This window comes from Streptomyces sp. NPDC127038 (assembly GCF_042725875.1).
Taxonomy (GTDB): Bacteria; Actinomycetota; Actinomycetes; order Streptomycetales; family Streptomycetaceae; genus Streptomyces.
In genome coordinates this window covers 112,620-169,825 of sequence record NZ_JBHXDQ010000009.1, presented here as the reverse complement: position 1 = coordinate 169,825, position 57,206 = coordinate 112,620, and the positions used below count along the sequence as shown (strand labels likewise).

General features: G+C 72.2%; 46 protein-coding genes, 3 tRNA genes and 1 pseudogene (2 of these 50 cut by a window edge). 28 read left to right on the top strand and 22 right to left on the bottom strand.

The features are described 5' to 3' along the window. The 6 genes from ACFWI4_RS10110 to ACFWI4_RS10085 all read left to right on the top strand — a co-directional run. Positions 1–1,094, top strand: partial view of a hypothetical protein gene (locus tag ACFWI4_RS10110; protein WP_387193171.1) — the 3' portion only. 268 nt of this gene lie to the left of the window's left edge; only the last 1,094 of its 1,362 coding nucleotides appear in the window; its start codon lies off the left edge, out of view; its stop codon occupies positions 1,092–1,094. After that, a complete protein-coding gene (locus ACFWI4_RS10105; protein WP_387193116.1) occupies positions 1,085–2,680 on the top strand; it encodes a hypothetical protein in 1,596 nt (531 codons plus the stop codon). The genes ACFWI4_RS10110 and ACFWI4_RS10105 overlap by 10 nt, the downstream gene beginning before the upstream one ends. Beyond that, entirely contained in the window at positions 2,677–4,014 is a 1,338-nt protein-coding gene (locus ACFWI4_RS10100) for an AAA family ATPase (RefSeq protein WP_387193113.1), read from the top strand. Before ACFWI4_RS10105 ends, ACFWI4_RS10100 begins: the two co-directional genes overlap by 4 nt. A gap of 112 nt (positions 4,015–4,126) precedes the next feature. Then, positions 4,127–4,504 (top strand): hypothetical protein, encoded by a 378-nt coding sequence (locus ACFWI4_RS10095; RefSeq protein WP_385408320.1) that lies wholly within the window; start codon positions 4,127–4,129, stop codon positions 4,502–4,504. Positions 4,505–4,740: 236 nt separating this feature from the next. Beyond that, positions 4,741–5,475: a bifunctional DNA primase/polymerase gene (locus ACFWI4_RS10090; RefSeq protein WP_387193110.1), complete on the top strand. Its 735-nt coding sequence runs from the start codon at positions 4,741–4,743 to the stop codon at positions 5,473–5,475. Then, positions 5,466–5,539 (top strand) — tRNA-Lys (locus ACFWI4_RS10085). The genes ACFWI4_RS10090 and ACFWI4_RS10085 overlap by 10 nt, the downstream gene beginning before the upstream one ends. A gap of 775 nt (positions 5,540–6,314) precedes the next feature. Here ACFWI4_RS10085 and ACFWI4_RS10080 read toward each other — a convergent pair. Then, positions 6,315–7,397, bottom strand: a pseudogene (locus ACFWI4_RS10080) (M6 family metalloprotease domain-containing protein); the annotation flags it as partial. Between the two features lie 353 nt (positions 7,398–7,750). On the opposite strand from ACFWI4_RS10080, the gene ACFWI4_RS10075 reads away from it, so the two are divergent. Continuing rightward, the gene (locus ACFWI4_RS10075; RefSeq protein WP_387193107.1) at positions 7,751–9,679 is read left to right on the top strand and encodes a putative bifunctional diguanylate cyclase/phosphodiesterase; all 1,929 of its coding nucleotides are present in this window, start codon (positions 7,751–7,753) and stop codon (positions 9,677–9,679) included. Here ACFWI4_RS10075 and ACFWI4_RS10070 read toward each other — a convergent pair. Next, positions 9,670–10,785: an LLM class flavin-dependent oxidoreductase gene (locus ACFWI4_RS10070; protein ID WP_387193104.1), complete on the bottom strand. Its 1,116-nt coding sequence runs from the start codon at positions 10,783–10,785 to the stop codon at positions 9,670–9,672. The genes ACFWI4_RS10075 and ACFWI4_RS10070 overlap by 10 nt on opposite strands. A gap of 200 nt (positions 10,786–10,985) precedes the next feature. Beyond that, positions 10,986–11,732, bottom strand: a complete 747-nt coding sequence (locus tag ACFWI4_RS10065; RefSeq protein WP_387193101.1) for a decarboxylase — start codon at positions 11,730–11,732, stop codon at positions 10,986–10,988. 383 nt (positions 11,733–12,115) lie between these two features. Here ACFWI4_RS10065 and ACFWI4_RS10060 point away from each other — a divergent pair, with 383 nt between their 5' ends. The 7 genes from ACFWI4_RS10060 (at position 12,116) to ACFWI4_RS10030 (ending at position 17,373) form a co-directional block, all read left to right on the top strand. After that, a complete protein-coding gene (locus ACFWI4_RS10060) occupies positions 12,116–13,099 on the top strand; it encodes a D-2-hydroxyacid dehydrogenase (RefSeq protein WP_387193098.1) in 984 nt (327 codons plus the stop codon). 76 nt (positions 13,100–13,175) lie between these two features. Further along, the gene (ehuB, locus tag ACFWI4_RS10055) at positions 13,176–14,105 is read left to right on the top strand and encodes an ectoine/hydroxyectoine ABC transporter substrate-binding protein EhuB (RefSeq protein ID WP_387193095.1); all 930 of its coding nucleotides are present in this window, start codon (positions 13,176–13,178) and stop codon (positions 14,103–14,105) included. Further along, positions 14,102–14,770, top strand: coding sequence for an ectoine/hydroxyectoine ABC transporter permease subunit EhuC (gene ehuC / locus ACFWI4_RS10050; protein ID WP_387193092.1), 669 nt, complete (start codon positions 14,102–14,104; stop codon positions 14,768–14,770). The genes ehuB and ehuC overlap by 4 nt, the downstream gene beginning before the upstream one ends. Continuing rightward, positions 14,767–15,417: an ectoine/hydroxyectoine ABC transporter permease subunit EhuD gene (gene ehuD / locus ACFWI4_RS10045; protein WP_385408338.1), complete on the top strand. Its 651-nt coding sequence runs from the start codon at positions 14,767–14,769 to the stop codon at positions 15,415–15,417. Before ehuC ends, ehuD begins: the two co-directional genes overlap by 4 nt. Continuing rightward, positions 15,407–16,186, top strand: coding sequence for an amino acid ABC transporter ATP-binding protein (locus ACFWI4_RS10040; RefSeq protein ID WP_387193088.1), 780 nt, complete (start codon positions 15,407–15,409; stop codon positions 16,184–16,186). Before ehuD ends, ACFWI4_RS10040 begins: the two co-directional genes overlap by 11 nt. 252 nt (positions 16,187–16,438) lie before the next feature. Further along, the gene (locus ACFWI4_RS10035) at positions 16,439–17,197 is read left to right on the top strand and encodes an IclR family transcriptional regulator (protein ID WP_387193085.1); all 759 of its coding nucleotides are present in this window, start codon (positions 16,439–16,441) and stop codon (positions 17,195–17,197) included. 102 nt (positions 17,198–17,299) lie between these two features. Further along, positions 17,300–17,373, top strand: a tRNA-Lys gene (locus ACFWI4_RS10030). A gap of 48 nt (positions 17,374–17,421) precedes the next feature. Here ACFWI4_RS10030 and ACFWI4_RS10025 read toward each other — a convergent pair. From ACFWI4_RS10025 to ACFWI4_RS10000, 6 genes are all read right to left on the bottom strand, one after another. After that, positions 17,422–18,732, bottom strand: coding sequence for a M18 family aminopeptidase (locus ACFWI4_RS10025; protein WP_387193082.1), 1,311 nt, complete (start codon positions 18,730–18,732; stop codon positions 17,422–17,424). Between the two features lie 182 nt (positions 18,733–18,914). Next, positions 18,915–20,603, bottom strand: coding sequence for an AMP-binding protein (locus ACFWI4_RS10020; protein WP_387193168.1), 1,689 nt, complete (start codon positions 20,601–20,603; stop codon positions 18,915–18,917). 47 nt (positions 20,604–20,650) lie between these two features. Further along, the gene (locus ACFWI4_RS10015; RefSeq protein ID WP_385408348.1) at positions 20,651–21,118 is read right to left on the bottom strand and encodes a DUF3592 domain-containing protein; all 468 of its coding nucleotides are present in this window, start codon (positions 21,116–21,118) and stop codon (positions 20,651–20,653) included. Between the two features lie 166 nt (positions 21,119–21,284). Beyond that, the gene (locus ACFWI4_RS10010) at positions 21,285–21,938 is read right to left on the bottom strand and encodes a lytic polysaccharide monooxygenase (protein ID WP_387193079.1); all 654 of its coding nucleotides are present in this window, start codon (positions 21,936–21,938) and stop codon (positions 21,285–21,287) included. Between the two features lie 154 nt (positions 21,939–22,092). Continuing rightward, positions 22,093–23,280 (bottom strand): SPFH domain-containing protein, encoded by a 1,188-nt coding sequence (locus ACFWI4_RS10005; protein ID WP_387193076.1) that lies wholly within the window; start codon positions 23,278–23,280, stop codon positions 22,093–22,095. A gap of 165 nt (positions 23,281–23,445) precedes the next feature. Beyond that, positions 23,446–24,786 carry a peptidoglycan-binding protein gene (locus ACFWI4_RS10000; protein WP_387193073.1) on the bottom strand — a complete coding sequence of 447 codons (1,341 nt, stop codon included), beginning with the start codon at positions 24,784–24,786 and terminating at the stop codon, positions 23,446–23,448. 185 nt (positions 24,787–24,971) lie between these two features. On the opposite strand from ACFWI4_RS10000, the gene ACFWI4_RS09995 reads away from it, so the two are divergent. Continuing rightward, a tRNA-Lys gene (locus ACFWI4_RS09995) sits at positions 24,972–25,045 on the top strand. A gap of 564 nt (positions 25,046–25,609) precedes the next feature. Here ACFWI4_RS09995 and ACFWI4_RS09990 read toward each other — a convergent pair. The 5 genes from ACFWI4_RS09990 to ACFWI4_RS09970 form a co-directional block, all read right to left on the bottom strand. Next, positions 25,610–26,275, bottom strand: a complete 666-nt coding sequence (locus ACFWI4_RS09990; protein ID WP_387193070.1) for a class F sortase — start codon at positions 26,273–26,275, stop codon at positions 25,610–25,612. Between the two features lies 1 nt (position 26,276). Continuing rightward, complete coding sequence (locus ACFWI4_RS09985; RefSeq protein WP_387193067.1) at positions 26,277–26,831, bottom strand: hypothetical protein; 555 nt, start codon at positions 26,829–26,831, stop codon at positions 26,277–26,279. Between the two features lie 147 nt (positions 26,832–26,978). After that, positions 26,979–27,758: an HAD-IIA family hydrolase gene (locus ACFWI4_RS09980; RefSeq protein ID WP_385407642.1), complete on the bottom strand. Its 780-nt coding sequence runs from the start codon at positions 27,756–27,758 to the stop codon at positions 26,979–26,981. A 149-nt stretch (positions 27,759–27,907) separates the two neighbouring features. After that, positions 27,908–28,819 carry a hypothetical protein gene (locus tag ACFWI4_RS09975; protein WP_387193063.1) on the bottom strand — a complete coding sequence of 304 codons (912 nt, stop codon included), beginning with the start codon at positions 28,817–28,819 and terminating at the stop codon, positions 27,908–27,910. Positions 28,820–29,059: 240 nt separating this feature from the next. Next, positions 29,060–30,178 (bottom strand): ROK family protein, encoded by a 1,119-nt coding sequence (locus ACFWI4_RS09970; RefSeq protein WP_387193060.1) that lies wholly within the window; start codon positions 30,176–30,178, stop codon positions 29,060–29,062. A gap of 311 nt (positions 30,179–30,489) precedes the next feature. Between ACFWI4_RS09970 and ACFWI4_RS09965 the strand changes: the two genes are divergently transcribed. Together ACFWI4_RS09965 and ACFWI4_RS09960 are read left to right on the top strand one after the other, a co-directional pair. Then, positions 30,490–31,581, top strand: coding sequence for a Gfo/Idh/MocA family oxidoreductase (locus ACFWI4_RS09965; protein WP_387193057.1), 1,092 nt, complete (start codon positions 30,490–30,492; stop codon positions 31,579–31,581). Further along, positions 31,578–32,051, top strand: a complete 474-nt coding sequence (locus tag ACFWI4_RS09960) for a heme-degrading domain-containing protein (RefSeq protein WP_387193054.1) — start codon at positions 31,578–31,580, stop codon at positions 32,049–32,051. Before ACFWI4_RS09965 ends, ACFWI4_RS09960 begins: the two co-directional genes overlap by 4 nt. Before the next feature lie 231 nt (positions 32,052–32,282). Here the strand turns inward: ACFWI4_RS09960 and ACFWI4_RS09955 are convergent, their stop codons facing one another. The 4 genes from ACFWI4_RS09955 to ACFWI4_RS09940 form a co-directional block, all read right to left on the bottom strand. Then, on the bottom strand, positions 32,283–33,140 hold the full coding sequence (locus ACFWI4_RS09955) for a fumarylacetoacetate hydrolase family protein (RefSeq protein ID WP_385407655.1): 858 nt from the start codon (positions 33,138–33,140) through the stop codon (positions 32,283–32,285). A gap of 211 nt (positions 33,141–33,351) precedes the next feature. Then, positions 33,352–34,104 (bottom strand): YidC/Oxa1 family membrane protein insertase, encoded by a 753-nt coding sequence (locus ACFWI4_RS09950; RefSeq protein ID WP_387193165.1) that lies wholly within the window; start codon positions 34,102–34,104, stop codon positions 33,352–33,354. A gap of 194 nt (positions 34,105–34,298) precedes the next feature. Further along, complete coding sequence (locus ACFWI4_RS09945; RefSeq protein WP_385407657.1) at positions 34,299–34,607, bottom strand: DUF6412 domain-containing protein; 309 nt, start codon at positions 34,605–34,607, stop codon at positions 34,299–34,301. Positions 34,608–34,671: 64 nt separating this feature from the next. Beyond that, positions 34,672–35,259 (bottom strand): winged helix-turn-helix transcriptional regulator, encoded by a 588-nt coding sequence (locus tag ACFWI4_RS09940; protein WP_387193051.1) that lies wholly within the window; start codon positions 35,257–35,259, stop codon positions 34,672–34,674. 113 nt (positions 35,260–35,372) lie between these two features. Between ACFWI4_RS09940 and ACFWI4_RS09935 the strand changes: the two genes are divergently transcribed. Then, complete coding sequence (locus ACFWI4_RS09935; protein ID WP_387193048.1) at positions 35,373–36,788, top strand: MFS transporter; 1,416 nt, start codon at positions 35,373–35,375, stop codon at positions 36,786–36,788. Positions 36,789–36,819: 31 nt separating this feature from the next. On the opposite strand, the gene ACFWI4_RS09930 is transcribed toward ACFWI4_RS09935, so the two are convergent. Continuing rightward, positions 36,820–37,626 carry a class E sortase gene (locus tag ACFWI4_RS09930; RefSeq protein ID WP_387193046.1) on the bottom strand — a complete coding sequence of 269 codons (807 nt, stop codon included), beginning with the start codon at positions 37,624–37,626 and terminating at the stop codon, positions 36,820–36,822. Between the two features lie 285 nt (positions 37,627–37,911). Here ACFWI4_RS09930 and ACFWI4_RS09925 point away from each other — a divergent pair, with 285 nt between their 5' ends. From ACFWI4_RS09925 to ACFWI4_RS09900, 6 genes are all read left to right on the top strand, one after another. Further along, positions 37,912–39,387, top strand: coding sequence for a beta-1,6-galactanase (locus ACFWI4_RS09925; RefSeq protein ID WP_387193043.1), 1,476 nt, complete (start codon positions 37,912–37,914; stop codon positions 39,385–39,387). Between the two features lie 144 nt (positions 39,388–39,531). Continuing rightward, positions 39,532–40,551: an SEC-C domain-containing protein gene (locus ACFWI4_RS09920; protein WP_387193040.1), complete on the top strand. Its 1,020-nt coding sequence runs from the start codon at positions 39,532–39,534 to the stop codon at positions 40,549–40,551. Positions 40,552–40,726: 175 nt separating this feature from the next. Continuing rightward, complete coding sequence (locus ACFWI4_RS09915; RefSeq protein ID WP_387193038.1) at positions 40,727–40,900, top strand: hypothetical protein; 174 nt, start codon at positions 40,727–40,729, stop codon at positions 40,898–40,900. Positions 40,901–40,954: 54 nt separating this feature from the next. Next, the gene (locus ACFWI4_RS09910; RefSeq protein ID WP_387193161.1) at positions 40,955–41,365 is read left to right on the top strand and encodes a very short patch repair endonuclease; all 411 of its coding nucleotides are present in this window, start codon (positions 40,955–40,957) and stop codon (positions 41,363–41,365) included. Beyond that, positions 41,353–42,336 (top strand): DNA cytosine methyltransferase, encoded by a 984-nt coding sequence (locus ACFWI4_RS09905; RefSeq protein ID WP_387193036.1) that lies wholly within the window; start codon positions 41,353–41,355, stop codon positions 42,334–42,336. The genes ACFWI4_RS09910 and ACFWI4_RS09905 overlap by 13 nt, the downstream gene beginning before the upstream one ends. A 45-nt stretch (positions 42,337–42,381) precedes the next feature. Beyond that, positions 42,382–43,935, top strand: a complete 1,554-nt coding sequence (locus tag ACFWI4_RS09900; protein WP_387193033.1) for a DNA cytosine methyltransferase — start codon at positions 42,382–42,384, stop codon at positions 43,933–43,935. Positions 43,936–43,945: 10 nt separating this feature from the next. On the opposite strand, the gene ACFWI4_RS09895 is transcribed toward ACFWI4_RS09900, so the two are convergent. Genes ACFWI4_RS09895 through ACFWI4_RS09885 form a run of 3 tightly spaced genes read right to left on the bottom strand, consistent with a single transcriptional unit; the run spans position 43,946 to position 47,967 of the window. Beyond that, positions 43,946–44,824: a DUF6339 family protein gene (locus ACFWI4_RS09895; protein ID WP_387193030.1), complete on the bottom strand. Its 879-nt coding sequence runs from the start codon at positions 44,822–44,824 to the stop codon at positions 43,946–43,948. Then, a complete protein-coding gene (locus ACFWI4_RS09890) occupies positions 44,821–45,816 on the bottom strand; it encodes a hypothetical protein (protein ID WP_387193027.1) in 996 nt (331 codons plus the stop codon). The genes ACFWI4_RS09895 and ACFWI4_RS09890 overlap by 4 nt, the downstream gene beginning before the upstream one ends. A 3-nt stretch (positions 45,817–45,819) precedes the next feature. Continuing rightward, positions 45,820–47,967: a helix-turn-helix domain-containing protein gene (locus ACFWI4_RS09885; protein ID WP_387193024.1), complete on the bottom strand. Its 2,148-nt coding sequence runs from the start codon at positions 47,965–47,967 to the stop codon at positions 45,820–45,822. A 504-nt stretch (positions 47,968–48,471) separates the two neighbouring features. Between ACFWI4_RS09885 and ACFWI4_RS09880 the strand changes: the two genes are divergently transcribed. From ACFWI4_RS09880 to ACFWI4_RS09865, 4 genes are all read left to right on the top strand, one after another. Continuing rightward, a complete protein-coding gene (locus ACFWI4_RS09880; protein WP_387193021.1) occupies positions 48,472–48,606 on the top strand; it encodes a hypothetical protein in 135 nt (44 codons plus the stop codon). Between the two features lie 133 nt (positions 48,607–48,739). Further along, positions 48,740–53,488 (top strand): DEAD/DEAH box helicase, encoded by a 4,749-nt coding sequence (locus ACFWI4_RS09875; protein WP_387193158.1) that lies wholly within the window; start codon positions 48,740–48,742, stop codon positions 53,486–53,488. Continuing rightward, entirely contained in the window at positions 53,485–55,389 is a 1,905-nt protein-coding gene (locus tag ACFWI4_RS09870) for a UvrD-helicase domain-containing protein (RefSeq protein WP_387193018.1), read from the top strand. Before ACFWI4_RS09875 ends, ACFWI4_RS09870 begins: the two co-directional genes overlap by 4 nt. Next, positions 55,386–57,206 carry the 5' portion of a helicase-related protein gene (locus ACFWI4_RS09865; RefSeq protein ID WP_387193015.1) on the top strand. 1,428 nt of this gene lie beyond the right edge of the window, so only the first 1,821 of its 3,249 coding nucleotides appear in the window; its start codon is at positions 55,386–55,388; its stop codon lies off the right edge, out of view. The genes ACFWI4_RS09870 and ACFWI4_RS09865 overlap by 4 nt, the downstream gene beginning before the upstream one ends.

Below are 57,206 nucleotides of genomic sequence, written 5' to 3'. Positions count from 1 at the left end.
GCGCGGAGCTGCTGCGGCTGGTGCACGAGAAGCTGGACCCGGGCGCCGGGGCGCCGGGCGCGGGTGCCGTGCCCGACCTGTCCGCGATCGGCCCCGAGGGGCGCACCGCCCGTACGGAACTGGCGCTGCGGGAGGCCACCGGGGCCGGCGGGTGGACCCTGCTCGACCACCCGATGCTTGCCCTGGACGTCGCGGGCTCCCCCGCCTTCCTGGAGCCCGACGCCGTGGTCGTGCACCCCGACGGGAGCTGGACGGTCGTCGAGATCAAGTCGTTCCCGATGCTCGACGGTTCGGCCGACCCGGCCAAGGTGGGCGCAGCCGCCCGGCAGTCCGCCGTGTACGTCCTGGCCCTGGAGGAGGTCGCGGCCCGCCTCGACCCCGCTCCCCGGGTCCACCAGCGTGTCCTGCTGGTCTGCCCCAAGGACTTCTCCAACCTCCCGGCCGCCTCCGCCGTCGACGTGCGCAAGCAGCGCGCGGTCACCCGCCGCCAGCTCGCCCGGCTCACCCGCGTCGAGGACATCGCCGCCGCGCTCCCCGAGGGCGTCTGCTTCTCCCCCGGCCTGCCCGCCGAGGACCTGATCACGGCCGTCGAGGCGGTCCCCGCGACCTACGCCCCCGAGTGCCTGGCCGCATGCGAACTGGCCTTCCACTGCCGGGCCCGCTCGCGCGCCCAGGGGGCGGTGACCTCGCTCGGCCGCTCGCTGCGCGCGGAGCTGGGCGGTCTGACGACCGTCCCGGACGTCCTGGCCGCGGCCCATGGGAAGGCGGGCGACCCGGAGGATCCCGCCGTCGCCGCCCTCAGAAGGGCGGCGGTGCTGCGTGCGGAGGCCCTGGGCAGCCCGGCCACGCAGGCCCGCGCCCGGACGCCACAGGCCCGGGGACCGGCCGCCGCGGGCGAAGCCCTCCCGTCGGACCGCGGGGGCTCCGCCGCCGCGCCCCTCACCGTGTCCGCACCCGGATCCCCGGCCCCGGAGGCAGGCACACCGCAAGCCGGGGCACCTGCGGTCGGTGTGCCCGGAGCCTCCGACGCGGGCGCGGTCGAGGCGTCCGGGCACGGTGTCGTGGGTGGCCGGGAGGCGGGCGTATGTCTCTGATCAACGCTCTCGCCCGGCTGGAGGCCGTCGACAGCGGCCGGGCGCAGCCCGCCGCGACCGTGCTCCACCGCCATCTCACCGCACGGCCGCTGGTGTTCGTGCCGCTGACCACCGCGGGCGAGGCGGGCGCCCCGCTCGGCGCGCTCGTCGGCACCGACCGGGACGAGCCCCGGCTGCTGGTCGTGCCGCAGCCCCGCGACCGCGACCTGCGCTTCGCGTTCCTCGCCGAACTCGCGGACGTCGTCCTGCCGTACATCGACGGCTTCGCGGACGTGGTCGAGGCGGCCGAGCGCAGCGAGACCGACCCGGAGACCGGCAAGCGCGTCAAGGTCGAGGTCGAGCTCTGCGCGGACGCTCCGCAGCTGATCGTGCCGGGCCGGGCCGGCATCGAGTTCGTCCGCCTACTCGGGCGCTCCACCCGGTTTCGGCGCACCGCCGAGCAGGATCCCGAGACACCGCATCCGGCGCCGCCCCGGGTGCCGCTGTTCGGGCGCTGGCTGACCCACTTCGGGGAGCGCGCCCGGGTGCCGGGATCCGCCCTGCTCCTGGCCCTGACCGATGTGCTGTCCCGGCACTGGGCCACCGGGCAGAGCAGCCTGGAGGACCAGCATCTGGGCGCGCTGCTCGCCTGGCTCGATCCGCCGCCGGGCGAGGCGGGCGCCGAGGCCGCGGTACGGGCCGAGCTCCAGCGGGACGCGCGCGGCCAGCTCGTGTGCCCGCCCGCCGGACCGGCCACGGACCCGGCCTTCGACAACCAGCTGCTGGCCCCGGCGATCGAACGCTACGACCGCGCGCGTGCGGCGCTCGCGGCCGCCGAGGACGGCATCGAGGCGGACGACCGGCTCGGTGAACTCACCGCGGCCGAGCGGGAGATCCGCGCCCTGGTCGCGAGCGTCACCCGGCCCACCTGGGACGCGGTCTGGCGCGGGCTCGACCTGCTGCGGACGCTGCCGGAAGGGGCGCACGCCGCGGACCGGTGGACCCGCGACCGCTGGTCGTTCACCGGGCACCGCGACCGGGTGGTGGCGGGCGAGCCGCCGCAGCCGCGCCGCGACGACGCGGTCACCGCCGCGAACAAGCTGGCCACGCGCGAGCGGGAGCAGGCCAGGCTGGAGGCGCAGGAGGCCCTGGACGACCCGCTGGTCATGGCGGGCCGCCGGCTCGCCGGGGAGGCGTTCGCGGGCGAGGTCACCGAGGTCGTGATGGCGTACAGCGAGGGCAGGCGGCCGAGCCCCCGCCCGCTGGTCACCGTCCGCACGGACGACCGCCCGCACCTGGGGGAACGGGCCAAGGTGTACCGCTCGCTCGGCGGGAAGCCCCAGGCCGCGGAGTTCGTGGGGTACGACGACGAAGGTGCCGCCGTGGTGCTGCGGATCACCGACAAGATGGGGCGGGGCAAGGAGCCCGAGACCGGCTCCGTGCCGGAGAAGGGGGACCTCGTCTGCTTCACCCTCTTCGAGCACGAGCAGCGCGGCGGCGCCAAGCTGCCCGACCCGGAGGAGACGCCGTGGACGCACGGAGGGCCGCCGGGTGAGCCCGACGCCCAGCCGCTGCCGGACCCGGTGACCGAGGAGGACGTCCTGTGACCGCCGCCGTCTTCGACCCGGGCGCCGAGGCGGCCCGCGCCACCGACGCGATCCTGAACGACACCCTGCACGGCACCGACCGCGGTGTCGTGGTCGACTCCCCGCCGGGCGCCGGCAAGTCGACGCTCGTCGTCCGCGCCGCGCTCGAACTGGCTTCCGCGGGACGCCCGTTGATGGTCATCGCGCAGACCAACGCCCAGGTCGACGACCTGGTGCTGCGGCTCGCGGAGAAGGAGCCGGACCTGCCCGTCGGGCGGCTGCACAGCAGCGACTCCGACCCGTACGACAAGGCGCTCGACGGCCTTGAGCAGGTCCGCAAGTCCACGAAGGCGGCCGATCTGGCGGGCCTGGACGTCGTCGTGTCGACCGCGGCGAAGTGGGCCCACGTCAAGGGTGTCGAACCGTGGCGGCACGCCATCGTCGACGAGGCGTACCAGATGCGCTCGGACGCGCTCCTCGCCGTCGCCGGGCTCTTCGAGCGGGCGCTGTTCGTGGGCGACCCGGGGCAGTTGGACCCGTTCGCGATCGTCGGTTCGGAGCAGTGGGCGGGGCTCTCCTACGATCCGTCCGCGTCCGCGGTGAGCACGCTGCTCGCGCACAATCCCCAGCTGCCGCAGCACCGGCTTCCGGTGTCCTGGCGGCTGCCCGCGTCGGCCGCGCCCCTGGTCTCGGGCGCCTTCTACCCGTACACACCGTTCCGCAGCGGCACCGGTCACGGCGACCGGCGGCTGAACTTCGGCGTCCCCTCGGACGGTTCGGGCACGGACCGGGTCATCGACGAGGCGGCCGAGTCCGGTTGGGGTCTGCTGGAGCTGCCGGCCCGGCACACTCCGCGGACGGACCCGGAGGCGGTGCACGCGGTGGCCGGAGTCGTACGGCGGCTGCTGGACCGGGGCGGCGCGGCCACGTCGGAACGGGCCGAGGAGCCGGTGCCGCTGACGGCCGACCGGATCGCGGTGGGCACGGCGCACCGCGACCAGGCCGCGGCGGTACGGGCGGCGCTGGCCGGCCTCGGCGTCACGGACGTCACCGTGGACACGGCGAACCGGCTCCAGGGACGGGAGTTCGACGTCACGGTCGTCCTGCACCCGCTGTCGGGGCGGCCGGACGCCACGGCCTTCCATCTGGAGACCGGACGTCTGTGCGTGCTCGCCTCCCGGCACCGGCACGCGTGCATCGTGGTCTGCCGGGAAGGAATCACGGAGTTGCTCGACGACCACCCGTCGACCGAGCCCGTGCAGCTGGGGGTGACCGTGAAGTTCCCGGACGGCTGGGAGGCCAACCACGCGGTGCTGTCCCATCTGGCGGACCACCGGGTCGCCTGGCGGTCCTGAGCTCCGCACCGGCGGTGTGCCGGACCCTTCGGGCCCACTTGCGCGGGCGCGAGACAATGGACGGTGGCCCTTTTCCGAGAGGGGCCCCGAAACCGTACGAGGAGGAGAAGACATGGCGGAGCCCACGCCGCGTCGGAACGAACCGCGGCTACGCCCCGCGCCCCTGCTCTTCGAGCCCGCCGAGGCCGCCGGGGATCCGGAGCATTTCTTCGACCTGGAGTCGATCGACGATCCGCGCGCGCTGCTCGACCGGTCCACGGAGCTGGCCCACGCGTTCCGTGCCGCCGCCGACCGGGCCGTCGAGTTCCAGGCCATCGCGGCCGCGCAGCTCGCCGATCCGCGCCGGTTCGACCGGCTGACCACCGCGTCGATCGCCGAGCGGGCCGAGTGGACCGAGGACTACGCGAAGCGGATGGTCGAGTTCGGCCAGGACCTGCTGCGGGGCGCGGAGGGCAACGGACACGGCCACGGGGTGACCGACACGCTCTGAGGCGCGCGACGGGGGGCCACGACGGCCGATCCCGCCCCGTCCACGCCCACCGTCCACGCCATCCGCATCCGGCGGGCGCCCGCACACACGTCCGCGTCCGGCCGGCGTCGACACCCGCACCCGGCCCACGCCCTGGCATATGCCAGCCGGGCAAGATACTCCACCTCACCCCCGCCTGTCCCGGTTTCCGGCAACCCTCCGGGGCCGGGTGCTCACCGCCGGTAGATGTATCCGGCATGAGCAGCACACGGAACCCGTCGAGCAGCAGCCCGTACGCCCCCGGAGCGATGCCGCCCGAGCGGCTGGACGTCTCGGGCGTCACGGCCGAGGGCGCCGCCTGGCTCGCCTCCGCGGGAACGTATCCGCGCAGCACGCTCGCCCTCTGGCGCGAACGGCCCGACGCCCCGGTCGTCCTGCTCTGCGGCAGCGCGTTCGACGTGGTCAGCGCCTCGGCGCTGTTCGGGCGGCGGATGCTCGACCGGCTCTGGGACGAGGGGCCCGGCTCGGGACCGGTGGCGGCCCACCGCGGGCGCATCCTGCTGTTCGCCGCGCCCGGCACCGCCCAGCGGCTCCCCTCGCTCATGGAGTGGGAGGAGTGGGGCCCGGGCACCGCACAGGGACACGGGAGCGGCGTGGCTGGCGAGGGGGCCGTGGGGCTCCAGGGTGCCGAGGGGAACGGTGGGCGCGGGGGCCGGTGCCGGGAGGTGCCGCCGCTCCTCTGCCACGGCACGGGGGACGCCGTCACGGTGCCCCCGGTGAACCCCGGGGCGGGGGGGCAGGAGGCCGCGCGGCCGGATTCCCGCTGGCTGGTCGCCCCCGACACGCGGCTGCCCTGGCTTCCCGGCCCCGAGATCCTGCTCTGGGCGGCCGTCCGGGCGGCCCGTGCGGCGGCCTCGGCGGCGGTACGGATATCGATTTTTCCTCGCGCCGATCAGGATGCTAAGGTCTACGACGTCAGCAGGCGCCGCTAGCTCAGTTGGTTAGAGCAGCTGACTCTTAATCAGCGGGTCCGGGGTTCGAGTCCCTGGCGGCGCACGCCAACGAGAGCGGGATGTTTCGCGGAGACGCGAGCGTCCCGCTCTCGTCGTTTTCGACCACCCCGCGCCGCCCGTACCGGCCGTGCCACCCCTGCCATCCGTGCCACCCCTGGCACCCGTGCCGCGGGGCGGACCGCCGCTCACCCTGTCGTGATCCGTACGGTCCAGGATCCCGAGGCCGTCCGGTCCTCCACCCGGACGCTGATGTCCGCGCCCGGCACCTTGAAGGTCTCGCCGAGGCGTACGGGGGCGTCCGCGAGCGGCGGGTACACCGAGTCCTCCCAGCAGGACTCGGTGCGGGGGTGGGCGTCGAGGACCTGGATGGGGCCGTTGCCCGACTCGGTCCCGCTGCGGACCCGGTAGACGAGGACGCCCTGCTCGCACGTCGAGCCGTCGTTGCCCCCCGATCCGCGCGCCTCCAGGGCGATCGCGCTGTCCGGGCCCGTGGGGATCACCGCCAGCTTGGTGCCCCGGCCGGCCCCGAAGGGCTGCGAGCCGGGCGGCGCCGCCACGCCCAGCGCGTCGGCGACCGCGCTCGGCGCGCCCGCGGCACGCGAGGCCGTCCGCAGCGCGCCGGCCGGCACCCGCGGCCCCTGCCAGCCCGGCTCCCTCTCCCGCGCCCCGCCCGACCCGTCCGCCGCGCCGGTCCCATCAGTCCCCCTCACCCCGTTGGACCCGTCCACCTCCCCGGCCCCACGCGCCCCGCTCGCCCCCTTCGCCGAACCCGAACCGGCCGCCGAGCCCGAACCGGCCGAACCCGAACCGGCCGGCAAGCCCGAACCGGCCGACGCCGACGGGGCCGCGCGCCCCGCGGACACCCCGGCCACCGCCGACACCCCGCCACCCACCGCTCCCCCCGAGCCCGCGCCAGAGCCCACACCGGAGCCCGCACCCGCACCCGCCCCCGCCGCGCCGACCGCCTGCCGCGAGGGCCCCGTCTCCAGCGGTTCGAGCGTCAGCCGTGTGACGCCGGTGCCCGCGACGCACGCCACCTGGTGCGGTTCCAGCCACCCCAGCCGCCACTTGTGCCAGCCGAAGAGGTCCGGGGCGAGGCCGAACTGACTCCCCATGAGGTCCCAGTCACCCACATAGGTGTCCCAGTCGCCCTTGCCGTCGGTGGGACGGTGGTAGAGGTCGGGCAGGTCGAAGACATGGCCGGTCTCGTGCGCGAGGACGAGGCGGTCCGGCGGATGCTTCTCGAAGACCGTGACCACACGCCGGATGTCCTTGCCGTCGGCGCGCATCGGCGTGTCCAGGTTGACGACCTTCGTGGCGTCCGAGTCGACGCCCGGCGCGTCCGGGTCAGCGATGAAGTACACGACGTCGTAGCGCGAGAAGTCGATCTTCGGATCGGCCGCGGCGAGGGCGTCGCGCAGATAGGCGGAACGGTCGCCTGCGTCCCAGTCCCGCTGTATGGCGTACGAGGTGGAGGCGTGCGGCATCTTGATCCAGGCCCGCTGGGGATGGGGCCGGACCGTGAACCTGCCGTACGAGGCCTGCTCGAAGAAGCGGCTGGTGGCGGGGAAGTAGTCGCCCGTCAGCTCGGCGGGAGTGGTGCGCGGGGCGGAGTCGGGGAAGGACAGGAAGACCATCACGGCGTCGAGGGGGCGCGTGGGGCGCTCGTAGGCGGCGTTCCAGGTGTCCACGCCCTCCGAGTGGTGCGCGCCGGTCCGCGTCAGGGCGCACGGGGAGACGAGGGGTTCGGCGAGCGCGTGGCCCGGTCCCAGGGAGGTCGCGGCGAGGGCCGCCATCGAGGTGAACATGGCCGCGCCGGTGCGCCAGCGGGGTGCCCCGTCACGGGCGCGACCGCGCAGGGCCCCGCGAGCGAGAACCCTCAGGGGCAGCGGACGCGGCACGTCGACCTCCGGATGCGGTTTCGGGACACCGCACCCAGCCTGATTGAATTTGTACTATTTCGCCCTGTTTGTCTGCACCGGAAGAGTGAGAGGTCAAGCGGGCCGACACCCCCGGACGTGCACGGAACGTCACCTGCGCGCGATACGAGAGGGAACCGTCCGGATAACAGGCAGAAACGATCTGTCAGAACAGCTGGTTGTTCCTGGACACTGGACAGTGGCTGCACCGTTTCGGGGGCAGCCTCTATGATCGGCACACTTTCCTGCACGGACACGGCTTGTGCGGCCGCCCATCACCGGCCGACCGCCCCGAGAGACCCATACGAAGAACGAGTGCACTGCGGGAGCGAGCGGTGAGCGGAACGTCCGAAGGGCCGGCGCCCGCGGGAGACCTCGTCCGGCCGGCCGTCACAGAACGTCACGTCGACACGTCTTCTCGTCCGTCCGCCGGGTCGTCCCCCGGCGCACGCGCCCCCTCCGTACCGTCCGTGGCGCCGGGGCCGCCTCCCGGGCCGCCCGCACCCCCGGCGGTCCCCGACGGAACGTCACTCCGCACCTTCCACGCGGCCTTCGCCACCGCCCCCCTCGCGATGGCGGTCGTCGACCGCGACGGCCTCGTGGTCACCGCCAACGAGGCGCTGGGCACACTGCTCGGCGCCCGGGCGGGCACGTTCGTCGGACGGCCGGCGGCCGATCTGGTGGACCTCGCCTCCGACACCCGCACCTGGCACGCGTACCGCGAGATGCTCGGCGGGAGCCAGGCCCGGCTGCGCTGCACGCGCCGGCTCAAACACCCCGACGGCCACGTGATCTGGGCACAGGTCACGATCGCGCCGCTGCCCCCGCAGGAACGGGCGGTCCTGATCTCGGTCACCGACATCGGCGTACGGCGGGAACTCCAGGCGCGGCTGCGCCACTTGCAGATGCACGACCCGGTGACCCGGCTACCCAACCGGGTGCTGTTCTTCGAGCGCCTGTCCGCGGCCCTGGAGGCCGAGGCGTACGAGGAGTGCGGCACCGGCCGGATCGGGCTCTGCTATCTGGACCTCGACGGGTTCAAGGCGGTCAACGACACGCTCGGCCACCGGGTCGGGGACCGGCTGCTCGCGGCCGTCGCGGAGCGTCTGACGCGCTGCGCCGAGGAGGCCGGCGTCACGCGGGCGGCCGCTCCCCTGGTGGCGCGGCTGGGAGGGGACGAGTTCGCGCTCCTCGTCGAGGACTCCACCGGCACCGACCAGCTCGCCGACCTCGCCGAGTCCGTGCTGAAGGCGCTCCAGGCACCCTTCGACCTGTCGGGGCAGCGGCTGTCCCTGTCGGCGTCGATCGGGGTCGTCGAGCGGCGCGCCGCCGGCACCACGGCGACCGGTCTGATGCAGGCCGCGGACACCACGCTGTACTGGGCGAAGGCCGACGGCAAGGGCCGCTGGACCTTGTTCGACCCCGAGCGCAACGCGCACCGCATGACCCGCCAGGCCCTGTCGTCCACACTGCGCTCGGCCGTCGACCGGGGTGAATTCGCCCTGGAGTACCAGCCGTTGGTGGGGATGGAGGACGGCGGGGTGCACGGGGTCGAGGCGCTCGTGCGCTGGAACCACCCGCGCTTCGGGACCCTCACCCCGAACCGGTTCATCGGACTGGCCGAGGAGGACGGCTCGATCGTCCAGCTCGGCCGCTGGGTGCTGGCCACCGCCTGCCGTCAGGCGCGCCGCTGGCAGCTGGACCGCCCGGACGCCCCGCCGATCTTCGTCAGCGTCAACGTCGCCGTGCGCCAGGTCTGGGACTCCGACCTGGTGGCGGACGTGGCGAAGATCCTGGCGGAGACCGGACTGGCCCCGCATCTGCTCCAGTTGGAGCTGACGGAGTCGGCGGTGATGGGCTCGGCCGGCCGGCCGCTCCAGGCGCTCCAGGCCCTCAGTGACATGGGGGTCCGCATCGCCATCGACGACTTCGGCACCGGCTACTCGAACCTCGCCTATCTGAGCCGGCTCCCGGTGTCGGTGCTCAAACTGGACGGCGCCTTCGTCCGCGGCTTCCAGTACGAGAACGCCGACGGCTCGACGGGCCACCCCAACCCCGCCGACGAGGTCATCGTCGAGGCGCTCATCCAGCTCGCGCACCGGCTCGGCCTGACGGTCACGGCCGAGTGCGTGGAGACCGCCTCGCAGGCGGCGCGGCTGCGCGGGATCGGCTGCGACACCGGCCAGGGCTGGCTCTACTCCCGGCCGGTGGCGCCGGAACGCATCTCGGCGCTCCTGATGTCGGCGACCTGTCCTCAGGCCTGAGCGGCCCGATTCCCCGTCAACCCGTAGGCGTCCGCGATCAGTTCGCACGAGCGCAGCCGCACGTCACCGCTGTGCGCGTTGCCGGTGATCATCAACTCGTCGGCTCCGGTGCGCTTCTGGAGGTCGTCGAGTCCGGCGCGCACCTCGTCGGCGGTGCCGTGGATGACGTTGGCGTTCCAGGATCCGACGAACTCCCGTTCCATCGGGCTGAATTCGTAGGCCTCGGCCTCTTCGGGGGTGGGTACCAGGCCGGGGCGTCCGGTACGCAGGCGGACCATGCTCAGGGCCGCGGCCAGCACCTGCCGGCGGGCCTCCCTCTCCTCGTCGGCGGCGATGGCCGCGACCCCGATGAGGGCGTACGGGGCGTCGAGGACCGCGCTCGGGCGGAAGGACTCACGGTAGAGGTCGAGCGCCGGGATGGTGTTCTGGGCCGAGAAGTGGTGGGCGAAGGCGAACGGGAGCCCGAGCACTCCGGCGAGGCGGGCGCTGAAGCCGGAGGAGCCGAGCAGCCAGACGGGCGGCCGGTGCGGGGACTGGACTCCGCCGGGCGAGGTCGCCTGGACCGGTCCGGGCACGGCGTGGATCCGGGCGTAGGGGTGGCCGTCGGGGAAGTCGTCGTCCAGGAAGCGGACGAGTTCCGCGAGCTGTTCCGGGAAGTCGTCGGCGCCCTCGCCCAGCCGCTGGGTGCGGCGCAGCGCGGCGGCCGTCGCTCCGTCGGTGCCCGGGGCCCGGCCGAGGCCCAGGTCGATGCGGCCGGGGGCCATGGCCTCCAGCGTGCCGAACTGCTCCGCGATGACCAGGGGGGCGTGGTTGGGGAGCATCACTCCGCCGGAGCCCAGCCGGATGCGGTCCGTGTGGGCGGCCAGGTGGGCGAGGATCACCGCGGGCGAGGAGCTGGCCACGCCGGGCATCGAGTGGTGTTCGGCCACCCAGTAGCGGTGGAATCCGCGGGCTTCCGCGAGGCGCGCGATCTCGACGCTGGTGCGCAGGGCCTGGGTCGCGGTGCGGCCCGCCCCCACCGTGACCAGGTCCAGCACGGACAGCGGTACGGGGGCGGTGCCCTGTGCTGTGCCGCGGATCTCGTCCGTCTCTGGCGTCTCGGTCACCGGGGTGCCTCCTGTTGCGTGCGCGATGTCTCCTCCTCCCGCCGAACAGGAGGGTGTCTCCGGTTATTCCCCGCTCGCGGGACGGGGAGTCCGACCGGGTGGGGCGGGGAAGCGTTGTCTCGCCCCCTCCGCCCCTGCCCGTCCCTTCCTCGGGGCTCCGCCCCGGACCCCGCTCCTCAAACGCCGGAGGGGCTGGAGGTTCACGCCGGAGAGGTGGCGTCCGCCTGGACGACCGGTTCCCTGGTGAAGAGGGCGCCCAGCGCCGGAGCGTTGACGCGGCGGTCCGTCAGGCGCAGGGCCTCCCAGACGGTGACCTGGCCGGCGGTGAGGACCGGTTTGGCCAGGTCCTTCTCCAGGTCCGTGAGGTGGGCGGCGGTGTGCAGGGCCGTGTCGGGCAGGAGGACGGCGTCGGCGTCCGGGTGGTCCGCCGCGCGGGCCAGTGCGAGGACGCCGTCGTAGTCCCAGCCGGCCTCCTCGGCGGCGGTGGCGGCCGTGGAGTGCACCGCGACCACCTCGGTGCCGGTCTCCTTCAGGAACTCCGCGAAGAGCGCCGCCACGTCGTCGGGGTAGGCGGCCCCGATCGCGACCCTCCTCGCGCCGATCTCCCGGGCCGCGTGCGCGAAGGCGAAGGACGTCGAGGAGGCGGGCAGGCCCGCCGCCACGGCGAGGGCGCGCACCTGGTCGTGCGCACCCCGCGCTCCGTGCACGAAGCTGCCGCCCGCGGACGCCCAGAGCACGGCCTCCGCCCCGGACAGGCGCAGCTCCTCGACGCCCGTGGCGAGCCGGGGTGCCGAGCCCACGTCGAGGAGCGCGTCCACGCGGTGGGCGTCCTCCGCCGTGTCCGTGTGGACGACGGTGAGGCGGACGTCGCTGCCGAGGAGCTGCTCGATGCGCGGGTAGTCGTCCTCGGCCGCGTGGCCTGGGTAGAGGATTCCGAGTGCGGTCATGCCCAACCTTCCATAGCTTCGAGAAGTACGGGTCCCCTGTGGGCGGCCGGATCAATCAGCCGCATCCGCGGGCCCACGGCCCGGGTACCCGGTCGGCGCAGTGCCTCCCCTCTCGTCACCCGGCCGGCCGGGATCACCGGTGTCCGCGCCTGCGCCCCGGCCGCGGGCCGGGCGTCCCCGGCGGCCCGGCGGGGGAAACCGGCGGGCAACGGACCGTATGCGAGCCCGTGTTGACGACGGTAGGTTCGGGTGCGAGCGTGGCCGGTCCGCGCGTCCCGGACGCGTCGGCCCGCCCCCGGCCCTCGCTTCGGCCCCCTGCGTCCCGGTCGGCTCGCCCCAGGATCCTCAGAGAAGCGGACTCGCATGGCGAAGCGGTTTCCCCGATGAGCACCCGTACGGCCCCCGGAGCGTCCCGTCCGCCGTCCCCTGCCACCCTGCTCGTCCTCGACGCGGACCCGCTCCCCCGGCTGGGCCGGCTCACCGGCCGGGTGCGGATCGAGCACGCCGACGAGTCCACGCTCGCGGACCGGCTGCCGCACGCCGACGTGCTGCTCGTGTGGGACTTCGCCTCGCGGGCCGTACGCCGTGCGTGGCCGGGCGAGGGGCCGCGGCCGGGCTGGGTGCACGCGGCGAGCGCGGGCGTGGACCATCTGATGTGCCCGGAGCTCGTGGCCTCGGACACGGTGGTGACCAACGCGCGGGGGATCTTCGACCGGCCGATCGCCGAGTACGTGGCCGCCCTGGTCCTCGCCATGGCGAAGGACCTGCCGCGGACCTGGGACCTCCAGCGGCAGCGCGAATGGCGGCACCGGGAGTCGCAGCGGGTGGCGGGGACCCGGGCGTGCGTGGTGGGCTCGGGGCCGATCGGGCGGGCGATCGTGCGCACGCTCAAGGCCCTGGACGTCACCACGGCGCTGGTGGGACGCCTCCCGCGCACCGGCATCCACGGTCCGGGCGAGCTGGACCGGCTGATGGCGCGCGCCGACTGGGTGGTGTCCGCGGCTCCGCTCACCGCGGAGACCCGCGGCATGTTCGACGCCCGGCGCTTCGGGATCATGCAGCCCTCGGCCCGCTTCATCAACGTCGGACGCGGGGAGCTGGTCGTCGAGGAGGCGCTCGCCGAGGCGCTGTCGAAGCGGTGGATCGCGGGCGCGGCCCTCGACGTCTTCCGGGACGAACCGCTCGGCCGTGACAGCCCGCTGTGGGACGTCCCGGGGCTGATCGTGTCACCGCACATGAGCGGGGACACGGTCGGCTGGCGGGACGAACTGGGCGCGCAGTTCGTGGAGTTGTACGAGCGCTGGGCCGCGGGCAGACCCCTGGTGAACGTGGTCGACAAGAAACGCGGGTACGTGCCCGGGCACTGAACCGCCCGCCCCGTGCGGCCCTCCGCGGCCGGAACCGGTCCGCATACATCGCATGGTCCCGGGTAGCCGCGCGGCCATGGCTCCACCACTTGCGAACACCCATGCGAACACCGGGAGAAACGCCAGACGTCCGGCCGGGACGACCCGCCGGTCGCTGCTCGCGGGGGTCGCGGCGCTCGGCGCGCTCGGCGCCTCCGGTTGCAGTCGCGTCGCCACGGCGTCCTCGACGGACGGCGGCGATCTCCTCGACCGGCTGAGGGCACAGGGCGTCGTCCGCCTCGGCATCGCGGGCGAGATCCCCTTCGGCTACATCGACACGGACGGCAGGCTGACCGGAGAGGCGCCGGAACTCGCCAAGGCCGTGTTCGAACGGCTCGGCGTGGGGCGCGTCCAGCCGGTGCCGACCGAGTTCGGCTCGCTCATACCCGGGCTCGACTCCCAGCAGTTCGACGTCGTCTCCGCCGGGATGTACATCAACGCCGACCGCTGCGAGCAGGTCATCTTCGCCGATCCCGACTATCAGATGCTCGACGCGTTCATCGTGCGCAAGGGAAACCCGAAGGGGCTGCACGACTACAAATCCGTCGTCGCGAAGAAGGCCAGGATCGCGACCGGCACCGGCTACGCGGAGATCCAGTACGCGGTCGAGGCCGGCTGCAAGGAGAGCGAGATCCTGATCGTGCCCGACCAGGTGGCCGGCCTGAACGCCGTCGAGGCGGGCCGTGCCGATGTCTTCGCCGGAACCGCGCTGACCGTCCGCGAGGTGGTGAAGAAGTCCGCCAAGGCCGAGAGCACCAGGCCTTTCGCGCCGCTGGTGAAGGGCAGGCCCCATGTCGACGGCGGCGGCTTCGCGTTCCGTTCGCCGGAGACACGGCTGCGGGACGCCTTCAACGTCGAACTGCGGAAGATGAAGGAGAGCGGTGAACTCTTCCGCATCCTACGGCCGTTCGGCTTCACCAAGGCCGAGATGACCGACATGACCGCGAAGGAGCTGTGCCGCGGATGACATCGGGACTCTGGAAACTCGTTCTCGAAGGGATCTGGGTCACCGTCCAACTGCTGTTCCTCAGCGCACTGTTGGCCGGAGCCATGTCCTTCGTCGCAGGAATCGCGCGGACGTCGCGGCTGTGGGCCGTCCGCTTCCTCGCGGGCCTGTACACCGAGGTGTTCCGCGGCACCTCCGCACTGATCATGATCTTCTGGGTGTACTTCGTGCTGCCGCTCGCCTTCGGCTGGCAGCTCGTCCCGCTCTGGGCGGGCACGCTGGCCCTGGGCCTGACGTACGGGGCGTACGGCTCGGAGATCGTGCGCGGCGCGCTGAACGCGGTCGACCCGGCGCAGCGCGAGGGCGGTGTCGCGCTCAGCTTCACGCCCTGGCAGCGGATGCGGCTGATCCTGCTGCCGCAGGCGGTGCCGGAGATGATCCCGCCCTTCTCCAACCTGCTCGTCGAACTGCTCAAGGGCACGGCGCTCGTGTCCGTGATGGGCATGGGCGACCTGGCGTTCAGCGCCAACCTGGTGCGGCTCGCCCTCCAGCAGAGCGCGGAGGTCTACACGTACGTCCTGCTCATCTACTTCGCCATCGCCTTCCTGCTCACCCGGCTCATGCGCGGTCTGGAGAAACGGCTCAAGGCCGGGGTCGGCGGGGCGACGGCCGGGGGTGCCTCATGACCTGGGACCAAGGCGCCGTCGGCGCGTTCATGCCGCACTTCTGGGACGGCCTGCTGGTCACGCTCCAGGCGCTGGCCCTCGGCTCGGTGATCTCCTTCGCCCTCGGACTGGTGTGGGCGCTGCTGATGCGGGCGCCGACCCGCTGGGTGCGCTGGCCGGTCGGCGCGGCCACCGAGTTCGTACGCGACACCCCGCTGCTGGTGCAGCTGTTCTTCCTCTTCTACGTGCTGCCCGAATGGAACGTCACGCTGTCCGCGCTGGCCACCGGTGTGATCGCGATCGGGCTGCACTACTCGACGTACACGATGCAGGTCTACCGGGCCGGCATCGAGGGCGTGCCCGCCGGCCAGTGGGAGGCCGCGACGGCGCTGGGTCTGCCCCCGCGCCGCACCTGGACGGCGGTGATCCTGCCGCAGGCGGTCCGCCGCGTGGTGCCGGCGCTCGGCAACTACGTCATCGCGATGCTCAAGGACACCCCGCTGCTGATGACCGTCACCGTGCTGGAGATGCTCGGCGAGGCGCGGCTGTACTCGCAGCAGCACTTCCGGTTCACGGAGCCGCTCACGGTCATCGGTGTGGCCTTCATCCTCATTTCCTACCCGGCTTCCCTGCTGCTGCGAGCCCTGGAGCGACGTCTTGTCCGCTGACACGAACACCCTCGACAACCCCCCGGTGGACGGCAGCGAGCTGATCCGCTTCGACCGGGTCACCAAGCGGTTCGGGGACAACACCGTCCTCGACGGGCTCGACTTCCGCGTCGACTCGGGAAAGCACGTCACGCTGATCGGCCCGTCCGGGTCCGGCAAGACGACGATCCTGCGGCTGCTGATGACCCTGACCCGTCCGGACGAGGGCACGATCACGGTCGCCGGGGAGCGGCTGTTCCCGGCGCCGGGCAAACAGGTCCGCGAGGTCCGCAAGAAGATCGGGATGGTCTTCCAGCAGTTCAACCTGTTCCCGAACATGAGCGTGCTGCGCAACGTCACCGAGGCGCCCGTGACCGTCCTCGGCCTGTCCGCGGACGAGGCCGAGGAGCGGGCCCGCGGGCTGCTGGACCTGGTCGGCCTCGCGGACAAGTGCGACCAGCGGCCGGGGCGGCTGTCCGGGGGCCAGCAGCAGCGGGTGGCGATCGCCCGCGCGCTGGCGATGCGGCCGCAGATCCTGCTGCTGGACGAGGTGACGTCCGCGCTCGACCCCGAACTGGTGGCCGGGGTACTGGACGTGCTGCGTGACATCGCTCACACCACGGACATCACCATGCTCTGTGTGACCCACGAGATGAATTTCGCCAGGGACATCTCGGACCAGGTGCTCATGTTCGATTCCGGCCATGTCATCGAGTCCGGCCCGCCGGCGCAGATCTTCGGCGACCCGGAGCACGAGCGGACCAGGGAATTCCTCGGCGCCGTCCTCTGAAGCCCGGGAGCGGGCGAGGGGGGTGAGGGTGCGTTTCCCGGAAGGCGCGAGGTCCGGCCGCCGGGGCATGCCCGGGGTTCCATGCCTTTGGCATATGCCAGGGTGGTGCGCTCCTGCTGAGAGGCGTGGAGCGCACCACGAATCTCGTCAACGGACCGCCACGGACGGCGTCTTGGCCGTTATCGTGTAGGGAGCCCAGCCGTCCGGGCCGACGTCATTTTTGAGCCGGGCCATGAAGCGCAGGGGGAAACCGTGGCGCTGATGAACGAGCCGACCGCGCCGTACCACTCGGCCCAGGACGCGCTGCGCGTCCTGGAGACGGTGTCGCAGCAGACCACCGGCGTCACCACGGCCGAACTCGCCCGCAGGGCGGGCCTCGGCGCCGACCGGCTGACCGGACTGCTGCGCATGCTGCGCCGGGAGGGCTACGTCGAGCAGGTCACGGACGGCGCGTACGTGACCGGCGCCGCCCTCGGCCGGCTCGGTTCCGCCCACGGCCGCGAGCAGGCGCTGCGCGACAAGCTCCAGCAGACGATCGACCGGCTCCGCGACTCGGTCGGCGCCGCGATCTACATCAGCCGGTACATCGACGGCGAGGTGCACGTCACCCAGTACGCGGAGAGCCCGGCCACCCCCGCGGTCAACGAATGGGTCGACTTCCGTTCCTCCGCGCACGCCAGCGCGGTCGGCAAGAGCCTTCTCGGCCAGCTCGACCACAACGGCCGCCGCGACCACCTCGCCCGGCACAAGATGGCCCGGCTCACCTCGCGGACCATCACCAGCGAGCGGCTCCTGCTCTCGCGCCTCGACTCCCAGCCGGCCACCGTGCCCGTGCTCGACCTCCAGGAGTACGCGATCGGCACGGTCTGCGCGGCCGTCCCGATCACCGCGGGCTCCTCCGTCGGCTGCCTCGCCCTGTCCCTCCCGGTCGAGCACGCCCACCGGCTCCGCCACGCCGCCGACACGCTGAACCGCGAGGCGACTCCGGTCCTGCTCTCCCTGGCGATCTGACAGCCGGCGCACAGAAGTGTCCCGCGGCCGGTCGGAAGCACCCCCACGGACCAGGTAGTATTTCTTTTGTCGCCGCCCGCGGAAGCGGGAGGCGAGAGTCATGCGCCGCTAGCTCAGTTGGTTAGAGCAGCTGACTCTTAATCAGCGGGTCCGGGGTTCGAGTCCCTGGCGGCGCACCTTGGTGAAGGCCCCCCACTCCGTGGGGGGCCTTCACGCGTATCAGGTCATCCGGCCCGCCCGGCCGTGACGAACTCGGTCAGCACCCGCGCCAGCAGCTCCGGATCCCGGGCTCCACACAGTTCACGCGCCGAGTGCATCGACAGCCCCGCCACCCCCACGTCGACCGTCGTCACACCGAGCCGGGCCGCGGTGACCGGCCCGATCGACGTCCCGCACGGCATCGCGTTGTGCGAGACGAACGGCTGCCACGGCACCCCGGCCCGTTCGCACGCGGCGGCGAAGGCGGCGACCCCGACGCCGTCGCTGGCGTACCGCTGGTTGACGTTCACCTTGATCACTGGACCGGCGTTGGGCAGCGGCCGGTGGTCCGGGTCGTGGCGTTCGGCGTAGTTGGGATGGACCGCGTGGGTCATGTCGGAGGAGACGCACAGGGTGCCGGCGACGGCACGGTCGAAGTCCTCGCGGCCACCGCCCCTCGCGGTCACCGAACGGGCCAGCACCCGCTCCAGGAAGGGGCCCTGGGCGCCGGTCTCCGATCCGCTGCCGACCTCCTCGTGGTCGAACGCGGCGAGCACCGGTACGGACGCGGGCGGGCGCCGCGAGCCCGCCGCGGCGACCAGGGCGGTGACCGCCGCGTGCACCGAGATCTGGTTGTCGAGACGCGGCGCGACGATGAACTCCTCGTCGGCGCCCAGATATCCGGGCGGCTGGATGTCGTGCAGCATGAGGTCCCAGCCGAGGACCTCCGCCGCCTCGGCGCCCGCCTCGTCCGCGAGCCGGCCGAGCAGCGCCCCGGGCTCACGGCCGCCGAGCCCCCACAGCGGGGTCATGTGCCGCTGCCGGTCCAGGGCGAGCCCCTCGTTGACGGCCCGGTCGAGATGGATGGCGAGCTGTGGCACCCGCAGCAGCGGCTTGTCGACGCGGACCAGCCGGGTCGAACCGTCCCGCAGGGCCAGCCGCCCCGAGACACCGAGGTCCCGGTCGAGCCAGGTGTTGAGCGGCACCCCTCCGTAGATCTCCACGCCTATCTGCCGCCATCCCGCCGAACCGGTGTCCGGCGCGGGCTTGACCCGCAGGTTCGGCGAGTCGGTGTGGGTGCCGACGATCCGGAACGGGGTGGCGGCCGGGGCGCCCGGCGGGACGTACCAGGCGAGCAGCGCTCCCCCGCGGACGACATAGCGGCCGCCCTCGGCTCCGGCCGTCCAGTCGTCCCGCTCCCGCAGCTCCGCGAAGCCGGCCTTCTCCAGGCGCTGCGCCGCGCTCGCCACCACGTGGTACGGCGAGGGACTGGCCCTGACGAAACCGAGCAGGTCGTCGTTGTGCGCACGGTCGAGCGTGTCATGTGTGGGGGACATGAGGGCCTTTCGGATGCGGTCGAGGGCGGTGGGGGGAGGGGGGAGGGTCGGCGTCGCGACGCTTCTCCTCGCTCGGCCCGGGGCCTCCGGCGCGGGGGCCCCTCGGCGCACGTGCCCGGACATCCTCCCCGCGGAAGGCGGCCGGGATGCCTCCCGCCGCCACCGGACCGTCGCGGCCGGCGTCACCGGGTCAGCAGTTCCTCCCGGCCCTGCGCGCGGTACCTGGCCATCAGGGCGTCCACGTCCGCCGCCGTCAGCCTCCGGTACGCCGGCTCGCCCGGGGGCCGCCACCACACGGGGTCGGCGCAGCGGAAGCCCTCGCGCCGCAGGGCCACCCGGTGGATCTTGTTGGTGGCGGTGACGGGCATCCGGTCCACGATCCGCAGGAACCGGGGGGCCATCTTCGTGCCGAGGTCCGCCTGCGCGAGCAGGAACCCGGCGAAGGACGAGGGCGTGAAGCGGGCGCCCTCCTTCAGGGCGAGCGCCGCCATCACCTGGTCGCCCGCCACCGGATCCGGCACGGCGTACACCGCGACGGCGGCGGCGTCCCCGTACCGGGCGAGGATGTTCTCGATCATCGCGGCCGCGAGGTTCTCGCTGTCGACGCGCAGCCGGTCGTCGCCGCGTCCGGCGAAGTAGAGGAAGCCGTCGGTGTCGCGGTAGAAGAGGTCACCGGTCCAGTACCAGCCCTCCCCCGGGCCGGGCTCCCCCGGCGGAGTCCCCCGCCGCCGGGCCTCCTCCGCCTCGGGATTGCGCCAGTAGCCCTCGAAGAGACTGGTGCCGCGGTTCACCAACTCCCCTATCGCCCGGTCCCCGTTGAGCAGACGCCCGGTGCCGTCGAACGCGGCGGGAGGGCATTCGCGCCCGGTGTCCGGGTCGATCACCGCGAGGTCGTCCCCGGGAGCCGCGCGGCCGATCGCCCCGGCCGGGGTGCCGGGGGTGCGCTGGACGGCCGCGCCGCCCTCCGAGGAGCCGTACCCCTCGACCAGCCGCGCCCCGAAGCGCTTCTCGAAGGCGGCCGCGTCGACCGCGCCGGCCTCCGTGCCGAACCCCATGCGCAGGGGGTTGTCCTGGTCGTCCGGACGCGCGGGCGTGGCCAGCAGGTACTGCACGGCCCGGCCGACGTAGGTGAAGTACGTGGCTCCGCAGGCCCGTACGTCGGGCAGGAACCCGGAGGCCGAGAAGCGGCGCCGCAACGCGATGCCCGCCCCGGCGGCCAGCGCGGGCGCCCAGTCCGCGATCACCGCGTTGCCGTGGAACATCGGCATGCAGATGTAGTGGGTGTCGTCCGCGCGCACCCCGAAGTGGTCCACGAGCGAGCGCCCGGCCGCGGCGATCCGGCCCTGGGTGCAGATCGCCGCCTTGGGCGCGCCCGTCGAACCGGAGGTGAACAGCAGCAGGAACCGGCTGTCCGGACTCGCCCCGGAGTCGTCCGGTTTCGCGCCCTCGTAGGTCCTCAGCAGCTCGGCGTAGGCGTCGGTGTCGGTCAGCAGGACGCGTACGCCGGGGAGTTCGAGTCCGTCGAGGAGCGGCAGCCGGGCCCGCTCGGTGACCAGGATCCGGCAGTCGGTGTGGACGATGTCGCGGGCCAGTTCGGGGCCGCGCCGGGTCGGGTTGATCCCCGCGACGGCCGCACCGGCGAGGGCGGCCGCGCTCAACCACAGGGGATATTCGGGGGTGTTGTCGAGCAGCACCCCCACGTGCGGCTCCGCGCCCGGCGGCAGCAGGTCGGCGAGCAGCGCCGCACGTGCCGCCGCGCCCGCCGCCATCCGGTGATGGCTGACCACCCGGCCCTCGAACCACAGTCCCGGCCGGTGGTCGCCCCACCGCTCCCGCACGAGCTCCCCGACGGTACGCCTCCTGGAGTCCATGGCGACGTAAGATAATTGACGGTTCGTCAGATGGGGAGCCTCGTGCGTCAACCCCCGAGGAACCCGTCGACGCCGGAGGACATCTCGTGGAAGGTGATCATGAAGCCGACGCAGAAGCTGACGATCACGCCGCAGAACACCAGCATGCCGAGGGTGCCCGCGACCGCCTTCCCCGGGCTCGGCGGCAGCGCCGTGGCCTTCTCGGGGCGCCGGGCAGTGTAGTACGCGGGGACGATGTCCCCCTCGACCACGGTCGCGGGGCCGTTGCGCTCCTCGAAGCGGATCGCGCGGCCGTCGCGGGTGGTGAACTCGTAGACGTGGTGCAGGGTCGTGGTGACGGCGGTGTCGTTGCCGCCCCCGCCGACCGTCGTGTACGACCGCAGACAGCGCGCCTCGGCGGTCAGTCCGCTGCTCCAGGCGTTGCGCAGCTCCAGCCCGCGGCGCACCGTGGCGGCCGCCATCAGGAGCACCCCGACGATGATCAGGCTGGGTATGGCATAGAAGAACACACTCATGACGATCCCCCGGTGGTCCGGCACTGTTCCCCGCACGTCGGCATGGTCATGCCGACGTGCGGGGAACATACCCACCCCGGGGCCACCGGCGCCTCAAGGAAGGCTCAGAACTCGGGCCTCGGAGGTGGGGGCTCCCAGGCCCGAGCTCGGTTCAGGAGGCCGGGCCTCAGAACGTGACGTCCGCGCAGGAGTAGAACGCGTTCGTCGTGTCCGCGACCGTCCACACCCCGAGGATCACGTGGTGCCCGGTCCTGCCGCCGGGCAGCGTGCCGGTGTGCGTGAGCGTGGCCGGGGGGCGCTGTCCGTTGTAGGGGACCGTCAGGAACGGGGTGGTCTCCAGATCCGCGCGGGTCAGGGCGTGGTTCTGGTTCCAGCCGGTCTTGGTGATGAAGTACTCGAAGTCGGTCGTCGCGTGCATCGCGGTGAACTGCCAGCGGAACGTGTAGGTCTGCCCCGCGGTGACCTTCGTCGTCGGCCAGGCCGTGCCCGCCGGAGTCTTCGGCTGGTCGAGCTGGCTGAAGTTGGCGTGCCCGGCGGAGCAGATGCTGCCGTCGGCCGGGCCCGCCGCCGGGAAGCCCTTGAGCCCCTCGACGCTCTGCGGTTCCCACTGGATGTCACCGCAGTTGGCCACGATGCCGCCGCTGGCGGCACACATCTTCTGCCGGCTGAGGGGCTGGTCGGTGTAGCCGTGGGCGCTGGCTCCGCCGGTGGAGAGCACGAAGGTGCCCGCCGTCGCGAGGCCGAGCGCCGCCGCGTACACCTTCGCTTTCCGGCCGGTGCGGGACCGGCCGGCGGGGTGATGGTTCGTCCGTGTGCGCATGCTGCCGCTCCTGGAGGACGTGGGGGATGTTCCCGTGAGGCGCCCGCGCGAGTTCAGGTCTAGACCAAGTGCCAGATTATTGCGGGTAGTTGAACATGTCCATACCAATGCTCGACCCGGCCGGGAGGCGCCGCCCCGCCCGGGGCGTACCGGCCTATGACGACATCTCCCCGCGCCCCGTGCAGAACGCCACCGTCAGGTCCTTCACCAGCGCCTTGCGTTCGTAGTCGTCGAGTTCGACCAGACCGCGCAGGGTCAGCCGGGTCACCGTGTCCTCGACCGAGTCGACGACCGAGCCGAGGACGCTGTCGCGGTGCTGGGCGTCGAGGGCCGCGATCCGGCGGCGCTGCATCACGGCCGCGATCTCCGGCGCGTACTCGATCCGGGTCGGCTGCGCGGAGAAGACCTCCAGACCGACCGGGGCCGTGTCCGCGGCCACCATCCGGGTCAGGGCCTCGCCGACCGCGTCCGTGTTCCGCAGGGTCAGGTCCCTGACCACGGCGGGCGGCAGCTCGGCCGGGAGCTGGGAGAGCACCCGGGAGAGGGCCGCCTCCACGCACTCACGCAGGTACGTCCGGTGGTCGTCGACCGCGAGGGTGGCCCGCGCGGTGTCCTTGACGCGCCACACGACGAGCACGACCACCCGCAGTTCGACCCCGTTGGCGTCGACGACGGACATCGGCTCGCTGCGCCAGTGCCGCAGCCGCACGTCGACCCGGCGGCGCAGCACCAGCGGGTTGACCCACATCAGGCCCGTGCGCCGGACCGTGCCGCGGTAGCGCCCGAACAGACCGAGCACCCAGGCCCGACCGGTCCGGCCGCGGGCGAGCCCGCCGAAGCCGAACAGACCGAGGGCACCTGCCGCCGCGTACGCCGCCCACTGCGCGGGCCCGAGACCCACGCCCGCGCGCCCGTGCAGCTCCAGCGCCGCCAGCACGGAGGGCGGCAACAGCCCCGACCACCAGGTGGTGAGGGCACATCCGGCCACACCACAGGCCCCGGCCAGCACTCCCGCGGCACCGGACAGCACCCGCGCGGGCCGTTCGACCAGCTCCGGATCGGCCTCCGGCACCGGGCGCGGAGGCCTGCCGGGCGCGGGCCGCCACACTCTCGGCTGCTCCCCGGTGCCGCGCCGGCGGCCCACGACGGCGGGCGCAAGCGGCACGGACACCGGATCGGGGTCGTCGCGGAAGAGCAGATGGACCGGGATCTCGGTGGTGGCCTCGTTGTGGATGAGCCGGGTGGACCGGTGACCGCCCCCGCACTCGGCCGCCGGGTCGGGCCGGGGGTCCGCCGGAGGCTCTCCCTCGGACTCCGGGGTGTCTGACGTCGTCGTACTCATAGCTGCCTCCATGCCTCCGCGCCTGGAAGTGTGTTCAAGTGCCGTGGGGAACCCGGCCGCTCCGCCCGGGAGGGGCCGTACGGATCCGGCCGCTCCGACCGGAGAGGCCGTACGGAATCCGGCCGCTCGGATCGGGAGGGGCCGCGGGGAACCCGGCCGCCCGGCTCAGGAGAAGAGCCGCCGCCAGGTCTCCGGTCCCGGGTAGCCGTCCGCCGCCCCGCCGCGCCAGCCCTGGGCGCGCTGGAACGCCTCGACGTTGCGCCGGTCCGCCTCGCCCCAGCGCGGCCCGGGACCCGAGGTGTAGTGCGTGCCGAACCCCTTCTTGACCAGCTGCTTTCCCAGCTGGGTCACATGGGCGTCGTTCGCTCCCGGCCGGAACACCGCGCGCCCCGGATAGCCGGGCACGGTGGTCGAGGAACCCGGCCCCGCGGTCACCGCGGGGATGTTCCTGCCCTTCCCGGCGACCAGGTACGACCAGGTCCTGGGCCCCGGAAGCCCGTCCGCGTCGGCCCCCTTCCAGCCCTGCGCCCGCTGGAACGCCTCGGTGGCCCGCCGGTCCGCGGCCGACCAGCGCGGCCCCGGCCCCTTGGTGTAGAAGCGGCGGCCGCCGCGGTCCACCAGGAGCCGGCCGAGCTGGGTGACGTACGCGTTGTTCGCGCCGGTCCCGAAGTACGCGGCCCCCGGATAGCGGGTCGCGCTGGAGGGCAGCGGACCGCCCGCGCCTTCCGTGATCCCCCGGTAGCGGTAGGGCACGTAGCGGTCCGAGTTGGTCCAGTACGCGTAGGGGGTGGCCTGCTTCCTGGCGTGCGGGGGAGCCTGTTCGTAGGCGACGTACTGGGTGTGCGTGGAGTCCGTCCAGCCGCCGAAGATGACGACGTGCGAGCCCTTCTCCGGGTTGTCGGGGTTGTGGAAGAGCAGGATGTCGCCGGGCTGGAGCCGGTCCCGGCTGATCCGCACGCCGAAGCTGTCGAGGCTCCCGGTCCATTCGTTGCTGGGCAGGTTCCAGGCCATCGAGACGAAGCCGGAGCAGTCCTGCCGGTACCCGTCCCGCCAGTAGTCGTCCATGCTGTACGGCACCTGCGCGTCGATCCAGGTCATGGCCCGGCTGAGGATCGCGGCCCGGGTGGTGGCGGTCGCCCGGACGGCCGCGCCCGGTCTGACGGGCAGCGCCGGCTTCCCCACGGGACCGTGCAGCGGCGACCGGTGACCCTGAGGGGTGTCCTGCTGTCCGCCGGCCGGGGGAATCCCGGGCCGCACGGGTCCGTGCACGGCGGCGGCCGCCGGCACGGCACCGAGCACGGTTCCCGCCGCGGCGGCCAGGGCCAGCACCACGGGGGTGCGCGCCGCTCCCGCGCGCGCGAGGACATGGGCGCGGGCCGCCGGATGCCCGAGGGCTCCGGACGGCCCGAGCCGCGAGGAAAAGGGCAGGACACGCCGCCAGTGAACGCATCCGGGGCAATCGCAGTCACGCGCGGGATCGACTTCCTCGAAGACCGGAGTCTTCATGTGGTGCCCCTCACACTCAAGATTGAAATGTCCGCAATTCTGCACATTCGTCAGTTTCTCAACTGACGTCCGGGGCCGCACGTTGACGGTCCGAATGATGTACGGGGCCGCCCTCCCCCGCTCCCGGGCCGCCGGCCCGGTCGGGAGCACCCCCGCGGGTCGGGTAGAGTTTTCTCTGTCAGCAGGCGCCGCTAGCTCAGTTGGTTAGAGCAGCTGACTCTTAATCAGCGGGTCCGGGGTTCGAGTCCCTGGCGGCGCACCGACCGGAAGGCCTCCTCGTGAGAACGAGGGGGCCTTTCGTCATGTCCGGAAGCGGTTCGCGGGGGCCGGTGCGGCCCGTCCGGACTTGGCGTCAAAAGGTCTAGGAACCGCGGCGCCCGTCCGTTCTAGGGTGGACACAAGTGGCCTCCGTCACGGGCCGGTTGCCCGCTCCGGACCGGACGCGCCACTGCGGCGACGGGCCGCGAACCTCCCGTGCCGGTGCCGGGTCACTCCCGCGACCCGTGCGCCCGCGGTCGAGGACCGGCCCGGTCGGCGGCATCCGGGGGACCCGGCCGTCGACCGGGCCCGGTACCGGACCCACCCGGCCGAATCCCCTCCACCCCGGAACCCACCCGGCCGAATCCCCTCCACCCCGGAACCCACCCTGCCGGATCCACTGCCCCCCGGAACCCACCCCCGAATCCGCTCTACGCCGGCCCCCCTCCCGACGCCCTCGCCGCGCCGGCCCCGCACCGCGCCCCCGCCCCAGGCCCTCACCGCGCCGGCCCCGCCCCACCCCGCGACCCGCCCTACGCCCCCGTCCCGCCGGGCCGGCTCCGCCTCACAGGGCGCGTCCCGTGAGGTACGCCGAGACGACCACGTTCGCCGTGTACGTGCCGCTCGCGTGGTCGAAGGTTCCGCCGCAGGTGATCAGCCGCAGCTCGGCCCGCCCCCGCTCGCGTACGCCGTAGGCCTGCCGGGCGTCGAAATGGTCGCGGGGCAGCACCTGGACGTCGTCCACGGTGAACTCGGCGACCGTCCCGTCGTCCCGGACGACCCGGACGGTGTCGCCGGGCTTGACGGTGCTGAGCCGGTAGAAGACGGCGGGCCGGGTCTCGGTGTCGACGTGGCCGACCATCAGCGCGGTCCCCGCGGCCCCCGGCTCCGCCCCCGCCGCGTACCAGCCGACGACCCCCGGCTGGTCGAACGGCGGCGGATCGATCGCGCCGCGCCCGTCGAGCCCGCGGGCCACGACGGGCGCCTGCACCCCCGTCGCGGGAATGTCGACGCGCTGCGGCCGGGCGGCGCGCAGGGGCCTGAGCGCGGGAGGCAGCCGTACCTCGGGCGGCCGTCCGACGGCCGCGATGTCCCCCGTGGTGGGCGAGGACGCCCCCGGCGGCAGATCCGTCACCTCGCGGCCCCACAGCCACAGTCCGAGCAGCAGCACCAGCCAGGCCACACCGGTCAGCAGCCGGCCGACGCCGGGGGAACGGTCGGGTTCGGCCATGTCAGTCGCGGCCGTCGTCGCCCCGGCGGGCGCCGCGGACCACCACGGCGATCGCGGCGACGCTCGCGAGGACCAGGCCGACCACGGCCTGCTTGATGCCGGGTCCGGCGGCATGGGCGTCGGCCGCGGCGTCGAGGCGGGCGGTCCCGCCGCCGCCCGCGTTCACGGGCGCCACCGGTGAGGCGGGCGGGGCGACGCTCGGGGAGGAGTCCGGTGCGGGGACGGTGAGCGTGCCCGTGACCCGGTCGCGGTGGCCGTCGCAGTCGACCCGGATGCCGTAGCTGCCGGGCCGCAGCGCCGTACGCACCCGGGTGTCGCCGACGAGTCCGCCGCCGCCCGGGCCGGTCAGCCGCGCGTCCGCGACGAAGGCGTCCGAGGCCGCGGTGCCCGTCCGGCCCGCGCAGCCCATCGCCCGCAGCCGGACGTCGCTGCCCCCGGCCGGGGACGCCGGGTTCACGGAGACACCGGCGGGCCCCGCGTCGGCCGCGTACGCGGCGGGCGTGAACGCGGCGGCGACCACCGCCCCGGCGCAGAGAGTGAGTCGCATCGGGCGCATCGTGAAACCTCCAGACAACTGGAGGCTCCCCCGCGCGACGGCGGCCCGCATCTCCAGCGGGCCGCCACTGCTCCGTACGGGTCCGTGCGCGCCCCGGCGGGTTTGAACCCGGCGCGGCGCGCACGGCGCCCGGATCCCGGTCCGGGCTCAGACGCGGTCGACCAGGTCCGCGATGGAGTCGACGATCTTCGACGGCCGGTACGGGTAGCGCTCGATCTCCTCCGGCGTGGTCAGCCCGGTCAGCACGAGGAAGGTCTGCATCCCCGCCTCCAGACCGGCCAGGACGTCGGTGTCCATGCGGTCGCCGATCATCGCGCTGGACTCGGAGTGCGCGCCGATGGCGTTCAGGCCGGTCCGCATCATCAGCGGGTTCGGCTTGCCCGCGAAGTACGGCTGCTTGCCGGTGGCCTTGGTGATCAGCGCGGCGACCGCTCCGGTGGCCGGCAGCGGGCCCTCGGTGGACGGGCCGGTCTCGTCCGGGTTGGTGGCGATGAACCGGGCGCCGCCCTTGATCAGCCGGACCGCCTTGGTCATGGCCTCGAAGGAGTACGTACGGGTCTCGCCGAGGACCACGTAGTCCGGTTCGTGGTCGGTCAGGACGTACCCGATGTCGTGCAGCGCGGTGGTCAGTCCGGCCTCGCCGATGACGTACGCCGTGCCGCCGGGCCGCTGGTCGTCCAGGAACTTGGCGGTGGCGAGGGCGGAGGTCCAGATGTTCTCGACGGGGACGTCCAGGCCCATGCGGCTGAGCCTGGCGTGCAGGTCGCGGGCCGTGTAGATGGAGTTGTTCGTCAGGACCAGGAAGGGCTTCCCGGACTCCCGCAGCTTCTTGATGAAGGCGTCGGCGCCGGGGATGGGCACGCCTTCGTGGATGAGGACACCGTCCATGTCGGTGAGCCACGACTCGATCGGCTTGCGCTCTGACATGTGCTGGGTCTCCTAGCCGTCCTGGCGTACGTACGCACGCGCGAACCGAGGCTGCCGGAACGACGCTGTGCCGACGCGCCCAGCCTAGTCAGGGCGCCGGGGGCCGGACCGGGCCGGGCGGAACCCGGCCGGGCCGCCGGCTCCCGGTGTCAGCGGCGGCGCGGCCGGATCCGCCGGGCCAGGGCGAACAGCCCGGCTCCCAGGGCGACGAGGGCGAGCGCCAGCGCGGCGAGCGCGGGCCGGTTGGGTCCGCCGGGGCCGGTCATGGCCAGCTGGTCGGGGGACGGCGGCTTCGCCGCGTTCCCGGTGGTGGTCCCGCTGTCCGTGCCCGTACGGGCGCCGGTTCCGGGGCCGGTGCCCGGTCCCGCGCTGGCCGCGGGGCTCGCGCCGGTGCCGGTGTCCGCGGTGCCGTCCTGGTTCCGGGCCCTGTCCGGGTCCTGGTTCCGGTCCGGGTCCGCGTCCGTGCCGGGGTCCTGGTCCGCTGCGGCGCCCTCGATCCGGAAGCGGTAGGCGTTCGACTCCCCCACCCATGCGCCGTCGTCGTCGTGCTTCTGCACCACGGCCGCGTTCACGACGACGGAGTTCGGGGCGGCCGCGCCGGAGGCCAGGGCGAGCCGCACCTTCACCGTCACGGTGCGGCCGGGGGCCACGGTGAACCCGGGGAAGCCGTCGTCGAACGGTCCCACGTTCTCGGCCTCGTCGCTCCGCTCGAACCGCACCGGGTGGGCCCGCTCCCCGTCGTAGAACTCCAGCCGGGCCTGCTCCGGCCGCAGGGTCCGCTTCTCGTCCACGAGCACGACGACCGGGTGGATCGCGCCGCAGGGGTGGGCGGTGGTGTTGGTGAGGTCGATGTACCAGGTACCGGGGTCGCCGCCCGCCCGGTAGGTGTCGGGGCCGCCGTGGACCCGGGTCCTGATCGGGAAGTCGTGGGCGTCGGCCGAGACGCAGTCCGGGCCGGCGTCCACCGCCTGCGCCGGGGCCGAGGTGAACGTGACGCACAGCGCCAGAGCGGTCGGGGCGAGGGCGGTCGGAGCGAGCGGATGAGACGTACGCAGTCGCATGAGGAGCCTTTGGCCGATCGGGAGCGGGCGGGGATCGGGAGGACCGAAAGCGTCAGTCGGTGCCGGGCAATGGCCCCGCGACCGTGGCACACCCCACCCCGCCCGTCTGACCGCCAGACGTGGAGCCACCCCCGTTCGGCCCCCGGTTTCCCACCATCCGGCGGCACCTCCACCTCGCACAGCGGGCGAAGTCGTCCGGTCAGCCCTCGCCTCGTCCGAACAGCGGGCGGAGGCGCCCGGTCAGCCCTCGCCTCGTCCGAACAGCGGGGCCAGCAGGAGCTGGGCCGCGCCCTCGGCCACCCCCCGTGCTCCGCCGGGGGCCGGCAGGACCGGTACCGACGCGCCGCCCCCCTCGCGCCGGGCCCGTTCCTCCAGGACCGCCCCGACGCCCCGCAGGAAGACCTCCTCGTGGGCCGCGACCGTACGCCCGCCCAGCAGGACGAGGTCGATGTCGAGCAGCCCCACCAGGTTCGCCGCCCCGGCGCCGAGCACCCGGGCCGCCTCGGCCACGCTTCCCCGGCCCACCGCGTCCAGGCACAGCACCTCGATGCAGCCGCGGTTGCCGCACTCGCACAGCGGCCCGTCCAGCTGGATGACCTGGTGCCCGAACTCCCCGGCCCCGGTACGGGCCCCGCGGTGCACGGCCCCGCCGATCACGAGGCCCGCGCCCAGTCCCGTACCGAGGTGCAGATACGCGAACGAGCCGCCCGCGCCGCCGGAACCCGGCCCGGCGCCGGGCCCCACAGCGACCCCGAGCGCCGCCGCGTTGGTGTCCTTGTCCACGACGACCGGCAGCCCGAGCCGCCCGGCCAGCGCGTCCCGCAGCCCGAACCCGTCCCACTCGGGAAAGCCCGTCACCCGGTGCAGCACCCCCAGGGTGTGGTCGAGCGGCCCCGGCAGCGCCACCCCCACGCCCAGCGGCGACACCCCGCCGAGCAGGGCCGCGACCTCCCCGGCCGCCCCCTCGACCACCGCGTCGGCCCCGGCCCCCAGGTCCAGCGGGGCCCGCCGCTCGGCCACCACGGCCCCGGTGAGGTCGCAGAGCACCGCGGTCAGCTCGTCCCGGTCGAGGTGCAGCCCGACCGCGTGCCCCGCGTCGGGCACGAGCCGCAGCACCGTACGGGGTTTGCCGCCCGTGGACGCGAGCCGCCCCGCCTCGGTGGCGAGTCCGTCCGCCCGCAGCCGTGCGGTGATCTTGCTGACGGCCTGCGGGGTCAGACCGGTCCGCTCGGCGAGTTCCAGGCGGCTGATCCCGGAGGCCCCCGCCGTACGCAGCAGATCGAGCACCAGAGCGGCGTTGTGACTGCGCAGGGCCGGCAGATTCACCCCGGTCCCACCGGGACCCACCGCGGACCCCACACCGGCCCCCGCACCGGATCCCCCTCCGAAACCCGCCCGGGAACCCGCCCCGGCGTCACCGCGCCGCCCGGGAACTCCGACGCCCCCGGTCCCGCCCCGGCCCCCGCGACCGTCCGAGTCTCCACCCGCGCCATCGCGCCGGTCCGCGCATTCACCCGAGCCCCGGGGTACACCCGAACTCCGGGGTACACCTGGATTCCCGGGGATCTCCTGGATCTCCTGCATCCCGGCCCCACCCGCACTGGTCCTGTTCACGCCCCCATTGTCCCCCGCGCTTGCACTTTGGCAACAGCGTTGCGAAAGTAGGACGCATGACAGGCATGACTGCTACTGGTACGCCCCTTCGCGTGGGTCTCGTCGGCTACGGCCTCGCGGGCTCCGTCTTCCACGCCCCGCTGATCGCCACGACCGAGGGCCTCGCCCTCGACACGGTCGTCACCTCGAACCCGGAGCGCGAGGCGCAGGCCCGCGCCGAGTTCGGCGACGGACTCCGGTTCGCCGCCACGCCCGAGGACCTGCTGGCCCGCGCCGACGAGCTCGACCTGATCGTCATCGCGTCCCCGAACAAGACCCACGTCCCGATCGCCACCGCCGCCCTGAAGGCCGGCCTCCCCGTGGTCGTGGACAAGCCGATCGCCGGCACCGCCGCGGAGGCCCGCGAGCTCGCCGCCCTGGCCGACGAGCGCGGTCTGCTGCTCTCCGTCTTCCAGAACCGCCGCTGGGACAACGACTTCCTGACCCTGCGCAAGCTGTTCGCCGACGGCGAGCTGGGCGACATCTGGCGCTTCGAGTCCCGCTTCGAGCGCTGGCGCCCGCAGCCGAAGGGCGGCTGGCGCGAGTCCGGCGACCCGGCGGAGATCGGCGGTCTGCTCTACGACCTCGGCAGCCACCTCGTCGACCAGGCGCTCGTCCTCTTCGGCCCCGCCGCCTCGGTGTACGCGGAGTCGGACGTCCGCCGTCCGGGCGCGCTGACCGACGACGACACGTTCATCGCGATCACGCACCGGAACGGGGTCCGCTCCCACCTGTACGTCTCCGCGACGACCGCCCAGCTCGGCCCGCGTTTCCGCGTCCTCGGCTCGCAGGCGGGCTACGTCAAGTACGGCCTCGACCCTCAGGAGGCCGACCTGCGGGACGGCAAGCGCCCCGGCACGGGCTCCGCGTGGGGCGTCGAGCCCGAGGCCCTGTGGGGCCGCGTCGGCTCCGGCGAGTCCCCGCTGACCGGTGGCGGCCGTCCCGAGCCGACGGTCCCGGGCGCGTACCCCGCGTACTACGCGGCCGTCGCCGCCGCGATCCGTGACGGCGGCCCGAACCCGGTCACCGCCCACGAGGCCGCCGCGGCCCTCGACGTCCTGGAGGCCGCCCGCCGCTCCGCCCGCGAGTCCGTGGTGGTGTCCCTGTGAGCGCGCCCGCCGCACCGGAGATCGCCGAGCTGGAGGAGCAGGAGCGCCGGCTGACGCTTCCGCGGTTCACCCACGAAGACGCCTGGGCCCTCGGCACCCTCCTCGTCGAACTCGCCCGCGAGCGCGGGGCGCCGGTGGCCGTCGACATCCGCCGGGGCGGACAGCAGCTGTTCCACGCGGCGCTGCCTGGTTCCACCCCGGACAACGACGCCTGGATCGACCGCAAGCGCCGCGTCGTCGAGCGGTACGGCTGCTCGTCGCTGCTGGTCGGCTCGCGCTTCCGCGCCAAGGGCACGACGTTCGAGGACTCCTCGCGCCTGGACCCCGACACGTACGCGGCCCACGGCGGCGCGTTCCCGATCACCGTGACCGGTGCGGGCGTCATCGGCACCGTGGTCGTCTCGGGCCTCCCCCAGGTGGAGGACCACAAGATGGTCGTCGAAGCCCTGGAGAAGTTCCTGACCACCTAGCACCGCAGTTCCCCGCGCCCCCACGAGGGGCGCGGGGAAACGAACCACGGCAGGGGGCGGCCCCGCCAGGGGCGCGGGGAACGGCGCGACCAGCCACAACGCACCCGCAGAGACCGCCACACACCAGAGCCCCGCCAGGGGCGCGAGGAACGGCGCGACCAGCCACACCGCACCCGCACCCGAGACCGCACCCTCACCACAGCGACCTCACCTACAGACCAAGCGGAGCGCTCACGCTCCGGCAAGCACCTGCCGCTGCCGCCCCAGCCCCTCGATCTCCAGCTCCACGACGTCCCCCGCCCGCAGGAACGGCTTCGGCTCGGGCTGCCCGAGCGCCACCCCGGCGGGCGTCCCGGTGTTGATCACATCGCCGGGATAGAGCGTCATGAAGCGGCTGACGTACCGGACGACCTCGGCGACCGGAAAGATCTGCTCCGCCGTCGTCCCGTCCTGCTTGAGCTCACCGTTCACCCACAGCCGCAGCGACAGCGCCTGCGGGTCCGGGACCTCGTCCGCCGTCACCAGCCACGGACCCAGCGGGTTGAACGTCTCGCAGTTCTTGCCCTTGTCCCAGGTGCCGCCGCGCTCGATCTGGAACTCGCGCTCGGAGACGTCGTGCGCCACGGCGTACCCGGCGACATGCGCGAGCGCCTCCTCGGCGGACTCCAGATAGCGGGCGGTCCGGCCGATGACGACGGCCAGCTCGACCTCCCAGTCGGTCTTCACCGACCCGCGCGGCACGAGCACCGTGTCGTCGGGCCCGACGACGGTGTCCGCGGCCTTGAAGAAGATCACCGGTTCGGCGGGCGGCTCGGCCCCGGTCTCCTTGGCGTGGTCGTGGTAGTTCAGCCCGATGCACACGACCTTGCCGATCCGGGCCACCGGCGGTCCGACGCGCAGTCCGTCCGCGTCCAGCACGGGCAGCTCACCGCCCGCCGCGGCGGACCGGATCCGGCCGAGCGCCGCCTCGTCGGCGAGCAGCGTCCCGTCGATGTCGGTCACGAGCCCCGACAGGTCCCGCAGGGTTCCCCCGGTGTCGAGCAGCGCGGGCCGCTCCGATCCGGCCGTACCGACGCGCAGCAGCTTCATGGTCACCATCTCCCTCGGTGGCGGGCCGTCGACCGACGGGTGCGGCCGTCGGAGGACCGTGCGATCCTCCAAGCTCGCCGTCCAGTCCGCAAGACCCCGTTCACGGACCGGACCGCGTTCACGGACCGGACCGCGTTCACGGGCCGGACCGTGTGCACGCACCGGACCGTGTGCACGCACCGGACCGGCGGCCCGGCCCGGGAGGGTCGCCTCAGGCGAGAGCCGCGGCCGCCGGCACCGCCCCGGGCATGTCCCGGTAGAGCACCGCCCGCTCCACCGCGCTCCAGGTCGCGCTGGTCACCACGTACAGCGCGGCGGCCAGCGGCACCACGGCCACGGTGAACAGCGTGAAGAAGGACATGAACGGCATGATCTTGGCGACCGAGGCGAGCGCGGCCGCCTGCTCGCTCTGCCCCTCCGCCGCCACGGGCGCGACGGTGGTCGTGCGCTTGGTACGGACGTAGTTGAAACAGGCCACGGCCGTCACGACGGCGAAGAGGCCGAGATAGACGAGACTGGCGGGGCCGAACAGCCCGCCGCCGCCGAGCGCGTCCGCCCACCGGCCGCCGAGCGGCGCGCCGAACAGCTTGTGCCCGAGCAGCGTGTTGGCCTCGCCGCCGATCGCCGAGCTGGAGAACAGGTGGTAGAGCAGGAAGAAGGCCGGCATCTGGAAGAGGCTGGGCAGGCAGCCCGAGAGCGGCGACACCTTCTCCTCGGCGTGCAGCTCCATCAGGGCCTTCTGGAAGGACTCGCGGTCCTTGCCGTGCTTCTTCTTCAGCTCGGTGATCCGCGGCTGGAGGGCGGCCCGCGCCCGCTGTCCGCGCGCCGCGGCCCGCGACAGGGGGTGCACGAGCAGTCGTACGAGCGCGGTGAACAGGACGATCGCCGCGGCGGTGGCCGAGGCGTGGAAGAGCGGCTGGAGCAGGTCGGCGAGGTGTTCGACCAGGTGCGCGAAAACGGACATGAACGTGGACATGCGTGAGCCCTCCGGGGGTCTCGTCGTGCCGGGAGTACGGACTGCGGCATGACGACCCGCGCGGGTCACCCGTGACGAAGGACCACTCGGGTGCGCCACCGGACATCTCGGGGTGCGTCACCAGGAGTGGAGAGCCACCCGGGGCGGACGGTCGGTCGCCGGGGTGGAACGGAAAGGGGTGCCTACGCGGTCGCCTGGAGGGCGTGTCCGGGCGCTCGGGGACGCGGCCGTCCACTGGCGTCGGGATCGCGTTGCGGCAGGAAGGCCGTACGGCGGTCGCGGTCCCGGATGGTCGTACGGACCCGGGTGGGCGGCACGGCCGGCGCGCAGCGCGCCACGATCAGGGAGCAGGCGACGAACGCGGAACCGGCCGCGGCGGTCGCTGCCACCGCGACGGTGGCGGTGAGGCTGCCCGTGTCGAGCAGCGCGACCTCCAGGAGCAGGAGCAGCAGTACGGCGGCGGGGCGGGCGTCGGCCCAGCTCCGGGTCATCGGCCGCTCCTCCTCTCGTACGTGCCGCGCGCTCTCGTACGAGGTACGCGTCTTCCTGCGTTCGTTATACAGGATGATTCTGCGCCGACCGCCCGGAATCGGACGCGGTGTGCGCCACACCGTCCGGGCCTCGGTCCGTGTCGATCGGCTCCAGGAGCCGCCTCGGTGCCAGCAGGGCCCGGCTGACCGGATCGGCCGGGTCCCGGTCGAGTCCGGGGCCCGGCGTCATCTCGACGTCCGGGACCGGCACGATCACGCCACAGGCGGGGCATTCGCCGTACGGGCCCAGTTCCGTGCCGCAGTCGGCATGGCGGAAGTAGCGCAGGCGGCTCTCGGTGAAGTGCTCGCGGCCCCACAGGCCGAGCGAGCGCAGGGTGGGCCACAGGGCGATACCGCGGTCGGTCAGGACGTACTCGTCGCGCGGCGGCGACTCCTGGTAGCGGCGCTTGTCGAGGATGCCCTCGGCGGTGAGGGCCTGGAGGCGGGCCGCGAGCACGGCACGGGGGATGCCGAGGTGCACGAGGAAGTCGTTGTAGCGCCGTACGCCGTAGAGCGCGTCGCGGATGACGAGCAGCGTCCAGCGTTCGCCGACGATCTCCAGCGCGCGGGCGATCGAGCACTCCTGCGTCGCGTAGTCCTTGCCCAGTGCCATGACCCCACTGTAGCCACTTTCCGACAGGTTGGTTCATTGACCGAACCTAGGTGTTACGGTGAAGACCTCAGAAGGTTCAATGACCGAACCGACCAGGGAAGCGAAGGCACGCCATGACCCCGCTCGACCGGCCCGACACCAGGACACGGCCCGCGAACCCGGCCTCGGCGCCCCCGGCCCCCGGGCCGCACGGCGCTCCGCGGGCCACCCCGACCCTCGCCCTCACCAGCGCCGCCACCGCCGTGGCCCTGATGACGTACACGGCCCCGATGGTCACGCTCCCCGACACCGCGGCCGCACTGCACACCTCGGTCTCCGCCCAGGCCTGGCTCTTCAACGGCACCCCGCTGGGCCTGGCCGCGCTGCTCCTGGTCGCCGGCAGCCTCGCCGACGACTACGGCCGCCGCCGGATCTTCCTGGCCGGCACCGTCGCCCTCGGCCTCACCACCGCGCTCGGCGCGCTCGCGGGCTCCACCTGGCTGTTCACCCTGGCCCGCGTCGCCCAGGGCGCGGCGAGCGCCGCGATCCTCGCGAGCAGCCTGGGACTGATCGTGCACGCCTTCCCGACCCCGCGCGGACGGCTGCGCGCGACGGGGGTGTGGGGCGCCTTCGTCAGCGGCGGGATCGCCGCCGGCCCGCTCCTCGCGGGGGCGATCGCCGGCTGGAACTGGCGGATGGCGTACGCCGTCCTCGGCGCCGCCGCCCTGATCGTCGCCCTCCTGGGAACCCGCGCCCTGACCGAGTCCCGCGCGCCGCGCGGCGGCCGGCCCGACCTCGCGGGGGCACTGACCTTCGGCCTCGCCCTGGTGTCCCTGGTGGCCGCGCTGACGCTCGGCCGCGACGGCTGGCTGCGGGCCCCGGTGGGACTGCTGCTGGCCGCGTTCCTCGTCCTGATGGCCGTGTTCGTCGCCGTCGAACGCCGCAGCGCGACGCCCATGATCGATCTGGGGCTGCTCAGGCACCGCCGCTTCCTCGCCTCGTCGGCGGGCGGGCTCTTCACGGGCCTCGCGGTGATCGGCCTGTTCAGCTTCCTGCCGGCACTGCTCCAGCGGACGCTCGGGATGTCCGCCATGGACACGGCGTGGCTGTTCCTGCTGTGGTCCGGGCTCGCCTTCACGGTCGCCCTCCAGGCCCGCCGTCTCGTCGGCCGGGTCTCCCACCGCCATCAGCTGGCCCTCGGCTTCGCGCTGCACGCGGCCGGCGTCCTGACGATGCTCGGCGCGATCGGCTCCGGCTCCTGGCTCCGCCTGCTGCCGGGCTTCGTGCTCTCCGGGGTGGGCAGCGGCCTGCTGAACGCCGCGCTGCCGCTGCTGGCCGTGGAGTCCGTGCCCGCGACCCGCGCGGCGATGGGCTCGGGCGCCCAGCAGACCTTCCGCTACATCGGCTCGTGCGCCGGGGTCGCCCTCACGATCGCCCTGGTCACCACCACCGGCGGACCGGCGCACGGCGCGAACGTGGCGATCGTCGTGTCGGCGGTCCTGGCCGCGGTGGCCGCGGCGAGCGTCCTGGCGCTGCGGGACCGGGCCTGAGCGGGGCCGCACCTTCAGCGGGGCCGCGCCTTCAGCGGGGCCGCACGGAGGTGAGCTTCCCCCACACCGCCATGCGGTACCGGGAGGTGTACTCGGGGGTGCACGTGGTGAGCGTGATGTAGTACCCGGGCACGCTGTACCCGTACGACGGCCGGACGATGCTGCGCGGCACCGGGCGGATCACCCCGACGTCCCGTGAGGAGGTCTGCGGGAGCGTCCGGTCGACGGTGTACGTGTACACGGCGGCCTTCGTCTCGACGGTGATCGTGTCACCGCGCCGGAGCCTCGGCAGGTACCGGAACGGCTCGCCGTGGGTGTTGCGGTGCCCGGCGAGCGCGAAGTTCCCCGCCTGGCCCGGCTGCTGGGTCCCCTTGTAGTGGCCGACATACCCCTTGTTGAGGACGTCCGCCTTGCTGACACCTTCCGCGACCGGCACCCGCAGGGAGAGCCGCGGAACGACGAGGACGGCGTAGGCCTGGGACCAGCGGGGCCGCTCCGGACCACTGCCGCCCCCGGATCCGGACCCGTCCTTCCGCCCGGCCGCCCGCGTCCCGTCGGCCTTGCCGGCACCGCTCCCCCCGCCGTCCGCGCCGGGACCGGCACTCGCGCCGGGGCCGGCGCTCCCCTGGTCCCGCGCCCCCCACTCCCGCTCCAGCGCCTGCACCTTGCGCTCGGCACCGTGCCGCGCCTCGCGGTTGGTCCACCACAGCTGGTGCACGACCAGCAGGAGCAGCACCACGCCGACGGTGACGAGCACCTCGGCTCCGCTCCAGAGGGCTCGCCGGTACGCGGCACGCCGTCGCCGCGTGCCGTGGTGCACGACCCCCGGAGTCCGCATCCGTACGCCTCCCTCGCCGGGCGCACGATAGGCGTCGACCCGCCAACTCTCCAGCCCCGCGCGGCTCCTGCCCTCCCCGGCACTTTCTCCACAGGTTCGGGAAAGGGCTGACACAACCCTCGACAACCCCGGACGCCACACCCGATGCTTCCTGTTGGCATCACCGGGACAGGCAAGCGCCGGCGCGGTCCGGGCCGGCGACCGAGTTCGAAGTCGAGTCGACACAGAAGGCCAACTCCTCTTTCTCAGCTGGGAGTTGGTCCGAGACGGACGGAGAGGCCGGCCATGATCCGACGCAGAACCCTTCTCACCGCCGCGGGCGGTACGGTCCTCGGCGGCGCCCTGGCGACGGGCACGGCCCGCGCGGACGCGACGATCGCCGTCAACCCGGCCACGAAGTACGGGACATGGGAGGGCTGGGGCACCTCACTCGCGTGGTGGGCCAACGTCTTCGGCGCCCGCGACGACTTCGCCGACCTCTTCTTCACCACCAGGTCGACGACGTACAACGGCGTTTCCCGCCCGGGCCTCGGCCTGAACATCGCCCGCTACAACCTCGGCGCCTGCTCCTGGAACAGCGTGGGCGGCGAGACCATGACCGCCTCCGCCGGCATCCCGTCCTTCAAGCAGATCGAGGGGTACTGGCAGGACTGGAACAACGAGGACCCGACGTCGTCGGCCTGGAAGTGGACGGCGGACGCCACCCAGCGGGCCGCCCTGACCAGGGCGACGGCACGCGGCGCGACGACCGAGCTGTTCGCCAACTCGCCCATGTGGTGGATGTGTCTGAACCACAACCCCTCGGGCGCGTCCGGCGGCGGCAACAACCTCCAGTCCTGGAACTACCGCCAGCACGCCTCCCACCTCGCGGCGGTCGCCCTCTACGCGAAGACGAACTGGGGAGTGGACTTCGCCACCGTGGAGGCGTTCAACGAGCCCTCCTCCGCCTGGTGGACGTCCACCGGCACCCAGGAGGGCTGCCACATGGACGCGACCGTCCAGTCGGCCGTACTCCCCTACCTGCGCAGCGAGTTGGACAAGCGGGGCCTGACGGGCACGAGGATCTCCGCGTCGGACGAGACGAGCTACGACCTGGCCCGTACGACATGGGGTTCGTTCGGCTCGACCACCAGGGCCCTGGTCGACCGGGTGAACGTGCACGGCTACCAGGGGTCGGGCGGCCGCCGGGACCTCCTCTACACGGACGCCGTGACGACCTCGGGCAAGGCCCTGTGGAACTCCGAGTACGGCGACGGGGACGGCACCGGTCTGACCCTCGCGAGCAACCTCCTCCTCGACTTCCGCTGGCTGCACCCGACCGCCTGGGTCTACTGGCAGGTCATGGACCCCACGGCGGGCTGGGGCATGATCAAGTACGACGCGGGCACCCTGACCGCCGGAGCGGTGGAGACGAAGCTCTATGTGATGGCCCAGTTCAGCCGCCACATCCGCCCGGGGATGACGATCGTGGACACGGGCGTGGACTACGCGGTGGCGGCGTACGACGCGACGGCGAAACGGCTGGTGATCGTCGCGGCGAACAAGGGCACCTCCGCCCAGACCCTGACCTTCGACCTCTCCCGCTTCACCACGGTCACCGGCGGCACCGGCGGCCTGGTCCCCCGCTGGAACACCCTGACCTCCGGCACCGGCGACCTCTACACCTCCCACACGGACACCTATCTGACCGGCAGGACCGTGGCGGTGCCGTTCGCGGCGGGGGCGGTGCAGACCGTGCAGGTGGACGGGGTGGTGGCGTGAACCGGGCCTGAGGTGACGCGGCGAGGGCCGCGTCACCCGGCGGCCGGGACCGCCCGGCGTTCCCGAACACGCCCCCGGGGACTCCCGTGTCTCTGGCCAGCAGGTCTCTCTCCTTGACGGCCCGGCGGCAGTACGGTGTCCCCCATGCGCCCCGACACGCCTGCCGAGAACGTCGACCACACCGCCGAAGCGGCTCGCCTGGAGCGGACCGCCGGCCTGTACCCGGAGGACGCCGAGCACCTGCTCCTGCAGGCAGCGGCCCACCTAGAACTGGACGGCGACCGCCCCGGCGCCACCACCCTCTACGACCGCCTCCTCGCCTCGGACACTCCCCTGGAGAAGCCGTACCTGGTCCGCGCCCTGAAGGCGTCGAACCTGTGGGAGTACGACCACGAGGCCGAAGCCCGCGCGATCATCGACGGAGTCAGGGCCGCGGCCCCGCGCGACCCGGCCCCCTGGGTCATCGTGGCGGAGGCCCTGGAGTCGCACGACGAGCTGGAGGCGGCGCAGGACACCTTCACCGAGGGAACGACCCTGCTCCTGACCGACGTGGCGGAACCCCCGTACTCCACGCTCCCCCTCCTCTTCGGCCGTCACCGGGTGCGCCGCATGCTGGGCGCGGCGCACGACGAGTGGGACGCGCTGGCCGACACCCTGCACTCGTCCCCGATCTCCCTGGACGAGCTCCACGACCCGAAGCGGGTCTGGTCGCTCGGCTCGGACAACCCGGCGGAACTCCAGGCCGAGATCATCCGCCTCCAGGCCGAACTGGGCGCCTACCGCGAGGCCCTCTCGCGCCCGTTCCCGGTGGCGGTCCTGCACTGGTCGGCCCCCGAACTCACCGAACTGACCACGGCGTACCCGGACCTCACCACCGAGTACCCGTCCCACGACGAGCACCTCGCGACGATAGAGGCCTCCCTGCGCGAACTGGCCGGCTCCGGCACCCCGAACCTCGGCATCGTCACCGCCACGGTCCCCTCCTACGAGGCCTTCGCCGCCTCGGAGGCCACGTCCCCCACGGACACGACCCTGCTCCCCCAGTACGCGACCACCCTCGCAGCCCGAGGCCTGGCCGTGGCCTGGCCGCCGCAGCGGGGGGCTGGGTGCTGGTGCGGGTCGGGCTCCTCCTACGGGGAGTGCCACGGGAACCACGACGCCTGAGGCCGGCGACGTCCCGCCCCTGAACGTGCGGCCCCTGGAACACGTCCAGGGGCCGCACGGGCTTTTATGTCGGCCCCTCTACTCCTTCACAACTCGTTCACGCTAACGTCACACCCGATCTGTCGAACGGCACGCCCGCACGCTCCGGGTGCGTCTCTGCTCGCGAGGACCCCGCATGCCGCCCTACCAGCCCTCGTCCGACTGGCAGTTCGACGTACCCACGAACGGAAGCAAGCGGCTTCCCCCGGCGGCCAGATCGTTCGAATCGCTCGCGCACCAGGGCTACGGCTTCGAAGCGGGCCTGGACACCGCGCTCACCGTCATCGCCCGAGCCGACCTTCACTCCTGAGGCGCGACACCATTGGAAGACATGAGGCCCTCCTCTCCCGGCGTCTCCGCCCGCATGTCCCGTCAGGCCAGCAAGGACACGAAGGCCGAGTTGGTCGTGCGCCGGCTGCTTCATGCGGCCGGCCTGCGCTATCGCGTGGAGTACCCCGTGCCCGGAATGGCGCGGCGGCGTATCGACGTGGCGTTCACCCGGGCCAAGGTGGCCGTCCTCATCGACGGGTGCTTCTGGCACGGATGCCCGCAACACGCGACGCAACCGAAGGCCAACGCCGAGTGGTGGCGCACGAAGCTCGACCGCAACATGGCTCGCGACCGGGAGACGACGGAACACCTGACCGCACTGGGGTGGACGGTTCTGCGCTTCTGGGAGCACGAGGCGCCCGAGGACGTCGTCGTACGGGTCACGGCGGCCGTGGAACACGGCCTGGCGGAACACCTGAGGAGAGGGAAGCAGTGGGGGATCTGACCTTTGTCGACGTGTGCTCGGGAGCCGGCGGGCTCGCCCTCGGACTGGAGAGCGCGGGTTTCTCCCCGGTCCTCCTGCTCGACGACAAGCCCCAGGCGTGCGAGACGCTTCTCGCCAACCGGCCGGGCTGGAAGGTCGTCTGCGAGGACCTGATCGACTTCCTCCCGGAAGAGCACCCGGAGACGCTGGATGTCGATCTCCTGTCGGCGGGCCTGCCCCGCGTGAAGTCCTCGGCCGCGGTGGGACGACCGAACAGTGAGCCGGAACTGCGCCGGCTCACGGCCACGATCTACCTGTTGCACGCCGTACGCCCGCGCGCTCTGCTGTTGGAGAATCTCCCGGCGCTCGTCGACTCGCCCGCCTATGCGCAGGTGCGCCGGTTCATCGCGGAGGAACTGACTCACCTCGGCTACCGATGGCGCTGGTTCGTACTGAACGCGGCTGACTTCGGCGTACCGCAGGATCGGGAGCAAGGGGTGCTGGTGGCGCTCAAGGAGCCCTGGTTCGACGCCTTCGTCCAGCCGGAGCCGACGGTGCGCGTGCACGTCTCTGTCGGTCAGGCGCTACGTGGCTCGATGGCAGCGCGAGGCTGGCGGGACGCCGACGCCTGGGCGGACCAGGCGAGCGCGGTGGCTCCGACCCTCGTCGGCGGCTCCGACAATCGGGGTGGCGCCGATGTCGGCCCGACCGGGACCAAGCGTGCCTGGGCACGGATGGGGATCAACGGGAACGCCTTCGCCGACGAGGTGCCCGGACCCGACTACGCCTGGCCGCGCTCGGACGACGTGACGCGTATGCCGAAAATCACGGTGGACCAAGCCGCCATCGTCCAGGCGTTCCCCCCTGAGTGGCGGGTCACCGGCCAGAAGACCGCGCGCTACCGGCAGATCGGACATGCCACCCCTCCGCCGGTGGGCAGGGCCCTCGGTGAGTCGATCGCGACCGCGCTGCGTTCCGCGGACCGGGCGTAGCCGATGGGCAGTGGCACACCGGACGGCCGGCTAAACTTCTCGCACATGAGCCCCGTCACGCACACGCCCTCCTCACCTGCGGTTTTTCGCATCGTGGACCTGTTCGCGGGCCCCGGAGGCCTGGATGTGGCAGCCGAGGCCCTCGGATATCAGGTCACCGGCATCGAATGGGACGACAACGCCTGCGCGACCCGTGCGGCAGCGGGCATGGACACCTTCACCGGTGACGTCAGGGACTACCGGGCCGCCGACTTCCCGCACGCCCAGGTGCTGACGGGCGGGCCGCCCTGCCAGACGTTCACGGTCGCCGGGCACGGCGCCGGTCGCAGAGCCTTGGACGACGTGCTGGCCTACATCGCGCGACTGCACGACGTCGTGCGCTCGAACGAGACGCCCTGGTCGGAGGTCGAACGTACCTGGAACGAGATCTCCGAAGAACTACGGATCAGGGCTGCCGAGGCCGACAAGATCAAAGCCTTGAAGCGAGCGGACGAGGCACTCCGCTCGGTCACTCGCCGGGCGGTCAGGAAGAGCCTCACCGGACACGGCTGCTCGACCGAGGAGATCGAACTCGCGCTGAAGACGACGGAGGCGCCGCGGGGGCTCGCTCGTCGCGACGCCGACGTCAAGAACTCCTTCGAAGGCCTGGTCGCGCTCGAGAAGTCCCTGGACGCTCACCGGGCGCGGTTGGAGGAACTGGGTGACGAACGGACCGGGCTCGTCCTGCAACCGTTGTGGTGGGTGATCGAACGCCGCCGACGCACGGGGCTCGAGCCCTACGAGGCCGTCGTGCTGGAACAGGTGCCGGCCGTGATGCGTGTGTGGGAGGAGTACGAGAAGGTGCTGGGCACCCTCGGCTACCGCACGAGGACGCAACTGATGCACACGGAGGCGTTCGGCGTCCCGCAGACCCGCAGGCGTGCCGTGCTCATGGCCAGGCTCGGGAATGTCGAGATCCCGGAACTGGAGGAGACCCACCACCGCTACCGGCCGGGCGGTGTTCCCGCCGCCTCCCGTGACGCGAATCGAGCGGACACCCCCCTCTGGGGCGGCGACGAGAAGAAGACCGAAAGGAAGAGGCCGAAGGACTCCTGGGTGTCCATGGAGGCCGCCCTGAAGAAGGCCCGAGACATCGCTCTGGAACTGGACCTGGCGGACGTCGACCTGCCGGACCGCCCCGCCTTCACCGTCGTCTCGAACTACGGGACGGGCGGCGACCCGGCCGCACGAGGACGCCGCGACCACGACGCCCCCTCCTCGACGGTGACCGGAAAGGTGTCCCGCAACCGGCTCGTCCACAAGGGCACGAACAAGGATCTCCCTCGTTTCGAGCATGCCGAGGCCGGCGTGCTCCAGACGTTTCCCGTCGCCTACCCCTGGCGGGGCCTTGATCGCTCCCAGCAGATCGGCAACGCGGTGCCACCCCGGCTCGCTCTGCACGTCCTCAGGCACGTGCTCGAACCCGAGCTGAGCGAGGAGCAGGCGGACGCCAGGCTGGAACAGGCCTTGGCCGAGCTCGAGAACTGGCGTCCGCCCCGCAAGGCCGTGAAGGTCCGCGGGCGGGAGGATCTGAAGGGCCACCCTCTCAACGGCGGGTGACCCTTCGGGCTCATCCCTGCGACGTGCGTCCTCGGACCGGTGCCGTCTCGAAGAGTTCGGCGAAACACTTGGTCAGTGTCTCGACGGACTCCGCGGGAACGGGCTCCTCCTCCGGCCCGGTCGGCAACGCATGGCGGGGCACCGGAGGCGCGGTCTCGGCCTCCTCGATCCAGCGACGCAGATCTTCGGGGTCCCGCCACTCGTCCGGGGCCATCGCGTCGTACACCAAGGTGGCACCGGCTGTGTTGATCGCGGCCATGAGGCCGGTGAACTCGCGGCCGGTGGTGGCGATGCCGCTCTGAAGAACTCGGACCAACGCCTGGGCCGTCGGGCGGTGGTCGACCAGATCCGACCGCATCACGCTGTGGATCAGATCCTGATTGGAGCAGGCGGCCACCACCGGGGCGTAGTCCCCGCCGTCGCGGAACAGTTCGGCCGCCCACCACAGACGTGAGAAGCACTGCCGGTCGGGGGCGCCCTTGAAGCGGGCCGCCGCCACGCGCGAGTCCTGGCTCCCGGCCGAAGGCGCGGAGGCATGTCGCCACACCACGTAGTCCGGGGCGACGGCGAGCGCGAGGTGGTTCCAGATCCGCCGGTCGGCGGCCTCCCGTCGGGTCAGACGGAGAGCGGCGTGCAGACGAGGGGCCAGCCAGGCGTCGGCCTCGGTCCGGTTATTCCTGAACTGGTGCAACGCGTCGTCGATCAGTTCCCGAAGCGGTTCCACCCGCCAGCGGGGGTCCTCCTCCGGCAGGGGCTCGACGACCTTCGCCAGGTCCACGCCCTCGTGCCCCTGGATCCCTCGGAGCAGATCCTCGGTGAGGAAGGGATCGGCGGCCGTCGCAGGGAGCAGACCGAGTCGTGCGGGAAGGTGGTGCGGCTGCTCGATCACGACCGGTCCTCTCGATTGCTCTGCTGGAGCGCGCGCAGGACATTGGCCAGCGACTGGCGCGCACCCGCACGACGTACGGCGGCGAAGTGGACACGGGTCTGGAGTTCCGCCCATCCCGCGTCGCCGGTCCGCCGCCTGTGGACCTGACGCAGTGCGTCCTCGGCGCGGATGCCCGGCACCACGTCGGGCAACATCTCCCGCAGCACCTCCCCCCTCCAGTCGGAGGGGAAGACGGGGGAACCGTCGGGCTCGACCTCCAGATCACCGACCGCGCTGTGGAACACGGCCGTCCACACGTCGGTGGCCATCTGCGACAGCAACAACTCGTGGACCTTGTTCTCCATCCCACCGGTCTCACCGCCGAGCAGGTCCGAGAATCCTTCGACATCGGTGTTGACCATCACCACCGGGAGCCGGCCCGAGGCGTCGACGACCCAGGGAGCGTCGGCGTAGGGCCGCAACCACTCCCGCGTGCTCTTGGTGAAGCTCGTCTGCTTCACGTCGAGGCGCAGTCCGCCGAGCGGTTCCTCAGCGGCCGTGTCGATCGTCCAGTCGGTGTCGGTCTCCGTGATCGCCCGGCCCTTCACGCCGTCCACGGTGGCGACCGCGTGAACAGCCAGGTCGGCACGACCGACGTGGTCGTCACGGCGCACCTCGATCGCGCCGGACCATTCCTTGCTGTCCGGGGCGTCCTGACGGAGTTCGACCGTGGTGCGAACGTTGGTGTCGCCGTCGGTGAGCACCGCGAGGACCCGAAGGTCCTTCCACGGGGCGTCGGGGTCGGTCGCGCCCGGAGGCAGGGTTGCGGACAGGCCGATCCTGGCGGACAGCCAGTCCTCGTGCTGTGCCACGCCCAGGGCGACGGTCCTCTGGGGTGTCGAGAACGCCGAGGTGTCCAAGTGGTCACGGGTGCGGTCGAGCAGCCTGAGCGATACGGACGTCACTCTCAGGACGACCGGGCGGTTGAGTCGCTTGTACGGATAGAACTTCATGTCTCACTCCCCCGACCCGGTACGCAGCTCGAGCGCGAGTCGCGTGAGTTCGGTGCGGACCGGATGGCTGGTGGGATCGGTGGCCCCACGGAACACCGCCTTACGGGCACCCGGCTCGAAGTGCAGGACTCCGCCCACCACCTCGCAGCCCTCGACGGCGACGAGTTCGGCCCAGTCGAGTCTGGGCCTTCCGCCCGAGCGCACTTCGAGGAGGACCACAGGGGTCATGGCGGGCAGTTCGTCGGCGCGTGGAAGCTTCACCTCCGCCGTGATCCGCCACTCCTTGCTCTCGCCGATCTCGGCGTCCAGCTCGACCAGTTCCGGCACGGTCGGTCCGGAACTCCGCCTGGACGCGGCGGCCGTGCGCTGGACGGTGAGTTTCTTGCGCAGCTTGGCACTCTCCTGTGAGGTGGCACTCTTCGGCCGGACGACCACGTCCCTCACAGCGGTGTTGACCTCGGTGGTCAGCCTGGAGATGCGATGGTGCGCGGTGTGCGACCACCGGAGGGTGAGTTCCTCGCTCTGTCCCCAGCGATCGTGCTCGGGCGGTTCGGCAGCGCGAAGGAACTCCTCGGCCTCCTCGGCGAAGGGCGCCGACTCGCCGGCCGCCTGGCCCACCAGGAGCACCGCCTGGAAGGAACTGACCCCCAGCGGGAGCCCGCCGACCGTGGACTTCTTGATGGTCATGCGGTTGCCACGCAGGGAGTGGACCTGGTTCGGCGTGCCGTCCTTGTCCTCCGCCTCGGTGACCAGGAGCATCCCCGAGTGGATGCCGAGCGTCCCTCGCAGTCCTCCGGACAGGGGCAGCTTGAGCGGGACCGTGCGGAGTGCCACCTGACCGGACTCGGTGAGTCGATCGACGGTCGTTCCTTCGTAGAAGGCGCGAAGCGCCCGGGTGCGCGAGGGCTGTGCGTCGGTGGGGTCGACCTTCTGCTCGTCGATGACAACCTCACCGTTGCGCATCGTGCGCACCGAGGTCTCCAACAGCGGCAGCCTGCTCCCACCGCCGGTCATCGCCGCCCAGAAGTCCCGGCCCAACGCCTCGACGAGCCGTCGGTGCATGGCCCGGACGTCGCGGGTCCCGTCGTCGTCGCTCCCGCTCTCGAAGTCCTCGTCGGTCGGATCGGAACCGCCCTGTTCGAGACTCGCCACGTCATGGGCGCCCACGATGAGAAAGGACGTGCCCGGCTCGTCGCCGTCCCGAGTCAGGTGCAGACGTTCGACCGTCTCCTCGTCCGCCCACCAGGAACGGACGACCTCGGCACCGGTCGTCTCGGGGTCGGGACGCCCCAACCAGGCCGGACCCGCGTACGAGTTGCCGTCGACCGACCGCCAGGGGAGCTCCAGACGCCCGATGACGCGGCGCTCGGTGCGACCCTCGTGCGGGACGGACAGTGTGGAGTTGATCAGCACCATGCCCAACGCGCTGGTGGCCCACAGGGTCGCCTTGCCGAGGCCGTAGGAACCACCCGCACCGCGCCCCGACTTGAGACTCTCCAACTGCCGTCGGACGACGGCCGCGAACTTGCCGTCGTCGTAGTCGTCACCGGTGAGGCCCGAGGCGTTGTAGTCGTCGACACGGAGCAGGACCAGGCGGCCCTTCTCGAACATGTCGCGCACACCGGCGTCCACGACGCGTCCGACCTTCTGATCGGCGGCGGATTCGGAGACCGCCGAGTAGTGGGGCTGAAGTTCGTCCCAGAGGACGGCGGCGCGGAATGCGTCCAGCGCTTCACCCGTGAGCTCGTGAATGGTGTAACGCACGCGGACCGGGCGGCCGTTGTCCACGATCCGTTCGTCGAGACTGTTCTGGCAGGTCTCCCTCGCCAGCACCTGGACGTCCGCGTCGAAGGCGAAGGCCGCCGCGTTGCCACCGTCACGTCCTCCGTCCTGATAGCCGGGTCGGTGGTACCACGTGACGGGGAGGCCGGCCTGTGTGTCGGTGGTCCTGGTGTGCACCGTGCCCAGGTCCGTGCCCAGCGCCTTGGCGATCTCGGCCATGACCGTCGGGCGCGGTACCGAGCGCTTCGTGATCCACGCGGAGACCGCGGCCCTGGTCAGCCCCAGTTCGTCGGCCAGCTCCGCCTGCGTCCTGCCCGCGAGCTTGAGCTGACGGGACAGCCAGGGCCCGAACTCTTCACCGGCCTCCATGTGGCCTCCCAGTCTTCGCTGTTGACGTTGTGCCCACGATCACGGAACAGGCTAATTTGACACCTCGCCGCTCGTCAACCGACGTTTGACACAAGCTCACCCGCGGCTGACCGACCTCTCCGAGCCTGATTCACCCCGTATGACCGGTAAAAGAATTTCGTGAGGCTTGCCCCTGCGGCGGACGTGACTGCGGGGCACCTCGGGGTGAATCACCTGCGCGAACTCACCGGATTCCTCAACTCCGCTACGTCAAAGCAGATTTGGGGGTGACACGAACGAGTGACACCTCTAGGATCGGTCGCCAGCGGCACTGTCCGTCTCACTCGAGAAACCTCGTGTGACACGGGTGAGTTGTACCCAAATCCATTCTCACCACCCCGAACCGCCCGATCGTCCGGGGTCGTCGACAAGAGCCGGAGGACACGAGGTTCCATGGCACACCCCCCTGACGAGCCGGATTCGACGCACCACTTAGCCCCTCATTCGATGCGTGAAATCAATTCCGTGATCCTACGACTCTGCTCGGCCACCTCCGAAACGGAACAGAAGCAGATTCTCGACTCCTTCGGCATGACCGCGGAGCAATTCCGTGAACTCTTCGGACCCATAGCGGGATTCGCCGGTCCCGACGTCGAATGACCCCGTCGAGTCCAGCACTCCTCTCTCCCACGCACTTCACATCGTCGCAGGTCGAACCAGCTCTCAACGCCTCATGCAGGTCCCCACCCCGCCTTCCGCGTCACGCCGAACATTTCCAGGAGCCGTGAAAGAGATGTCCGCCTCCCCGCCTTCAGTCGTTCCCACTGTCGTCGAACAGTCCTCTCGCGTTCTGCAGACCTACGAGGTGGATCCCGGCCTGGTCCCGGAACACGCCAACGGGGAACGCCGCATCACACAGGGCGGATACGGCGATCGTCAACTCTTCGAACTGGTACAGAACGCGGCCGACGAAATCGCCTCCCGTCCCGGAGGAGTCGTACAGGTCGTTCTCACGGCCACGCATCTGTACTGCGCGAACGAGGGAGACCCGGTGACGCCTGAAGGCGCCGAGACGATTCTCCGAATGAGCATGTCGCGCAAGCGCGGTGGCCAGATCGGGCGTTTCGGCGTGGGCGTGAAATCCGTTCTGGTCGTCACGGACGCTCCACAGTTCTTCAGCACCTCGGGGTCCTTCGGTTTCGACCGCGAGTGGGCCCTGGAAAAGATCCGTGCGGTTCCCGGCGTACGGGAGCGGCTCGGTGAAGGCTTCGAGGCACCGGTGCTGCGCATGGCCCGCCCTCTCGACATGGACGCCGAACGCGCGCAGGATCCCGTGCTCGACGAGTTGTCTGGCTGGGCCACGACCGTCGTACGACTGCCGCTGCTGCACGGTGCCGCCAACAGGTTGGCGCTGGACATGCACGGCGGTCGCACGACCGCCGGATCGTCGCGCGAGGAGTTCCCTCTCGGATTCCAACTGCTTTCCCCTCACGTGGCGAAGGTGGTCCTCGAGGACCGCCGGCCGCTTCCGGCCGTCCGACGTGTGTTGACCACCGACACATCGGGAAACCTGCACACCGTCGTGGAGGAGCGGACCGGCAAGCCGACGATCAAGGCGGACTGGCGGGTGTTCTCCACCACCCACGAACCCGGCCCCGCAGCCCGCGCCGACGCCGGTGAACTGCACGATCGTCTCGCTCTGGACCTCGCCTGGGCGGTGCCCTCGCTGGAGAAGGACCCGAAGACCGGGCTCCACGTCAGCCCGCAGGCGCGGGGGCGGGGACGCTTCTGGTCCTTCTTCCCCACCAAGTACGAGATGTCCCTGAGCGGCATCCTCAACGGCGCCTGGAAGACCAACGAGGACCGGCAGAACCTGCTCGACTCGTCCGCGTTCAACGAAGAGATGATCAAGGTCTCGGCGTCGCTGGTGGTCGACTCCCTTGCCGGCATGGCACCCGCCGAGGATCCTGCCGCCTACCTTCCGCTGCTCCCCGGCCGTGTGAAGGAAGCCGTCAGCTGGGCCGACGAGTTCCTGACCCGGGAGATCTGGGCGCGGACGGCCGTCCGACCCTCGCTGCCCGATCAGGACGGAGTGCTGCGGCGTCCGATGGAACTGCGCGTTCCGCCGCGACTCGACAAGGATCGGCACGCCGGCTGGACGCGGATGTGGCACGAGTCCCCCGGCCGCCCGTCGAACTGGCTGCACCCGAACGCCGAGGCGGACACCCTGCGTTCGGGCAAGGTCGAGCACATCCTCGGTGCTGCGGCGCACAGGCGGGCCGACGTGCGCGAGTGGCTCGAGGCATTGGTCGAGGGGGGCGGCGCCGAGGCGTCCGCCACGGCGATCCGACTGGTCGCCGAGATGGTCGAGACCGGATCGGCCCACGCCGAGGAGGCCCGCAGGGCCAAGATCGTGCTCACCGAGGAGCACGGTCTCGTCCCGCCCGTGCCCGGCCAGGTGTTCCGGCGGGCGGACGAGGACGGACTGCGGGAGTCGCTGGTGTACGTGGTCGGCGAGATCGCGCGGGACCCGGGGCTCGCCTCCGCGCTCAGTCTCCTCGGCATACACGAGGCCGACGTCGAGGGGCGATTCGTCAGCGTGCTCGACCGCGGCTTCGACGGCTACGGGAACGCCGAATGGGAGCGTTTCTGGGACCTGTTCCGCCAGGCCGGGGGACGTCGGCTGACCCCCACGGTGCTCCACCACGTGCCGACCGCCCGCGAGACCCTGCGCGTGCGTACCGCGGACGGCAGGTTCCGCCCCGTACGCGACGCGATGCTGCCCGGCACCGTCGTCGACCCGGCACGCGATCCGGCCATCGCCGTCGACATGAGGTTCCACTCCGACGACCTCGCCTTCTTCCGCGAGATCGGGCTGCGGGAACGCCCGTCGACCGCCGTGCGTCCGGAGGGCGAGGCCTGGTTCGAGGAGTACCGGGAAGCCGTTCACACCTCCTACCTGCGAAGCCTGGACAAGCAGGCACCTCGCCCGGCCATCGGACGCATGAAGGTGGAAGGATCCGCGATCGGCGGCCCGCTGCATCTCTTCCGGTCGCTGTCGGAGGAGTCCCGTGCGGCCTTCCTGAAAGCGCTGCCGGACGACGCCGTCGTGGACAACTGGACGCGACAGATCGGCGCGCAGTCGAACACCCGACAGGCCGTGATGTCGCCCATCCGCTGGATGCTCAGGAAGTTCGGGACCGTCGCCACATCTCAGGGCGTCAAGCCCCTGAGCGAAGCGGTCGGCCCCCAACTCGCCGCGTACCGCGATGTGCTGCCCGTCGCCGACCTCTCCCCGGAGAAGGCTCGCAAGCTGCGCCTGCCGACGACCGTCGACGACGTACCCGGCGAGCGCTGGCAGACCCTCCTGTCCGAGGTGGCCCGGAGCGAGGACGACGCGTTCGTCGGCAACACCTACGTGATGCTCACCCGCTTCGGCGCGGAGTTCCCCGAGGACACACTGACTCGCTGCCGGATCGGGGACGACTGGGACACCCGCCCCGACGACGAGATCACCGTCGCCGTCGGCGCGGCCGAGTACCGGGCACTGCGCACGGAACAGGTTCCCGCCCTGTTGGTGGTGACCGCCGAGGACGCCGAACTGATGGTCGACAAGTGGGGCATGAAGCGCTTCGCCGACAGCATCACGCGTGAGACCCGCGAGGTCCCGGACGGCGACCCCGTCCCGCTCGTGGAGCTGTACCCGGCCCTGCGTCAGCGCCTGAACAGCGGCAACCGGAACACCTCGGTGCAGCGGTGCTCCGAGCTGGAGGAAGTGACGCGCACCCCCAACGGTGCGAAACCACGCCCGCTGGACGCTGTCCGCCAGGGCGACACGATCCGCGTCCGCGTCCCCCTGGCACCCGAACCGATGCTGCGCCTGATCGACCGCGAGCTGGAGCTCGGGCTCGGCGCGGCCGGCTGCCGGGCGGTGCTGGAGCAGCAGGAGCGCATGGCGCGCGACAGTGCCACGAGGGCGGCGCTCAAGGCCGTGCGCGAGGCCGAGGACGTGGTCACCAAGATCGAGCTGCTGATCGGCGCCGAGGCGCTGCGCTCCGGACTGCCCGAGGGGCTGATGGAGGCCGAACTGCTGGAGACCGAAGGTGCCGAACCGTCCGGGCACAGGATCGCGCAGATGGCCTTCAACGCGCACGGGGACGGAGTCCTTCAGCAGCACGCACGGGATGTCCAGGCGAGGTACCCCAACGCACCGGTCGCCTACGGCGGTTCCTCGGCCGCGGTCACGTTCGTGTCGGACCTGAAGCTCCCTGCGGCCTTCGCGGGCGCCAGGACTCCCTCGCCGCCCGCCTTCGAGACGGTGGACGGACCACGGGACTTCCCGCGGCTCCACGCCTATCAGGAGGATCTGGTCCGCAACATCATGACCATGCTGGACCGGCTCGCGCCTCAACGCGCGATGCTGTCGTTGCCCACCGGCGCCGGCAAGACCCGCGTCACCGCGGAGGCCGTGATCCGCTGGGTCAAGCAGGCCGGTGACCTGGAGGGCCCGCTGCTGTGGATCGCGCAGACCGAGGAGCTGTGCGAACAGGCCGTACAGAGCTGGAAGTTCGTATGGAGCAAGGTCGGCGCCGAACAGCCGCTCACCATCAGCCGGCTGTGGGGCAGCAACGAGGTCGGTGACGTCGTGGACCACCCGCACCTGGTCGTCGCGACGGACGCCAAGCTGGAGCGTTGCCTGGACACCGACGCGTACACATGGCTGCGACAGGCCTCACTGGTGATCGTGGACGAGGCGCACACGGCCGTTTCCAAGCGATACACGCAGATCCTCGGGCAACTGGGGCTCACTCAGTACGAGACCGGTCGGCATCTGCTGGGCCTGACCGCCACCCCCTTCCGCAACACCAACGAGGAGGAGACCCGTCGCCTGGTCGGCCGCTTCGGCAACCGTCGCCTCGACGAGGGGGTGTTCCCCTCGGGCGACCCGTACGCCGACCTCCAGGAGTGGGGGATGCTCGCGCAGGTCGAGCACCGCACTCTGGAGGGCGGTCTGATCGAGCTGACCCGGGAGGAGAAGGCACAGGCCGACCGGATGGCGACACTCGCCCGTGCCGCAGAACAGCGTCTCGCCGACGACCACGCCCGCAGTCGCCGCATCGTCGACGCGGTCGCCGGCCTGGAGGCCTGGCCGACCCTGCTGTTCGCCACCTCCGTGGACCATGCCAAGTATCTGGCGGCCATGCTGAACGACCGCGGGATCTCGTCCGCCGCGGTGGACTCCACCACCAGCTCCCAGGATCGGCGCCGACGGATCGAGGACTTCCGGGCCGGCCGGATCCGGGTGCTCACCAACTACGGCGTCCTGACCCAGGGATTCGACGCGCCCGCGACCCGCGTGGTGGTGGTCGCCCGACCCGTGTACAGCACCAACGTCTACCAGCAGATGATCGGTCGCGGGCTGCGTGGTCCCAAGAACGGCGGCAAGGACACCTGCCTGATCCTCAACGTCGCCGACAACATCTCCAACTTCGACACCCAGCTCGCGTTCACCCAGTTCGAGCACCTCTGGAGCAGAAAGTGACCGACGCCTACCTCGACAGCCCCCCGCTCACCGACGAGCAGCGAGCCGTGGTCGCGCAGCCCTGGGACGCGCGTGTCCTGGTCACAGCCGGGGCCGGCGCGGGGAAGACACACACCCTGGTGCGCCGACTCGACGCGTTGTGCGGCGACGAGGACCCTGACCAGGCGTTGGAGGCCGCCGAGATCCTCGTGCTCACCTTCTCCCGGGCCGCCGCGCGGGAGTTGCGGGAGCGGATCTCCCGGCACGGGGAACGGGCACGTCGGGTGCGGGCCCGGACCTTCGACTCGTGGGCCTACGAAGTGCTCCTCCAGGCGCATCCGGACGGCGAGTGGGGATCCGTCGGCTTCGACGAGCGGATAGCCGCCGCGACCCGTGCGGTCGAGAAGGGTGCGCTGGAGATCGGCGACACCGTGCCCCCGGCCCATGTGGTCATCGACGAGGTGCAGGATCTGCTGGGCGGCCGCCGCGAACTGGTGGAGGCTCTCCTCGACCGGTACCAGGACCGTTGCGGCTTCACCGTCGTCGGTGACGCCGCCCAGTCCGTGTACGGCTTCCAGATCGCGGACCTGGACGAACGCGCCGACGAGACGGGTCGGTTCTTCGACTGGCTGCGCTGTTCCTACCCCGACGATCTGGTGGAGTTGCGTCTCACCCGCAACTTCCGGGCGATCACGGCCGAGGCCCGCGTCGCCCTGGCGCACGGTCCTCGGCTCCAGCGGATCGCCGACCCGGACGCCGCGGGAGCGCTCTACGACGAGCTGCGCGACCTTCTGCTGGACCCGGCCAACGGCACGGGCGACCTCGGCGACGAGTTCACCCTGGACGGCCTGCGCGACCTCTCCGACACGTGCGCCGTCCTCACCCGTGACAACCGGCAGGCTCTGGTGGTGTCCGGTCTGCTGCACGCGCACGGCGTCGAGCACAGGCTCCGCCGCCCGCTCGAGGATCGGCCCGTGCCGTACTGGGTCGCGGAGCTGTTGCGTCGCACGGAGGCGACCGGTCTCGCCGAGGACCGGTTCCGTGCGCTCCTCACGGAGATTCCGCTCCCCTTCGAACCGAACACCGACGCACTGTGGACGGTGCTGCGTCGCATCGCGCGCGGAGCCGGTCGCGGTGTCCTCGACCTGGACCGACTGCGCCGTGCGGTCGCCGACGGCAGGTTCCCCGACGAGGCCGCCGATCCGGACGCCGCCCGGATCGTCGTGTCCACGGTGCACCGGGCCAAGGGGCTCGAGTTCGACCGGGTGATCGTGCTGTCTCCCCCGACGGTCGCCGAACTGCACAAGCGCCACAAGGACGACCTCGACCTCCCTTCCGAGGCCCGGGCGCTGTATGTGGCGATGACGCGCGCCCGCCACGACCTGTACCACGCGCCCGCTCCCGAGCTGCCGCACTTCAGGAGCACGGGACACCAGAAAGGCGGGCGCCGCTTCGTCGGGTCGTGGCGGTCGTACGACAGGTTCGGGATCGTGACCGAAGCCGGTGACGTGTGTCGCGACGATCCACCGGGTCACGAGACGGACGCCCTCGCCACGCAGACGTACCTGCTGGAACGGGTCCGCCCCGGCCAGAAGGTGGTGCTGCGCAGGCGCCACGACGTGCCGCTGGGCGAGACACAGAGCCCGCCGTACGTCCTGCTGCACGAGGGACGGGAGATCGGCGAGACCTCCCGGGCGTTCCGGGAGGACCTCTTCCGGGTGCAGAAGGTGAGCCGCACCTGGGATCCCTGGTGGCCCGACGAGATCCACGACCTGTGGATCGACACCTTGGAGACCGTGACGGGAAGCACCGCCGCCGGCGCCAACGCCGGACTCGGTGACCGGGGCCTGTGGATCGCCCCGCGGATCACCGGCATCGGCCGGTACCGGAGAGCCGACGACAACGAGGAGAAGAGCGCATGACGCAGGGATCAGGTCGGCACTCCGAGCACTATCGGGTCCGCGACGAGGAACTTCTGGCGGGGCTTCGCCGTGAACTCCTCGGCCCCACCGAGAGCTCCGAGTCGCACGACCGGAACGAGGTGCTCACCCAGGACGCACCGATCGACCGCTATCTCACCGGTGTGCTGTACCCGCGCGCCTCGAAGGAGCGCGAGGCCGAGCTCTCCGCCGAACAGAACGGCCAGGACACCACCTCCGTTCCCGCCCGCGACGACGCCGAGGAGGCCGGTGCCGCACAGGACGTCGGCGCCGCGGGGGACAGGCGGCCCTCCTCCATGGGCCTGACCTTCGCTGTCGACCCGACGATCAGCGGGACGATCGTCGTCTCGTCCCGCGCGGCCGTGTACGAACCCACCGATGCCGAGGGCAACGCGATTCCCGCCCGCCGGGCCGAGGCCCGTACCACCGCCGAACAGCGCGAACGGTGGCGGCGCACCGAACTGGAGCTTCCGGCGCAGCACATCGACGTGACCGCGCCCGCACCGGGCGAGACGCGCGTACTCGTCCGCGAGAAGGTCGACCTGCACGTGATCGTCCGAGGCCTCGACCCGAGGACCGACACGGTCACGGTCACCGTCACGCTGATCAACAAGCAGAAGATCGGTGAACGGGACCTCCAGGACGCCTTCTCCCTGTTCCAGTGCGGGTTGACGGTCCGAGCCGTCGACGGCTCGGACGCGTTCGTCGAACGGTCCGCCCCGAACTCGGCCCAGGACCCGGAGGTCGCCACCAGTCGGCTGCTGCATCGGCACGCCCCGACCTTCGCCGTCGGACACGGATGCTCCGCCGAATGGGACTGGACCCCGCCGCAGATCGGGATCACCGACACCTCGCCAGCCGCTGCTGTCGCCGAGGTGCGGAGCCAGTTCGTACCGACGGTCGAGGTCCTGCTCACCGACTCGAACCCCGAGATCGACAGCTCGGCGCTGTCCATGCTCGGATTGGCCGAGAACGGCGATATCAGGGTGCTGGACGCACTGGAGGACCTCGCCGCCGGCTACGAACAGTGGATCGACCGCAAGGCCGACGAGGCGAAGGCTCTGGCGAGCACCCACCACGAGAAGCCGGCGCAGGACCAGGTCGAAGCCTGCCGCGAGGCGCTCGACCGGATCCGCGAGGGCATCGAGCTGCTGCGGACCAAGCCCGAACTGATGAAGGCGTTCCGGCTCGCCAACCGGGCCATGGCGGACCAGCGCGCCCGCAGCGCCTGGGTGAAGGGCGGGCGCGTCGGTGCCCCCGACCCGGCCGCCGGTCGCTGGCGGCCCTTCCAGATCGCGTTCGTGCTGCTCTGCCTGGCCGGCATCGACGACCCCGACCACCGCGACCGCGACATCTCCGACCTGCTCTGGTTCCCCACCGGAGGCGGCAAGACGGAGGCCTACCTGGGGTTGATCGCCCTCACGTCGTTCCTGCGTCGTATCCGCAAGGGGGCGGACGGCGGCGGCGTCACCGTCCTCATGCGCTACACGCTGCGGCTCCTCACGCTCCAGCAGTTCGAGCGGGCGGCGATCCTGCTCTGCGCGATGGAGGACATGCGGCGCCGCACGGACGAGCTGGGACGTGAGGAGTTCTCCATCGGCATGTGGGTGGGCCGTTCCGCCACGCCCAACACGCTGGCCGAGGCCGGGCACAAGCTGGCCGAGCTCCGAGCCAATCTCGACAAGCGCCTCGCCACCGAGAATCCCGTCCAACTGCACGCCTGCCCCTGGTGCGGTACTCGCCTCGACGCCCGCCACTACGAGGTCGACGAGGACGCCGTGCGGATGCGCGTGCGCTGT

What these genes read in the sequence shown, in the direction of transcription:
- ACFWI4_RS09975 (WP_387193063.1), bottom strand. Translation starts at nt 28,819, where the DNA reads ATGCGACTGCGTACGTCTCATCCGCTCGCTCCGACCGCCCTCGCCCCG.
- ACFWI4_RS09885 (WP_387193024.1), bottom strand. Translation starts at nt 47,967, where the DNA reads ATGGAGGCCGGTGAAGAGTTCGGGCCCTGGCTGTCCCGTCAGCTCAAG.
- ACFWI4_RS09950 (WP_387193165.1), bottom strand. Translation starts at nt 34,104, where the DNA reads ATGTCCGTTTTCGCGCACCTGGTCGAACACCTCGCCGACCTGCTCCAG.
- ACFWI4_RS10005 (WP_387193076.1), bottom strand. Translation starts at nt 23,280, where the DNA reads ATGAGTACGACGACGTCAGACACCCCGGAGTCCGAGGGAGAGCCTCCG.
- ACFWI4_RS09890 (WP_387193027.1), bottom strand. Translation starts at nt 45,816, where the DNA reads ATGAAGTTCTATCCGTACAAGCGACTCAACCGCCCGGTCGTCCTGAGA.
- ACFWI4_RS09980 (WP_385407642.1), bottom strand. Translation starts at nt 27,758, where the DNA reads ATGTCAGAGCGCAAGCCGATCGAGTCGTGGCTCACCGACATGGACGGT.
- ACFWI4_RS10020 (WP_387193168.1), bottom strand. Translation starts at nt 20,603, where the DNA reads ATGGACTCCAGGAGGCGTACCGTCGGGGAGCTCGTGCGGGAGCGGTGG.
- ACFWI4_RS10065 (WP_387193101.1), bottom strand. Translation starts at nt 11,732, where the DNA reads ATGACCGCACTCGGAATCCTCTACCCAGGCCACGCGGCCGAGGACGAC.
- ACFWI4_RS09955 (WP_385407655.1), bottom strand. Translation starts at nt 33,140, where the DNA reads ATGAAGCTGCTGCGCGTCGGTACGGCCGGATCGGAGCGGCCCGCGCTG.
- ACFWI4_RS10015 (WP_385408348.1), bottom strand. Translation starts at nt 21,118, where the DNA reads ATGAGTGTGTTCTTCTATGCCATACCCAGCCTGATCATCGTCGGGGTG.
- ACFWI4_RS10095 (WP_385408320.1), top strand. Translation starts at nt 4,127, where the DNA reads ATGGCGGAGCCCACGCCGCGTCGGAACGAACCGCGGCTACGCCCCGCG.
- ACFWI4_RS10060 (WP_387193098.1), top strand. Translation starts at nt 12,116, where the DNA reads ATGAGCACCCGTACGGCCCCCGGAGCGTCCCGTCCGCCGTCCCCTGCC.
- ACFWI4_RS10010 (WP_387193079.1), bottom strand. Translation starts at nt 21,938, where the DNA reads ATGCGCACACGGACGAACCATCACCCCGCCGGCCGGTCCCGCACCGGC.
- ACFWI4_RS09900 (WP_387193033.1), top strand. Translation starts at nt 42,382, where the DNA reads ATGAGCCCCGTCACGCACACGCCCTCCTCACCTGCGGTTTTTCGCATC.
- ACFWI4_RS10000 (WP_387193073.1), bottom strand. Translation starts at nt 24,786, where the DNA reads ATGAAGACTCCGGTCTTCGAGGAAGTCGATCCCGCGCGTGACTGCGAT.
- ehuB (WP_387193095.1), top strand. Translation starts at nt 13,176, where the DNA reads ATGGCTCCACCACTTGCGAACACCCATGCGAACACCGGGAGAAACGCC.
- ACFWI4_RS09930 (WP_387193046.1), bottom strand. Translation starts at nt 37,626, where the DNA reads ATGCGGACTCCGGGGGTCGTGCACCACGGCACGCGGCGACGGCGTGCC.
- ACFWI4_RS09985 (WP_387193067.1), bottom strand. Translation starts at nt 26,831, where the DNA reads ATGCGCCCGATGCGACTCACTCTCTGCGCCGGGGCGGTGGTCGCCGCC.
- ACFWI4_RS09990 (WP_387193070.1), bottom strand. Translation starts at nt 26,275, where the DNA reads ATGGCCGAACCCGACCGTTCCCCCGGCGTCGGCCGGCTGCTGACCGGT.
- ACFWI4_RS09940 (WP_387193051.1), bottom strand. Translation starts at nt 35,259, where the DNA reads ATGGCACTGGGCAAGGACTACGCGACGCAGGAGTGCTCGATCGCCCGC.
- ACFWI4_RS10025 (WP_387193082.1), bottom strand. Translation starts at nt 18,732, where the DNA reads ATGTCCCCCACACATGACACGCTCGACCGTGCGCACAACGACGACCTG.
- ACFWI4_RS09910 (WP_387193161.1), top strand. Translation starts at nt 40,955, where the DNA reads ATGTCCCGTCAGGCCAGCAAGGACACGAAGGCCGAGTTGGTCGTGCGC.
- ACFWI4_RS09915 (WP_387193038.1), top strand. Translation starts at nt 40,727, where the DNA reads ATGCCGCCCTACCAGCCCTCGTCCGACTGGCAGTTCGACGTACCCACG.
- ACFWI4_RS09875 (WP_387193158.1), top strand. Translation starts at nt 48,740, where the DNA reads ATGTCCGCCTCCCCGCCTTCAGTCGTTCCCACTGTCGTCGAACAGTCC.
- ACFWI4_RS09935 (WP_387193048.1), top strand. Translation starts at nt 35,373, where the DNA reads ATGACCCCGCTCGACCGGCCCGACACCAGGACACGGCCCGCGAACCCG.
- ACFWI4_RS09925 (WP_387193043.1), top strand. Translation starts at nt 37,912, where the DNA reads ATGATCCGACGCAGAACCCTTCTCACCGCCGCGGGCGGTACGGTCCTC.
- ACFWI4_RS09945 (WP_385407657.1), bottom strand. Translation starts at nt 34,607, where the DNA reads ATGACCCGGAGCTGGGCCGACGCCCGCCCCGCCGCCGTACTGCTGCTC.
- ACFWI4_RS10090 (WP_387193110.1), top strand. Translation starts at nt 4,741, where the DNA reads ATGAGCAGCACACGGAACCCGTCGAGCAGCAGCCCGTACGCCCCCGGA.
- ehuD (WP_385408338.1), top strand. Translation starts at nt 14,767, where the DNA reads ATGACCTGGGACCAAGGCGCCGTCGGCGCGTTCATGCCGCACTTCTGG.
- ehuC (WP_387193092.1), top strand. Translation starts at nt 14,102, where the DNA reads ATGACATCGGGACTCTGGAAACTCGTTCTCGAAGGGATCTGGGTCACC.
- ACFWI4_RS10105 (WP_387193116.1), top strand. Translation starts at nt 1,085, where the DNA reads ATGTCTCTGATCAACGCTCTCGCCCGGCTGGAGGCCGTCGACAGCGGC.
- ACFWI4_RS09965 (WP_387193057.1), top strand. Translation starts at nt 30,490, where the DNA reads ATGACAGGCATGACTGCTACTGGTACGCCCCTTCGCGTGGGTCTCGTC.
- ACFWI4_RS09920 (WP_387193040.1), top strand. Translation starts at nt 39,532, where the DNA reads ATGCGCCCCGACACGCCTGCCGAGAACGTCGACCACACCGCCGAAGCG.